Source organism: Phyllobacterium brassicacearum (assembly GCF_003010955.1).
Lineage (GTDB): Bacteria > Pseudomonadota > Alphaproteobacteria > Rhizobiales > Rhizobiaceae > Phyllobacterium > Phyllobacterium brassicacearum.
The window spans coordinates 1-56,438 of sequence record NZ_PGGO01000009.1 but is presented as its reverse complement, the minus strand read 5'-3'; the positions used below and the strand labels follow the sequence as shown (position 1 = coordinate 56,438).

Annotated in this window: 58 protein-coding genes (1 of these 58 running past the window's edge); 21 read left to right on the top strand and 37 right to left on the bottom strand. The window is 57.7% G+C overall.

Going from position 1 to position 56,438, the window contains the following annotated elements; translation table 11 throughout:
* On the top strand, window positions 1–1,063 hold the 3' portion of the coding sequence (locus CU102_RS13530; RefSeq protein ID WP_106711638.1) for an aconitase X. The gene continues 194 nt to the left of window position 1, outside the view; the window shows 1,063 of its 1,257 coding nt (coding positions 195–1,257); its start codon lies beyond the left edge, outside the window; its stop codon occupies window positions 1,061–1,063.
* Window positions 1,060–1,491: an aconitase X swivel domain-containing protein gene (locus CU102_RS13525; RefSeq protein WP_106711637.1), complete on the top strand. Its 432-nt coding sequence runs from the start codon at window positions 1,060–1,062 to the stop codon at window positions 1,489–1,491. The genes CU102_RS13530 and CU102_RS13525 overlap by 4 nt, the downstream gene beginning before the upstream one ends.
* A gap of 165 nt (window positions 1,492–1,656) precedes the next feature.
* Here the strand turns inward: CU102_RS13525 and CU102_RS13520 are convergent, their stop codons facing one another.
* Window positions 1,657–2,658, bottom strand: a complete 1,002-nt coding sequence (locus CU102_RS13520; protein WP_106711636.1) for a 2-hydroxyacid dehydrogenase — start codon at window positions 2,656–2,658, stop codon at window positions 1,657–1,659.
* 152 nt (window positions 2,659–2,810) lie between these two features.
* On the opposite strand from CU102_RS13520, the gene CU102_RS13515 reads away from it, so the two are divergent.
* From CU102_RS13515 to CU102_RS13505, 3 genes are all read left to right on the top strand, one after another.
* Complete coding sequence (locus tag CU102_RS13515) at window positions 2,811–3,404, top strand: SH3 domain-containing protein (RefSeq protein WP_106711635.1); 594 nt, start codon at window positions 2,811–2,813, stop codon at window positions 3,402–3,404.
* A 222-nt stretch (window positions 3,405–3,626) separates the two neighbouring features.
* On the top strand, window positions 3,627–4,271 hold the full coding sequence (locus tag CU102_RS13510; protein ID WP_106711634.1) for a DUF1326 domain-containing protein: 645 nt from the start codon (window positions 3,627–3,629) through the stop codon (window positions 4,269–4,271).
* A 16-nt stretch (window positions 4,272–4,287) separates the two neighbouring features.
* The gene (locus tag CU102_RS13505; protein WP_245425328.1) at window positions 4,288–5,139 is read left to right on the top strand and encodes a DUF2182 domain-containing protein; all 852 of its coding nucleotides are present in this window, start codon (window positions 4,288–4,290) and stop codon (window positions 5,137–5,139) included.
* Between the two features lie 229 nt (window positions 5,140–5,368).
* Here the strand turns inward: CU102_RS13505 and irrA are convergent, their stop codons facing one another.
* Window positions 5,369–5,800 (bottom strand): iron response transcriptional regulator IrrA, encoded by a 432-nt coding sequence (gene irrA, locus CU102_RS13500; RefSeq protein WP_106711632.1) that lies wholly within the window; start codon window positions 5,798–5,800, stop codon window positions 5,369–5,371.
* Between the two features lie 355 nt (window positions 5,801–6,155).
* Here irrA and fabA point away from each other — a divergent pair, with 355 nt between their 5' ends.
* The 3 genes from fabA to fabI are packed head-to-tail and all read left to right on the top strand — an operon-like array spanning window position 6,156 to window position 8,759.
* On the top strand, window positions 6,156–6,671 hold the full coding sequence (gene fabA / locus CU102_RS13495; protein ID WP_106711631.1) for a 3-hydroxyacyl-[acyl-carrier-protein] dehydratase FabA: 516 nt from the start codon (window positions 6,156–6,158) through the stop codon (window positions 6,669–6,671).
* Between the two features lie 36 nt (window positions 6,672–6,707).
* Entirely contained in the window at window positions 6,708–7,934 is a 1,227-nt protein-coding gene (gene fabB, locus CU102_RS13490) for a beta-ketoacyl-ACP synthase I (protein ID WP_106711630.1), read from the top strand.
* A gap of 9 nt (window positions 7,935–7,943) precedes the next feature.
* A complete protein-coding gene (fabI, locus tag CU102_RS13485; RefSeq protein ID WP_106711629.1) occupies window positions 7,944–8,759 on the top strand; it encodes an enoyl-ACP reductase FabI in 816 nt (271 codons plus the stop codon).
* A 139-nt stretch (window positions 8,760–8,898) separates the two neighbouring features.
* Here fabI and CU102_RS13480 read toward each other — a convergent pair whose 3' ends face one another.
* From CU102_RS13480 to rimP, 9 genes are all read right to left on the bottom strand, one after another.
* Complete coding sequence (locus CU102_RS13480; RefSeq protein WP_106711628.1) at window positions 8,899–9,918, bottom strand: class I SAM-dependent methyltransferase; 1,020 nt, start codon at window positions 9,916–9,918, stop codon at window positions 8,899–8,901.
* Between the two features lie 90 nt (window positions 9,919–10,008).
* Entirely contained in the window at window positions 10,009–12,153 is a 2,145-nt protein-coding gene (gene pnp / locus CU102_RS13475; protein ID WP_106711627.1) for a polyribonucleotide nucleotidyltransferase, read from the bottom strand.
* Between the two features lie 254 nt (window positions 12,154–12,407).
* Window positions 12,408–12,755 carry a 30S ribosomal protein S15 gene (rpsO, locus tag CU102_RS13470; RefSeq protein WP_106667512.1) on the bottom strand — a complete coding sequence of 116 codons (348 nt, stop codon included), beginning with the start codon at window positions 12,753–12,755 and terminating at the stop codon, window positions 12,408–12,410.
* A gap of 74 nt (window positions 12,756–12,829) precedes the next feature.
* Window positions 12,830–13,801: a tRNA pseudouridine(55) synthase TruB gene (gene truB / locus CU102_RS13465; RefSeq protein ID WP_106711626.1), complete on the bottom strand. Its 972-nt coding sequence runs from the start codon at window positions 13,799–13,801 to the stop codon at window positions 12,830–12,832.
* Window positions 13,801–14,253: a 30S ribosome-binding factor RbfA gene (rbfA, locus tag CU102_RS13460; RefSeq protein WP_106711625.1), complete on the bottom strand. Its 453-nt coding sequence runs from the start codon at window positions 14,251–14,253 to the stop codon at window positions 13,801–13,803. The genes truB and rbfA overlap by 1 nt, the downstream gene beginning before the upstream one ends.
* A gap of 76 nt (window positions 14,254–14,329) precedes the next feature.
* Window positions 14,330–17,068, bottom strand: a complete 2,739-nt coding sequence (infB, locus tag CU102_RS13455; RefSeq protein WP_106711624.1) for a translation initiation factor IF-2 — start codon at window positions 17,066–17,068, stop codon at window positions 14,330–14,332.
* The gene (locus CU102_RS13450) at window positions 17,065–17,706 is read right to left on the bottom strand and encodes an RNA-binding protein (protein WP_106711623.1); all 642 of its coding nucleotides are present in this window, start codon (window positions 17,704–17,706) and stop codon (window positions 17,065–17,067) included. Before CU102_RS13450 ends, infB begins: the two co-directional genes overlap by 4 nt.
* 27 nt (window positions 17,707–17,733) lie before the next feature.
* On the bottom strand, window positions 17,734–19,335 hold the full coding sequence (gene nusA, locus CU102_RS13445; RefSeq protein ID WP_106711622.1) for a transcription termination factor NusA: 1,602 nt from the start codon (window positions 19,333–19,335) through the stop codon (window positions 17,734–17,736).
* Between the two features lie 51 nt (window positions 19,336–19,386).
* Complete coding sequence (gene rimP / locus CU102_RS13440) at window positions 19,387–20,046, bottom strand: ribosome maturation factor RimP (RefSeq protein WP_106711621.1); 660 nt, start codon at window positions 20,044–20,046, stop codon at window positions 19,387–19,389.
* Between the two features lie 270 nt (window positions 20,047–20,316).
* Between rimP and CU102_RS29865 the strand changes: the two genes are divergently transcribed.
* Window positions 20,317–20,481, top strand: coding sequence for a hypothetical protein (locus CU102_RS29865; protein ID WP_166648410.1), 165 nt, complete (start codon window positions 20,317–20,319; stop codon window positions 20,479–20,481).
* A gap of 31 nt (window positions 20,482–20,512) precedes the next feature.
* Here CU102_RS29865 and CU102_RS13435 read toward each other — a convergent pair whose 3' ends face one another.
* From CU102_RS13435 to CU102_RS13345, 19 genes are all read right to left on the bottom strand, one after another.
* Window positions 20,513–22,030 (bottom strand): tripartite tricarboxylate transporter permease, encoded by a 1,518-nt coding sequence (locus CU102_RS13435; RefSeq protein WP_106711620.1) that lies wholly within the window; start codon window positions 22,028–22,030, stop codon window positions 20,513–20,515.
* Between the two features lie 14 nt (window positions 22,031–22,044).
* Complete coding sequence (locus CU102_RS13430) at window positions 22,045–22,527, bottom strand: tripartite tricarboxylate transporter TctB family protein (RefSeq protein ID WP_106711619.1); 483 nt, start codon at window positions 22,525–22,527, stop codon at window positions 22,045–22,047.
* A complete protein-coding gene (locus tag CU102_RS13425; protein WP_106711618.1) occupies window positions 22,524–23,474 on the bottom strand; it encodes a Bug family tripartite tricarboxylate transporter substrate binding protein in 951 nt (316 codons plus the stop codon). The genes CU102_RS13430 and CU102_RS13425 overlap by 4 nt, the downstream gene beginning before the upstream one ends.
* Before the next feature lie 214 nt (window positions 23,475–23,688).
* Window positions 23,689–24,387 carry a tRNA (guanine(46)-N(7))-methyltransferase TrmB gene (gene trmB, locus CU102_RS13420; RefSeq protein ID WP_106711765.1) on the bottom strand — a complete coding sequence of 233 codons (699 nt, stop codon included), beginning with the start codon at window positions 24,385–24,387 and terminating at the stop codon, window positions 23,689–23,691.
* A 21-nt stretch (window positions 24,388–24,408) separates the two neighbouring features.
* Window positions 24,409–25,674, bottom strand: a complete 1,266-nt coding sequence (metK, locus tag CU102_RS13415; protein ID WP_106711764.1) for a methionine adenosyltransferase — start codon at window positions 25,672–25,674, stop codon at window positions 24,409–24,411.
* Window positions 25,675–25,853: 179 nt separating this feature from the next.
* Complete coding sequence (locus CU102_RS13410; protein WP_106711617.1) at window positions 25,854–26,264, bottom strand: helix-turn-helix domain-containing protein; 411 nt, start codon at window positions 26,262–26,264, stop codon at window positions 25,854–25,856.
* Window positions 26,265–26,364: 100 nt separating this feature from the next.
* Window positions 26,365–27,954 (bottom strand): apolipoprotein N-acyltransferase, encoded by a 1,590-nt coding sequence (gene lnt / locus CU102_RS13405; RefSeq protein WP_106711616.1) that lies wholly within the window; start codon window positions 27,952–27,954, stop codon window positions 26,365–26,367.
* A 57-nt stretch (window positions 27,955–28,011) separates the two neighbouring features.
* The gene (locus CU102_RS13400) at window positions 28,012–29,097 is read right to left on the bottom strand and encodes a hemolysin family protein (protein ID WP_106711615.1); all 1,086 of its coding nucleotides are present in this window, start codon (window positions 29,095–29,097) and stop codon (window positions 28,012–28,014) included.
* A gap of 5 nt (window positions 29,098–29,102) precedes the next feature.
* A complete protein-coding gene (ybeY, locus tag CU102_RS13395; RefSeq protein ID WP_106711614.1) occupies window positions 29,103–29,645 on the bottom strand; it encodes an rRNA maturation RNase YbeY in 543 nt (180 codons plus the stop codon).
* Window positions 29,620–30,639: a PhoH family protein gene (locus tag CU102_RS13390; RefSeq protein ID WP_245425327.1), complete on the bottom strand. Its 1,020-nt coding sequence runs from the start codon at window positions 30,637–30,639 to the stop codon at window positions 29,620–29,622. The genes ybeY and CU102_RS13390 overlap by 26 nt, the downstream gene beginning before the upstream one ends.
* Before the next feature lie 28 nt (window positions 30,640–30,667).
* Entirely contained in the window at window positions 30,668–32,107 is a 1,440-nt protein-coding gene (gene miaB / locus CU102_RS13385) for a tRNA (N6-isopentenyl adenosine(37)-C2)-methylthiotransferase MiaB (RefSeq protein ID WP_106711613.1), read from the bottom strand.
* A 10-nt stretch (window positions 32,108–32,117) separates the two neighbouring features.
* Window positions 32,118–32,969 (bottom strand): lyso-ornithine lipid O-acyltransferase, encoded by an 852-nt coding sequence (gene olsA, locus CU102_RS13380; RefSeq protein WP_106711612.1) that lies wholly within the window; start codon window positions 32,967–32,969, stop codon window positions 32,118–32,120.
* 1 nt (window position 32,970) lies between these two features.
* Window positions 32,971–33,474, bottom strand: a complete 504-nt coding sequence (locus CU102_RS13375) for a GNAT family N-acetyltransferase (RefSeq protein ID WP_106711611.1) — start codon at window positions 33,472–33,474, stop codon at window positions 32,971–32,973.
* Window positions 33,471–34,157: a tRNA (adenosine(37)-N6)-threonylcarbamoyltransferase complex dimerization subunit type 1 TsaB gene (gene tsaB, locus CU102_RS13370; protein WP_106711610.1), complete on the bottom strand. Its 687-nt coding sequence runs from the start codon at window positions 34,155–34,157 to the stop codon at window positions 33,471–33,473. The genes CU102_RS13375 and tsaB overlap by 4 nt, the downstream gene beginning before the upstream one ends.
* A 60-nt stretch (window positions 34,158–34,217) precedes the next feature.
* Window positions 34,218–35,039 (bottom strand): DUF2066 domain-containing protein, encoded by an 822-nt coding sequence (locus CU102_RS13365; RefSeq protein WP_106711609.1) that lies wholly within the window; start codon window positions 35,037–35,039, stop codon window positions 34,218–34,220.
* Between the two features lie 55 nt (window positions 35,040–35,094).
* Window positions 35,095–35,565 (bottom strand): DUF3859 domain-containing protein, encoded by a 471-nt coding sequence (locus tag CU102_RS13360; protein ID WP_166648411.1) that lies wholly within the window; start codon window positions 35,563–35,565, stop codon window positions 35,095–35,097.
* Between the two features lie 57 nt (window positions 35,566–35,622).
* Window positions 35,623–37,800, bottom strand: a complete 2,178-nt coding sequence (locus CU102_RS13355; protein ID WP_425351548.1) for a malate synthase G — start codon at window positions 37,798–37,800, stop codon at window positions 35,623–35,625.
* Between the two features lie 107 nt (window positions 37,801–37,907).
* Entirely contained in the window at window positions 37,908–39,923 is a 2,016-nt protein-coding gene (locus tag CU102_RS13350) for a hydantoinase/oxoprolinase N-terminal domain-containing protein (RefSeq protein WP_106711607.1), read from the bottom strand.
* 100 nt (window positions 39,924–40,023) lie between these two features.
* Window positions 40,024–41,259 carry a DNA recombination protein RmuC gene (locus tag CU102_RS13345; protein WP_106711606.1) on the bottom strand — a complete coding sequence of 412 codons (1,236 nt, stop codon included), beginning with the start codon at window positions 41,257–41,259 and terminating at the stop codon, window positions 40,024–40,026.
* A gap of 113 nt (window positions 41,260–41,372) precedes the next feature.
* Between CU102_RS13345 and def the strand changes: the two genes are divergently transcribed.
* The 4 genes from def to truA are packed head-to-tail and all read left to right on the top strand — an operon-like array spanning window position 41,373 to window position 44,122.
* Window positions 41,373–41,903, top strand: coding sequence for a peptide deformylase (def, locus tag CU102_RS13340; protein ID WP_106711760.1), 531 nt, complete (start codon window positions 41,373–41,375; stop codon window positions 41,901–41,903).
* Between the two features lie 10 nt (window positions 41,904–41,913).
* Window positions 41,914–42,843: a methionyl-tRNA formyltransferase gene (gene fmt / locus CU102_RS13335; protein ID WP_106711761.1), complete on the top strand. Its 930-nt coding sequence runs from the start codon at window positions 41,914–41,916 to the stop codon at window positions 42,841–42,843.
* On the top strand, window positions 42,840–43,337 hold the full coding sequence (locus CU102_RS13330; RefSeq protein WP_106711605.1) for a GNAT family N-acetyltransferase: 498 nt from the start codon (window positions 42,840–42,842) through the stop codon (window positions 43,335–43,337). Before fmt ends, CU102_RS13330 begins: the two co-directional genes overlap by 4 nt.
* Window positions 43,337–44,122 (top strand): tRNA pseudouridine(38-40) synthase TruA, encoded by a 786-nt coding sequence (truA, locus tag CU102_RS13325; protein ID WP_106711604.1) that lies wholly within the window; start codon window positions 43,337–43,339, stop codon window positions 44,120–44,122. Before CU102_RS13330 ends, truA begins: the two co-directional genes overlap by 1 nt.
* Here truA and CU102_RS13320 read toward each other — a convergent pair.
* Window positions 44,074–44,685 (bottom strand): hypothetical protein, encoded by a 612-nt coding sequence (locus CU102_RS13320; protein WP_106711759.1) that lies wholly within the window; start codon window positions 44,683–44,685, stop codon window positions 44,074–44,076. The two genes, truA and CU102_RS13320, sit on opposite strands and share 49 nt — an antisense overlap.
* A 6-nt stretch (window positions 44,686–44,691) precedes the next feature.
* Window positions 44,692–45,888 (bottom strand): succinyl-diaminopimelate desuccinylase, encoded by a 1,197-nt coding sequence (gene dapE, locus CU102_RS13315; protein ID WP_106711603.1) that lies wholly within the window; start codon window positions 45,886–45,888, stop codon window positions 44,692–44,694.
* A 260-nt stretch (window positions 45,889–46,148) separates the two neighbouring features.
* Between dapE and CU102_RS13310 the strand changes: the two genes are divergently transcribed.
* The gene (locus tag CU102_RS13310; protein WP_106711602.1) at window positions 46,149–47,198 is read left to right on the top strand and encodes a 2-dehydropantoate 2-reductase; all 1,050 of its coding nucleotides are present in this window, start codon (window positions 46,149–46,151) and stop codon (window positions 47,196–47,198) included.
* 6 nt (window positions 47,199–47,204) lie between these two features.
* Here the strand turns inward: CU102_RS13310 and dapD are convergent, their stop codons facing one another.
* Window positions 47,205–48,059: a 2,3,4,5-tetrahydropyridine-2,6-dicarboxylate N-succinyltransferase gene (dapD, locus tag CU102_RS13305; RefSeq protein WP_106711601.1), complete on the bottom strand. Its 855-nt coding sequence runs from the start codon at window positions 48,057–48,059 to the stop codon at window positions 47,205–47,207.
* Between the two features lie 150 nt (window positions 48,060–48,209).
* Here dapD and CU102_RS13300 point away from each other — a divergent pair, with 150 nt between their 5' ends.
* Window positions 48,210–49,052, top strand: a complete 843-nt coding sequence (locus tag CU102_RS13300) for an LOG family protein (RefSeq protein WP_106711600.1) — start codon at window positions 48,210–48,212, stop codon at window positions 49,050–49,052.
* Between the two features lie 11 nt (window positions 49,053–49,063).
* Here the strand turns inward: CU102_RS13300 and CU102_RS13295 are convergent, their stop codons facing one another.
* A complete protein-coding gene (locus CU102_RS13295) occupies window positions 49,064–49,783 on the bottom strand; it encodes a pyrimidine 5'-nucleotidase (protein WP_106711599.1) in 720 nt (239 codons plus the stop codon).
* 174 nt (window positions 49,784–49,957) lie between these two features.
* On the opposite strand from CU102_RS13295, the gene CU102_RS13290 reads away from it, so the two are divergent.
* Window positions 49,958–50,713, top strand: coding sequence for a GGDEF domain-containing protein (locus CU102_RS13290; protein WP_106711598.1), 756 nt, complete (start codon window positions 49,958–49,960; stop codon window positions 50,711–50,713).
* Between the two features lie 43 nt (window positions 50,714–50,756).
* Here CU102_RS13290 and phhA read toward each other — a convergent pair whose 3' ends face one another.
* The gene (gene phhA, locus CU102_RS13285; protein WP_106711597.1) at window positions 50,757–51,590 is read right to left on the bottom strand and encodes a phenylalanine 4-monooxygenase; all 834 of its coding nucleotides are present in this window, start codon (window positions 51,588–51,590) and stop codon (window positions 50,757–50,759) included.
* A 123-nt stretch (window positions 51,591–51,713) separates the two neighbouring features.
* Between phhA and CU102_RS13280 the strand changes: the two genes are divergently transcribed.
* On the top strand, window positions 51,714–52,196 hold the full coding sequence (locus CU102_RS13280; RefSeq protein ID WP_425351547.1) for an Lrp/AsnC family transcriptional regulator: 483 nt from the start codon (window positions 51,714–51,716) through the stop codon (window positions 52,194–52,196).
* Here the strand turns inward: CU102_RS13280 and argB are convergent, their stop codons facing one another.
* A complete protein-coding gene (gene argB / locus CU102_RS13275) occupies window positions 52,197–53,099 on the bottom strand; it encodes an acetylglutamate kinase (RefSeq protein ID WP_106711596.1) in 903 nt (300 codons plus the stop codon).
* Here argB and CU102_RS29860 point away from each other — a divergent pair.
* The 4 genes from CU102_RS29860 (at window position 53,098) to CU102_RS13260 (ending at window position 55,446) form a co-directional block, all read left to right on the top strand.
* The gene (locus CU102_RS29860) at window positions 53,098–53,244 is read left to right on the top strand and encodes a hypothetical protein (RefSeq protein ID WP_166648412.1); all 147 of its coding nucleotides are present in this window, start codon (window positions 53,098–53,100) and stop codon (window positions 53,242–53,244) included. The two genes, argB and CU102_RS29860, sit on opposite strands and share 2 nt — an antisense overlap.
* Window positions 53,245–53,538: 294 nt before the next feature.
* Window positions 53,539–54,078, top strand: a complete 540-nt coding sequence (locus CU102_RS13270; protein WP_106711595.1) for a sigma-70 family RNA polymerase sigma factor — start codon at window positions 53,539–53,541, stop codon at window positions 54,076–54,078.
* Entirely contained in the window at window positions 54,075–54,788 is a 714-nt protein-coding gene (locus CU102_RS13265) for an anti-sigma factor (protein WP_166648413.1), read from the top strand. Before CU102_RS13270 ends, CU102_RS13265 begins: the two co-directional genes overlap by 4 nt.
* 106 nt (window positions 54,789–54,894) lie before the next feature.
* The gene (locus tag CU102_RS13260) at window positions 54,895–55,446 is read left to right on the top strand and encodes a fasciclin domain-containing protein (RefSeq protein ID WP_106711593.1); all 552 of its coding nucleotides are present in this window, start codon (window positions 54,895–54,897) and stop codon (window positions 55,444–55,446) included.
* Between the two features lie 97 nt (window positions 55,447–55,543).
* Here CU102_RS13260 and yihA read toward each other — a convergent pair whose 3' ends face one another.
* Window positions 55,544–56,215 carry a ribosome biogenesis GTP-binding protein YihA/YsxC gene (yihA, locus tag CU102_RS13255; RefSeq protein ID WP_106711592.1) on the bottom strand — a complete coding sequence of 224 codons (672 nt, stop codon included), beginning with the start codon at window positions 56,213–56,215 and terminating at the stop codon, window positions 55,544–55,546.
* Window positions 56,216–56,438: the final 223 nt, after the last annotated feature.

Sequence of the window (56,438 nt, the reverse complement as noted above, 5' to 3'; positions counted from 1 at the left end):
GGTCGAGGGCGGCGCGAAGGTTGCAGTGCGGGCGACGCTCAATGTCGGCTCGCTGGACCTCACTGGCTGCTCGAAGAACCGCCTGCCTTCGCACGAGCGCGCCATGGCGCGGCGGATGATGGACGCCTATCGCGAGCTCGGCTGCGAGCCAAGTTGGACCTGTGCGCCCTATCAGGCCGGCCATCGCCCGGCGCTCGGCAGCGATGTCGCCTGGGGCGAGAGCAATGCCGTGGTGTTCTGCAATTCCGTGCTCGGCGCGCGCACCAATCGCTATGGCGATTTCCTTGACATCGCCTGCGCCATTGCCGGCTTTGCCCCGTATTACGGTTTCCATCATCCGGAGAACCGCCGCGCCACCGTGGTGTTCGACGTGTCCGGGCTCGATCCGGCATTCCTCGGCTCAGAAGTCGCATGGCCGATCCTCGGCAGCCTCTACGGCCGCGAACTCGGCGATGCGGTCGGCGTGGTTGCAGGCATTACCGCCCACCCCAGCGAGGATGCGCTGAAAGCTTTCGGCGCGGCCTCCGCCTCTGCGGGCGCAGTCGGGCTGTTCCATGTGGCCGGCGTTACGCCGGAAGCGCCGGACGTTGCCGCCGCCCTGCATCATCAGCCGCCACAGGCGGTGATTAAAGTCACAGCGGAGATGATCGCGGATTCGCGCCGCCGCCTCTCCACCGCGATGAGTATGGACCGTATCGCCGCCGTCGCCATCGGCAGCCCGCATCTCTCGATTGCCGAGTTCGAACGGCTGGAAGCTCTGATCGCCGGGCGCAAGCTCAAGGTCCCGCTCTATGCCTGCACCGGCCGCCACGCGCTCACCGAGCTGGAGCGTGACGGCGGACGCCAGCGTCTGGAGGAGAGCGGCGTCATCGTCGTCGCCGATACCTGCGTCGTCGTCACGCCGATCCTGCCGGATATCGCGGACGCCGTGCTCATGACCAATTCCGGCAAGTTCGCCCATTATGCGCCGGGCAATACCGGCTATGGCGTCATCTATGGCTCCATGGCCGAATGCGTGGAAAGCGCGGTGCTCGGCCGTCCCGTGTTCGAGGCTGCGGCATGAAGGCGGAGATCCTCGTTGCCGGTGAGCCAGCAGAAGCGCCTGCGCTGGTTCTCACCGCGCCGATCAGCTTCTGGGGCGGTGTCAATCCGAAGAGCGGGCGCATTGCCGATGTGCGCCACCCGCAGCACGGCCTGTCGATCAGCGGCAAGGTTCTGTGTCTGCCCGGTACCATCGGCTCCTCGTCGGCCGCCGCCGTGCTGCTGGAGCTCGTCACCGCAGGTCTCGCACCCGCTGCGATCATCCTGCACGAGCCCGACGCGATCCTGTTGCTCGGGCTCATCGTTGCGCAGGAAATGGGCCATCCGGTGCCGATGGCGTTGAGATTGGATCGCGGAGAATTTGCGGGCTTTGCCGGACATGAATTGGCGATTGGCTGTGACGGCTCCGTTCTTATCTCCCCCCTTGCGGTGGAGAAAGGATTTTCTTGAATTTAGCCCCTTTGCTAAATTCTTAGAAAATCCAAGAGAGGGGGTATGGGTGAAGCAAATCCCCTCACTGGCGATTTCTAGCACTTGGCAAGGGCCAAGATGCTGAAATCGCTTTCTCTCCCGCAAGGGGAGAGATAATGGGCATTTGCCCGTCAGGGTGGATTCTCACCAGTCTCGCGGCAGCACCCGATCCGGCGGCCGATGCCCGTCGATGAAGGTGCGGATGTTGATGATCACCTTCTCGCCCATGTCGATACGCCCTTCGAGCGTCGCCGACCCCATATGCGGCAGGATGACCACCTTGCCGTGCTTGGCGAGCTTGCGCAGCTTGGAATTGACTGCCGGCTCGTGTTCGAACACATCAAGCGCCGCGCCGGACAATTTTCCACGTTCCAACTGCTCGATCAGCGCATGCTCGTCGATGATCTGGCCGCGCGCCGTGTTGACGATGAAGGCCGTCGGCTGCATCAGGGCGAGGCGCCGGGCAGAAAGCAGATGGAACGTTGCGGGCGTCGAGGGACAATTGACCGAAATGATGTCCATGCGCGCCAGCATCTGGTCGAGGCTTTCCCAATAGGTTGCCTCCAGCTCCTCTTCCGTCTTGGGGTTCACCGGCTTGCGGTTGTGATAATGGATCGACAGGCCGAAAGCCTTGGCCCTGCGCGCGACGGCGGTGCCGATGCGGCCCATGCCGACAATGCCGAGGCGCTTGCCCCAGATGCGGCGGCCGAGCATCCAGGTCGGACCCCAGCCCTCCCATTTGCCGTCGTCGAGCAGGATGGATGCGCCCTCGACCAGGCGGCGCGGCGCAGCCAGCATCAGCGCCATGGTCATGTCGGCCGTGTCCTCGGTCAGAACATTTGGCGTGTTCGTGACAGTGATGCCGCGTTTTGCGGCGGCAACCACATCGATATTGTCCGTGCCATTGCCGAAATTGGCGATCAGCTTGAGGTTGGGACCAGCCGCATTGATGATCTCCTCGCTGACATGATCGGTGATGGTCGGCACGAGAACATGGGCTTGCTTGACAGCCTCGATCAGTTCCGCCTTGGACAGGCGCCGGTCATCGACATTCAGCCGCGCTTCGAACAATTCGCGCATGCGCGTCTCGATAGGGTCCGGCAGTTTGCGGGTGATGACGACCAGAGGCTTCTTGCTCACCAATATTCCCCTCCCAATTCGCGACGCATTGAGACCTCTTTAACCAAGTCATTGCAAACTGCAATTGCTCTTTACGCTCCTCCACTTGTCTATCAAGGCGGCGCGTCAAAGACAAAGAAAAATAGGGATCGTTCGCCATTCTGCCGCAAAATCGGCTGATGCAGGCTAAGGACGATGAAGGACTGATCTTGTTGAACCTTGGAAATATTCGCTCTTTTCTAAACGCAGGCACCGTCGCGGCAGCCTTCGCTTTGACCATCCCGCTCAGCTTGCCGGTCCTGGGATTAGCCGAGGCCGCAGCGCAGGTCGGGCCGAGCGGCTTGCCCCTGCCGCGTTTCGTCAGCCTCAAGCCGGGCCGCGTTAATCTGCGCGTCGGGCCGGGCCGCGATTATGCCGTCACCTGGCTCTTCCTGAAATCCGGACTGCCGGTCGAGATCATCCAGGAATATGACAATTGGCGGCGCATTCGCGATTCGGAGGGCACGGAGGGCTGGGTCTATCAGTCACTGCTTTCGGGCAAGCGCACGGCGATGACTGCCCCCTGGCAGCGCGACAAGGACGGCACCATGCTGAACGTCTATCGCAGCGCCGATGACAAATCCGGTATCGTGGCAAAAGTTGAGCCAGGCGTGCTCGGAACGCTGAAGGCCTGCAATGGCAGTTTCTGCCGCGTGTCGTTCAGCGGCGCCAGCGGCTGGATTCGCCAACCGGACATCTGGGGCGCCTATCCGGACGAGAAGTTCGACGATTAGGGCCCGATGGCACGCGTCCAATCGAGACCTTCGGATCGCCTCAACCGACCGTTACCTTCGGGTCCGATAGCCGTCATTGTAGACCTGGCTGAATTTCTAAGGGGAGCATCCGAACTTTCGGCCCGACGTCGGTCCTTTTCGGGCGGGTCGTCCCTGCAAACGCACTGGAGTCGGAACCCCCCATGCAGTAGACTAGCGCCGCTGGTTCACGGAGATAGAGCCATGAACACCGTCCCTGAATGGCGTCTTGTCGGCGATTGGTTCGACATATGCAGTTGCGATATTCCATGCCCTTGCGAATTTGCTCAGGCACCGACTAACAACGCATGCCACGGTCTGCTCGCCTGGCATGTCCGAGAGGGTCATTTCGGCGAGGTCCGGCTCGACGAATTCAATCTGCTGGCGCTTGCCGCGTTCGAAGGCAACGTTTGGGCCGGTGAGGCCAAGGTCAGAATGGGCCTTTTCATCGATGACAGGGCAGACGAGCAGCAGCGGGAGGCCTTGCAGATTATCTTCGGGGGACAGGCTGGCGGCTGGCCGGCAGCCTTCGCCGCCTTGATCGGAGAAATGCGCGGCATCGAATATGTCCCCATCACATTTGAAGTTGCTGGTGATCTCGCCTCTTGGCGGGCTGAGATCCCAGGTCGAGTTGTCGGGCGCGCAGAAGCACTGACCGGGCCGACGACGCCACCAGGCAAACGCGTACAGATGATCAATCCGCCGGGATCAGAGGTTGGCCCCGGCCAGGTTGCTACGTGGGGCCGTTCCCTCGAAGTTCGGACGGACGGGTTTGGCTTCAGTTGGACCGGCGAAAGCCGGTCGAGCAAGCACATCCCGTTCGACTGGACAGGTCCCGATGCCGCGTAGCGCCAGGACGCGACTCTTGCCCGCCCTTCGAGGCGTCGTGTGGCCGATGGCTCGATGGGAACATGTGCCACTGAGCCTGCTGATTTCTCTCGTCGTACTGACCGGGGCGGCGTGGTTGCTGACCATCTACCAGGCCGTCAATATGAGCATTCCAATGGGTATTGCGGTGAGCGGGGGAATGGCCGCCGAGGGCATGGGTGGTATGGCCATGGGCGGTATCGCAGCCACTGGATGGTCGTTCGAGAGTGCAGTCATCTTCGTTGCGGTCTGGACCGTCATGATGGCTGCAATGATGCTTCCTGCCGCCGCGTCGATGATCTTCATGTTTGCCTCGGCTCAGGCCCGGCGTGAACGGGAAGTGGCCGTTTCAACGTGGATCTTCGTGGCCGGTTATATCCTCATCTGGGCTGGAGCAGGGATTGTTGTCTATGTCCTCGTCCAGATCGGCAGCGAACTGGCAACGAGTCTCGCGCCGGCTCAACGTATCCAATGGGCACCGCTCGCGCTCGGGACGACGGTCGCGGCGGCCGGACTTTATCAATTCGCGCCGATCAAGCGGGTTTGCCTCAGGCATTGCCGCTCGCCTTTCGCCTTCATAGCGCAGCATTGGCGCGATGGACGGCTCGGAGCACTGGTAATGGGACTAAAGCACGGCGCCTATTGCTTCGGCTGCTGCTGGGCGCTGTTCGCCGTGTTGGTCGCCACAGGAATAATGAGCCTGGCCTGGATGCTTCTGCTCACGCTGGTCGTCTTTGTCGAGAAGATGCTCCCACAGGGCCGACGCGCAGGGGCTGCGATAGGTATTGCCTTGATAGCCCTGGGAATCGTGGTGGCCAGTGGTGCCGTCGCGATGCCCTGGCTCGCGTAGCCACAATAGAAGTCGGCAGCGAGCGGCGCTCGTTGCCTCGCGGATCGGATGACCACATTTTGCTGCAAAGCCGACATTGCAACGCGTTATGGGAAACACGCCGCCAACTTCCTCGCCTTCATCAAGTAGCGGCCATCCGGGCTCTGGCTTCGCTTAAATGAATCCACGACCCAACCGCCGACGCCGTCGTCGCCCATCATCCCGGGCATGTAAGATTGTTTAGCTTGAATCAGCCGCGCTTCTTGCGCAGGCGAATGATAATATCGACGTTGACGATTTCCATGCCTTCCGGCACCGGTGGCAACGCACCGACCATGGCAGAGCCATCGGGGATATCGATCACTTCATTCGCGCCCTCCACGAAAAAGTGATGATGATCGGAAACATTGGTGTCGAAATAGGTCTTCGCCCCTTCGACGGCGAGAATGCGCAGCATCCCCGCCTGGGTGAACTGATGCAGCGTGTTATAGACGGTGGCCAGTGAGACCGGCACATTGGCGCCCTGTGCCTCTTCGTGCAGTTCCTCGGCAGAAAGGTGCCTGTCACCTCTGGAAAAGATCAGGCTGGCAAGCGCAACACGTTGACGGGTCGGCCGCAATCCTGCAAAGCGCAAGCGCTCCTGCAAGGATACGTCGGCATCTATCTCATAAGAAATATGCATGGCCCGTCTGCCACTCCGTTAACTGATATCAAAAGTCACACGAGAGACAGATTGTCTATCGTGTTACATGATTGATATATGCCGTCTTGCGGAATCGATCAATAGGCAGAAAATAGGCCATTAGTCTAGGGTCAGGACACATCAATATGATCGCTCGCAAATCGGTGAAAAGCGCAGCATTCTTGAAATCGCTTGTTATGGGAAATTCGCGGGAGGCATGGTGAGCCAAGGGTTCCATTTGGCTCTGGTTTGCTCTAGACACCGTTTTCGGGCGGAAACACACTGTGATTGGGTCCGCCCGCGCCGGAGCGTCTGGTCTCAAGTGCAAGCTTTGAAGTAATCGATGGGAGAAAGAATGCCAGAACAGAAATCAAGCTACGGGTATGAAGAGCTGCTGACCTGTGCCCGCGGAGAGATGTTCGGTCAGGGCAACGCCCAATTGCCGGCACCACCCATGCTGATGTTTGACCGCATCACGGAGATTTCTGAGACAGGCGGCGAGAATGGCAAGGGCTATATCCGCGCCGAGTTCGACATCAAGCCTGACCTGTGGTTCTTCCCTTGCCATTTCATCGGCGACCCTGTTATGCCCGGTTGCCTTGGCCTCGATGCCATGTGGCAATTGACAGGCTTCTATCTCGGCTGGCTGGGCGAACCCGGAAAAGGCCGCGCCCTTTCCACCGGCGAAGTGAAGTTCACTGGCATGGTCACGCCCAAGACAAAACTTGTTGAGTACGGCATCGACTTCAAGCGCGTGATGCGCGGCAGGTTGGTCCTCGGCATTGCGGACGGCTGGTTAAAGGCCGACGGCGAGACTATCTATAAAGCAACTGACCTGCGGGTCGGCCTGTTCAAGGAAAGCGCTGCCTGAGTTTTCAGGCGACGCAAACCCTTCAAGGAGATCGCAATGCGGCGAGTGGTTGTGACGGGCATGGGTATCGTGTCCTCTATCGGCAATAATGTGCAAGAGGTGCTTGAATCCCTGCGCACGGCGAAATCGGGAATTGTCTTTGCCGAAGAGTATGCGAAGCATGGTTTTCGCAGCCAGGTCCATGGCGCTCCGACGCTTGACCCCTCGACACTGGTCGATCGCCGCGCCATGCGCTTCCATGGTGGCGGCACCGCCTGGAACCATGTTGCCATGGATCAGGCCATTGCTGATGCTGGCCTCGAAGCGGATCTGATTTCCAACGAACGTACCGGCATTATCATGGGATCGGGCGGTTCATCCACCCGCACCATCTTCGAATCGGCCGAAAAGACCATCGAGTCCGGGTCCAGCAAGAAGGTTGGCCCCTTTGCCGTGCCGAAGGCCATGTCTTCGACAGCTTCGGCAACGCTTGCCACGTGGTTCAAGATCAAGGGTGTGAATTATTCGATCTCCTCGGCTTGCGCCACGTCGAACCATTGCGTCGGTAATGCCTATGAGATGATTCAGTACGGCAAACAGGACATGATGTTCGCCGGAGGCTGCGAGGACCTCGACTGGACCCTGTCGGTGCTGTTTGACGGCATGGGCGCGATGTCCTCCAAATTCAATGACACGCCGTCCGTGGCTTCGCGTGCCTATGACAAGAACCGCGATGGTTTCGTCATCTCTGGCGGGGCCGGCGTCCTGGTTCTTGAAGAGCTGGAACATGCCAAGGCGCGCGGCGCCAAGATCTATGGTGAACTCGTCGGATACGGCGTCACCTCCGACGGAGCCGATATGGTCGCGCCAAGCGGCGAAGGCGCGGCGCGTTGCATGCGCATGGCGATCGCCAACGTCAAGGGTTCGATCGATTACATCAATCCGCATGCGACCTCCACTCCAGTGGGCGACCTCAAGGAAATCGAGGCCATCCGCGAAGTTTTTGGCTCGGGCAACCAATGCCCGCCTATCTCCGCGACCAAATCACTGACGGGCCATTCGCAGGGTGCTACGGGCGTGCATGAATCGATCTATTCGCTCCTGATGATGAACAATGATTTCATCGCTGAAAGTGCCAATATCGAGGAGCTCGATCCAGCGTTCGGGGATATGCCGATTGCGCGCAAGCGGATCGACAACGTGAAACTGAATAGAGTCCTGACCAACTCCTTCGGATTTGGCGGCACGAATGCATCGCTGGTCTACCAGCGTTACGAAGATTGAGGGGAAGACATGGGTGAATTGATGAAGGGCAAGCGCGGCCTCATCATGGGGGTCGCGAACAGCCATTCGATTGCCTGGGGAATCGCCAAGGAACTGGCCGAGAACGGTGCCGAACTTGCCTTTACCTATCAGGGCGAGGCATTTGGCAAGCGCGTCGCACCACTGGCCGAGCAGCTTGGCTCGAAACTGCTGTTGCCTTGCGACGTCGAAGATATCGCCAGCGTCGATGCCGTGTTCGAAACGCTGGAACAGCAATGGGGCACCATCGACTTCGTGGTCCACGCCATCGGATTTTCTGACAAGTCGCAGCTCAAGGGCCGCTATGCGGACGTGACGACGCGTGACAATTTCTCAAGGACCATGGTGATCTCCGCCTATTCCTTCACCGAGATTGCGCAGCGCGCCTCCAAGCTGATGCCGGAAGGCGGTTCGATCCTGACGCTGACCTATGGCGGGTCGACACGGGTCATGCCCAACTACAATGTGATGGGTGTGGCCAAGGCGGCGCTCGAGGCCATGGTGCGTTATCTTGCGGCCGATTACGGTCCGGAAGGCATTCGCGTCAATGCAATTTCTGCGGGTCCTGTGCGCACCCTGGCTGGTGCCGGTATTGGCGATGCCCGCGCCATGTTCTCCTACCAGAAGCGCAATGCTCCTTTGCGCCGGACTGTCGATATCGAGGACGTCGGCCGCTCCGCACTCTACCTGTTGTCGAACCTTTCGAGCGGCGTTACCGGCGAGATCCACTATGTGGACTCCGGGTACAACATCGTGTCAATGCCGACTTTGGAAGAGCTGAAGAAGTCGGACGACGGCAAGGAATAATTCCCGAACGCCCCTCTGCAGAACCTGAGCAAGATTCGTACGCAGTCGTCCCAGAATGGGACAAGAAACCGCGAAAACGAAACAAGATTTGGCGAAAATTCTCCACCTGGAGTGGAGAAATGGTTGTGCCTAGTTGAGATTACTTCTTCGCTTCGATGATCTTGTAGCCGGCATCGTCTTCCAGCGGCTGCACCGATTTGAAGAGTGCCTTGAGGTCGGCCTCATAGGGCATTTGCCGATTGGCGACGAGCAACAGCTTGCCGCCCGGCTTCAGGCGTTTGGCTGCAGCCGCGATGAACCCCTGCCCCATCGTCGGGTCAGCGCTGCGCCCGGCATGGAATGGTGGGTTCATGACGATTGTGTCATAAATCTCTGAAATTGCTTCACTATTAACATCGAACCAGTGGAAGGAAACCGGCACGTCCGGGCTCCCGGCGACGTTCAGTCTGGCCGCTTCCAGCGCCTCGAAATCAGCCTCGTAGAGCGCCAATGACTTGAGCTTGTCCGGGTAGTTCAGCACCTGCGCAGCGAGATAGCCCCAGCCTGCACCGAAGTCGGCCACGTGACCGCTGATCCGCCCTTCAAAATGCTTGACCAGCATGGCCGAGCCCTTGTCGATGGCGGTGTGCGAGAACATGCCCGGCCCGGTCGTAAACCGGTTCTCTAGCCTCGTTGGCGCCGCCATAAGCGCTTGAATTTTATCACTATTCAGTTGTTCCGACCGATCGAACCAGAAGGCGACGGCGTGGTGTTTCGACAGCCTGTCGATGACCGGCGCCAGTCCTTCAACGGTCTTGCGGAAGCTATCAACGCCAAGTTTCTTGTCTCCGGAAACCACAATTCTCCCACCGGGATTGACGTGGCTGAGCGCCAGCGCCAGCCAGGCTTCGTTGCGGCCACGATGCTTGCCGATCAGGATCAACGCCCCGTCGAAACGTTCATTACCCTGCAACCGCGGGATGGCATTGAAACCCGCCTTCTGCAATGCAAGGTAGTCAGGCTTGAACGGCTGCAGACAGGTCAGGACGCCGCGCCAACCATCGGAGATCTCGCGATCCGCCTCAGCCCCAAGAAACAGCCATCTCTCGCTTGCGCTCGGCACGGCAAGTATCTCTTGGTCAAAGGGCAGGAAAAGCGTCTTGAGCGCGCCGTTGGTCATGATGATGTCCGTCTTTTATTCCGCTTAATCAAGAAAAAGCGCGCCCAGACAAGAATCCGGGCGCGCTTCGATCATCTAGAGGTCAGAAGTTTACTCTGCGTCTTCTTCGGCCGGCTTCTTTTCCTGAACGATTTCCTTGCCGGTTTCCTGATTGACGACTTTCATCGATAGGCGAACCTTGCCGCGTTCGTCGAAGCCCATCAGCTTGACCCAGACCTTCTGGCCTTCCTTGACCACGTCGGAGGTCTTGGCAACGCGCTCCGAAGCGAGCTGCGAGATATGGACGAGACCATCGCGTGGGCCGAAGAAATTGACGAATGCGCCGAAGTCTGCGGTCTTGACGACCGTGCCTTCGTAGATCTCGCCGACTTCCGGCTCGGCAACAATGGAGTGGATCCACTTGCGTGCGGCTTCGATTTCCTTGGCCGAGGAAGAAGCGATCTTGACCGTGCCATCGTCCTCTATGTTGATCTTCGCACCCGTCTTTTCAACGATTTCGCGAATGACCTTGCCGCCAGAACCGATGACGTCACGGATCTTGTCGGTCGGAATGTTCATGACTTCGATGCGTGGTGCAAATTCGCCAAGTTCCGAACGGCCTTCGGTAATGGCCTTCGCCATTTCGCCGAGGATGTGCAGACGGCCGTCCTTGGCCTGAGCCAGAGCGACCTTCATGATCTCTTCGGTGATGCCGTCGATCTTGATGTCCATCTGCAGCGCGGTAATACCGCCATCAGTACCAGCCACCTTGAAATCCATGTCGCCGAGATGATCTTCGTCACCGAGGATGTCGGAGAGAACAGCGAACTTTTCGCCTTCGAGGATCAGGCCCATGGCGATACCGGCAACCGGACGGAGCAACGGAACACCGGCATCCATCAGTGCCAGCGACGTGCCGCAAACGGTGGCCATCGAGGACGAACCATTGGATTCGGTGATCTCGGAGACCGTACGGAGCGTGTAAGGGAACTGTTCCTTGGCAGGCAGAACCGGGTGGATGGCGCGCCAAGCGAGCTTGCCGTGACCGATTTCGCGGCGGCCAGGAGAACCCATGCGTCCTGTTTCACCGACCGAATAGGGCGGGAAATTGTAGTGAAGCATGAAGGTTTCTTTGTACATGCCGGTCAGCGAGTCGACATACTGTTCGTCTTCGCCGGTTCCGAGCGTGGCAACCACGATGGCCTGTGTTTCACCGCGGGTGAACAGGGCAGAACCATGGGTGCGCGGCAGGAGACCGACTTCCGAAACGATCGGACGAACCGTCTTCAGATCACGGCCATCGATACGGCTGCCGGTGTCGAGAATGTTCCAGCGAACGATCTTCGCCTGAACCGACTTGAATACGGTAGCGACTTCTTCAGCGGAAAACTCAGGCTCTTCAACACCTTCCGGGAAGAAATGCGCCTTGACCTTGGCCTTGGCAGCATCGACGGCAGCGTAACGCTGCTGCTTGTCGGTGATCTTGTAGGCTTCGCGCAAATCAGCTTCGGCAACCTTAAGAACGGCTGCTTCGACCGCCGAAAGATCGTCTGTAGCGAAGTCGCGTGGCTCCTTGGCAGCAACCTCGGCGAGCTTGATGATCGCCTCGAGAACCGGCTGGAAGCCCTTGTGGCCGAACATGACGGCGCCGAGCATGACGTCTTCGGCCAATTCCTTGGCTTCCGATTCAACCATGAGAACGGCATCGCCTGTACCGGCGACAACGAGGTCGAGGCTCGATTCAACCATTTCGTCGATGGTTGGGTTGAGCTTGTAATCACCGCCGATATAACCGACGCGAGCGCCGCCAATCGGGCCCATGAAAGGAACGCCGGAGAGCGTCAGGGCAGCCGAAGCGCCAATCATCGAAACGATATCGGGATTGTTTTCGAGATCATGCTGGATGACCGTGATGACAACCTGGGTGTCGTTCTTGTAGCCGTCAGCGAAGAGCGGGCGAATCGGGCGGTCGATCAGGCGCGAAACCAATGTTTCGTTTTCGCTCGGGCGACCTTCGCGCTTGAAATAGCCACCTGGAATTTTGCCGGCGGCATAGGTCTTTTCCTGGTAGTTGACGGTCAGCGGGAAAAAGTCCTGACCCGGCTTCGGTTCCTTGGCGGAAACGACGGTAGCAAGCACAACGGTCTCGCCGTAGGTGGCGAGAACGGCACCGTCAGCCTGACGGGCGATCTTGCCGGTTTCGAGAATGAGCGGACGTCCGCCCCATTCGATTTCAACTTTGTGTTGATTAAACATGTCTTGTCCTTCAATGGGAAAAAACGCGCATCCCTTTGGATAGCAGCATCTCTCCCGTTTCGTTTAGACCAATCACGGGCAAGACAACGTGCAACTCGCCCTCCCGAGTTGCCTGCAATCCTGCCCCATGATCTGCCTCATGGTAGTACTCATCCCCATCGAAGTTTCCCTGTCATTTCATTCGAAATGACCGCCTCCTATGGAGATGAAATAAACCGGCGGAGCGTGGATAACGCATCCGCCGGTCCAATCTGTTAGCGGCGCAGGCCGAGCTTTTCGATCAGCGTCTGGTAGCGGCCCTGGTCAACTTTCTTGAGATAGTCAAGAAGGCTGCGGCGCGTCGAGACGAGCTTGAGAAGACCACGACGGGAATGATTGTCCTTCTTGTGGTCCTTGAAGTGCTCGGTCAGGTTGACAATACGCTCTGTCAGAACGGCAACCTGGACTTCCGGAGAACCGGTATCGCCTGGCTTGGTTGCATATTCAGAGATCACTGCCTGCTTGCGTTCAGCGGTTATCGACATCGTATATCCTTTCTTTTGAAGAGGAAAACAGGATGCCCACGGCCGGGATGTCGTCCAGCGGGGGCCGGTTAAAGCGATAGCAAAAGCTTGTCGCTGCGGGCCGTATAGTCGAAAATGTGACAAATTACCAGCCGCAAATGATTCAGGCCGTTCTACGCCGTAAACACTCGCTTTGGCTTGAACTGACCTTGCTCGATGAAACCGATCGCCAGGAGCTTGCCCTTGCTTGTCACACAGGCTTCGTCCGCTTCGACAGGAGCGTCGCGTCCGCGCAGGATCACCGGGTTGCCCATGCGAATGCGATGGGCCTGGTCATCGGAGACCGGCACCTGCGGAAGGCTCTCGAGCGCAGCACCCGTATCGATCAGGAAAGCGTCCATAACCGAGAAGCGTTCGGCCAGCCGCTCATAGGAGCGATCATCGCTTGTCTCCTCAGTTGGAACTGGCGGATGCACCGCTTCTAGCTCCGCGAGCGTCACAAAATCGGACTCGTCGAAGGGGGCAACCTCAATACGGCGCAGATCGGAAATGTGACCGTAACAGCCAAGATCGCGTCCCATATCGCGAGCGAGAGAGCGCACGTAGGTGCCCTTGCCGCATTCGACTTCAAAGGTTGCGGTCGAAGCATCGGTGCATTCGATCAGGTCCAAACGGTCGATCTCGACTTCCCGGGCGGGTATTTCGATCTCTTCACCCCCGCGCGCCAGATCATAGGCGCGTTCGCCAGCGATCTTGATTGCCGAGAATTTGGGAGGGATCTGCGCAATGACGCCGGTATATTTCGGCAGCAACGCCCTGATTGCGGCCTCATCCGGGCGGTTGTCAGAGATGACGGTCACCTCGCCTTCAAGATCGTCGGTTGTGCGTTCAGCACCCCAGGTGACAGTGAAGCGATAAATCTTGGTTCCATCCATAACGTAGGGAACAGTCTTGGTCGCTTCGCCGAGTGCAATCGGCAGCATGCCCGAAGCCAGAGGATCAAGCGTACCGGCATGGCCTGCTTTTTCCGCCTTGAACAGCCACTTGATCTTGGAAACGGCTTCCGTCGACCCCATGCCCTTCGGCTTGTCAAAAATCAGCCAACCCGAGACCGGGCGGCCCTTTCTCTTCCGCTGCCTTGCCATCAGTCATTACCGTCGTGGCCGGGAACATCACCCGGATTCGGGTCGCCGCCATCATCTTCGTCGTCATCGGCAAGATCGCGCGTGACTTCCGGCTTGCGCAGGAGTGCATCGATCTTGGCATAATTGTCGAAGCTCGTATCGATGCGGAAACGGAATTCCGGCATATATTTCATCTGCTTGAGATAGGTGGCGGCGCGGCCGCGAATGAATTTTGAATTCTTGTTCAGGGCACCGATAACGCCGTCGCTGTCGGTTGCTCCGATCGGCGAAACAAAACAGGTGGCAATCTTCAGGTCTGGCGACATGCGCACTTCCGAAATGGCAATGACAGCGTTTTCCAGCGTATCATCGCGAACATCTCCGCGCTGAAGCACCTGGGATACCGCGTGACGCACCTGCTCGCTGACGCGCAACTGGCGTTGGGTGGGGCCGGTGGAAGCAAAACGAGCCATTATTGTCATATCCAAATATAAGAGAGATCGCCGGTTTAACCCGGCGATCTGCCATTAAAGATTGAGACGCAGCTGCTTAGAGCGTGCGGGTCACATGCTCGACGCGGAAAGCTTCGATCGTATCGCCTGCGCGAATATCGTCGTAGTTCTCGAACGCCATACCGCATTCCTGGCCAGCCGGCACTTCCGAGACTTCGTCCTTGAAGCGCTTGAGCGTCTTGAGCTTGCCTTCGTGGATGACAACGTTGTCACGGATAAGGCGTACGCCCGCACCGCGCTCGACCTTGCCTTCCGTAACCCGGCAACCGGCGACTTTGCCGACCTTGGTGATATTGAAGACTTCCAGAATCTCCGCATTGCCAAGGAAGGTTTCGCGGCGTTCCGGCGACAGAAGGCCCGACATGGCTGCTTTCACATCGTCCACGAGATCGTAGATGATGTTGTAGTAGCGGATTTCGATGCCTTCACGCTCGGCAAGGTCACGCGCCTGCTTGTTGGCACGAACGTTGAACCCGATGATCGCAGCATTGGAAGCTTCAGCAAGCGCGATATCGCTCTCGGTGATGCCGCCAGCACCCGAATGGATGATGCGTGCACGCACTTCGTCGGTACCGAGCTTATCGAGCGCGCCCGCAATGGCTTCGATCGAACCCTGCACGTCACCCTTGATGAGCAGCGGGAATTCCTTCAGGCCTGTTACCTGCAGCTGGCTCATCATCTGCTCGAGCGAGCCACGCGAACCGGCCTGCTTGGCCACTGCCTTTTCACGAGCAAGACGCGTGCGATACTCGGAAATCTCGCGCGCCTTTGCTTCGTTTTCGACCACAGCGAAGCGATCGCCGGCCTGCGGCGGCCCCTGGAGACCCAGAACCTCAACCGGCGTCGCCGGTCCAGCTTCCTTCATGTTCTCACCGCGGTCATTGACCAGGGCACGGACACGGCCCCATTCGCTGCCAGCGACGATGATGTCGCCTGGATGCAACGTGCCCTTCTGAACCAGTACAGTGGCAACAGAACCGCGACCACGCTCCAGCTTGGCTTCGATGACGACACCTTCGGCCGTACGCGTCGGATCAGCCTTCAGGTCGAGAATTTCAGCCTGCAGCAGGATGGCTTCAAGCAGTTTGTCGAGGCCAACACCGGTCTTCGCCGAAACTTCAACATCGAGCGTTTCACCGCCCATCGATTCCACGAAGACTTCGTGCTGCAGAAGACCGTTGCGCACCTTCTGCGCGTCAGCGGAAGGCTTGTCGATCTTGTTGATGGCTACGATGATCGGAACGCCTGCCGCCTTCGCATGGTTGATCGATTCGATTGTCTGCGGCATGACACTGTCATCCGCCGCGACAACGAGAATGGCGATATCCGTTGCCTGCGCGCCGCGGGCACGCATAGCCGTAAAGGCAGCGTGGCCAGGCGTATCAATGAAGGTGATCTTCTGGCCGTTCTGTTCGACCTGATAGGCACCGATATGCTGGGTGATACCACCAGCCTCGCCGGAAACGACATTGGCCTGGCGGATGGCGTCGAGCAGCGAAGTCTTGCCATGATCGACGTGACCCATGATGGTAACGACCGGCGGACGCGATTCGAACGCAGTCTCATCGTCCTGCACGTTGAAAATACCCTCTTCAACGTCGGACTCCGCGACCCGGCGCACCGTGTGGCCGAATTCTTCCGCGATGAGCTGAGCCGTATCGGCGTCGATAAGATCGCCGGGCTTCATCATCTGGCCTTCCTTCATCAGGAACTTGATGACGTCGACCGAACGCTCGGCCATACGCTGAGCGAGCTCCTGTATGGTGATCGTTTCGGGCAGAATGACTTCACGAGCGATTTTCTCGCGGCTTTCCTGCTGCATACCGCGCTTGAACTTCTCCTGGCGGCGACGCATGGCCGAAAGCGAACGGCTGCGGCCTTCATCATTGAGCGCCGAGCCCAATGTCAGCTTGCCACGGCGGCGTTCATCCTCGCCCTTGACGACCTTGGGTGCGCGAACTTCCGGCTTGGCTGGTGCTGCACTGCTACCACGACGTGCTCCGACAGGACCACGACGATCCTCGTCTTCTTCCGCCAGGTTTGGCTTGCGGACCGGTGCCTTCAATGCGGCCGCGTCGTCGGCTGTCTTCAATTCGGGCTGGCGCTTGCGGGACTCTTCTTCCGCACGCAGTTTCGCCTCGGCTTCCTTGCGAATGCGCTCTTCTTCCTCGGCCTGACGGCGGGCGGACTCTTCACGCTCCTTCGCGCGCAGCGCTTCTTCTTCCGCACGGCGCACTGCTTCAACAGCGGCCTTGGCGCGGTCCTCGGCGTCACGGGCCTTTGAGCCCTCGAGCGCCTTGCGGCGTGCTTCGAGTTCGGCGGTCGACAGTGTATTCAGGACCATGCCGGAACGATCATTCGGACGCTGGCCGGCCGGGCGATAGGGCTGCTGTGCAGGACGCTGCTGCTGGGCCGGTGCCGCAGGGCGCGCGCTTGGCTGTGCAGCTGGCGCAGTTGCGGATGTTGCTGCCGGACGGGGTGCTGCGGCAGGGCTTACCTGCGTTGCAGCAGGCTGCGGTGCCGGGCGTACCGGAGCCGTTGGCGCAGGCGCCGCCACTTGCGCGGGAGCCGGAGCGGGCGCAGCGGGAGGCGCGACCTCCGGTTTGTGATCCGGAAGGCTAAACTTGCGCTTCTTGGTTTCAACGACAACAGACTTCGTACGCCCGTGGCTGAAATTCTGGCGCACCGTGCTCTGCTCAACACCGGGCCGCTTCAGGGTCAGGGTTTTCTTGTTGACGCCAAGCGTCTTGTCGTCTGTCGATTTTGTATCGCTCATTCCGTTTCCGTTTCCTTCGCGGCAGCTGCCGCTTTAGCGTCGGCCTGATCGTCACGGCCATCGCGAAAATGCTGTAGCAGCCAGGCTCGCTTGACGAACCCGGCAGCTGCCGTTCCCTTGAGTACGGCAGCATGTATCACATTTACCCCACCCAATGCCAAATCCATTTCACTGCTTTCGAACAATGAAAGGGCGGGTATTTCCGGTCCGCCCGCATAAACAACCGAACGGCGGGCCTGGTCAAGTTTTCGTACACCGTCTTCTGCCGCTTCAAACGCATGAAGGACCAGAGCGGCAGTACCGTTGCGGATGGCAGCGTCCACTTTTGCGGCCCCTGTTACCACAACACCGGCCTTGCGCGCCAACCCAAAACTGCCAAGCGCCGATTTTGCCAGCATCTGGTCCACTGTCAGCCCGAAATTATCAGGAACAGTGACGCTGTTTTTCAAGGCGCGCGGAAAGAGCTTTCGCTTGACCGCTTCATCCACATGGCGTCTCTGGGCTTTCACCCAACAGCCGCGGCCAGGGAGATTGCGCTTGAAATCCGGCACAACCGTTCCGTCCGGGCCGGCGACGAACCGGATCATGTCATCGACAGAACCGCTTGTCCGCGTGACAATGCACGTCCTGTCGTTCATTTCCGGTTCCACGCTCAACGTCCGCTGTTAGCCAGCGACCTCCTGATCGACTTCTGCTTCAGGCTCTTCGGCGGCAAGATCGTCTTCCGTGATCCATCCGACCTTGAGGCGAGCTGCAAGAACCATCTGCTCTGCGTCAGCGCGGCTGACATCAAACTGCGACAGGATGCCGGGATAGTTGATTGTCTCACCATCCTTGCGTTCGCGCCAGCCGGTCAATTCATCCACTGCATATCCGGCGAAATCTTCGACGGTTTTGACGCCATCTTCACCGACAGCAACGAGGATTGCGTTCGTCATGCCTGGCAGGTCGCGGAGTTCATCGGAAACACCAAGTTCCTTGCGGCGGGCGTCCCGTTCTTCCTCGATACGACCCAAATATTCCTGAGCACGCTGCTGGATTTCGGTCGCGGTTTCCTCATCGAAACCATCGATCGACGAAATATCATCGCTATCCACGTAGGCGATTTCCTCGACGCTGGCGAAACCTTCCGAGGCGAGAACCTGACCGACCATCTCATCGACATCGAGTGCTTCCATGAACAGGTTCGAGCGTTCGACGAATTCCTTCTGGCGACGTTCGGATTCTTCCTGCTCGGTGAGGATGTCGATATCCCAGCCGGTCAACTGCGAAGCCAGACGGACATTCTGGCCGCGACGACCGATCGCAAGTGATAGTTGGTCATCCGGGACCACAACTTCAATACGTTCAGCGTCTTCGTCGAGAACAACCTTGGCAACTTCGGCCGGCTGCAGCGCATTCACAATGAACGAAGCCGGTTCCGGCGACCATGGAATGATGTCGATCTTTTCACCTTGAAGCTCACCGACAACCGCCTGTACGCGCGAACCGCGCATACCGACACAAGCGCCGACGGGGTCAATCGACGAGTCGCGCGAAATAACGGCAATCTTGGCGCGAGAGCCCGGATCGCGCGCAACCGACTTGATCTCGATGATGCCGTCATAAATTTCCGGCACTTCCATCGTGAAGAGCTTTGCCATGAACTGTGGATGCGTACGGCTCAGGAAAATCTGCGGGCCACGCTGTTCGCGGCGCACGTCGTAGACATACGCACGGACGCGATCACCGTAGCGGAAGGTTTCGCGCGGGATCAGCTCGTCGCGGCGGACAATGGCTTCGCCACGGCCGAGATCGACGATCACATTGCCATATTCGACGCGCTTGACGCTGCCGTTGATGATCTCACCGACCCGATCCTTGTATTCGTCATACTGACGGTCGCGCTCCGCTTCGCGCACCTTCTGCACGATGACCTGCTTGGCGGACTGGGCAGCGATTCGGCCGAAATCCATCGGCGGCAGCTGGTCGGCGAGGAAATCGCCGGGCTGCGCATCGGGATTGCGGTCGCGCGCCGCTTCCATGCTGATCTGGGTAACCGGATCCTCTACATCTTCGACCACCTCAAGCAGGCGCTGAAGCTTGATCTCACCGGTCTTGGCGTTGATATCGGCACGGATATTGGTTTCCTGCCCATAACGCGAGCGTGCGGCCTTCTGAATGGCATCGGCCATCGCCGCAATAACGATCTCGCGGTCAATCGACTTCTCGCGTGCGACCGCATCAGCGATCTGCAGAAGTTCTAGCCTGTTTGCACTGACTGCCATGTTCTTCTCCTTGGGTTCACCGCCCCGCTTCTCCTGCGGGCGTATGAAATATCAATCCTGATCTGTTTTTTCCTGAGAGGCGCCTGCCTCGTCTGCCGAGCCCGCACCGTCTTCGGGTATCCGGCCTTCGCGCAAATCCTTGTCGCGGCGCAACGCATCGCGGATGAGATCATCCGTCAAAATAAGACGCGCGTCCGAGATCATCTCGAAGGGAACTTCTACGACGGGTTTGTCGCCATAGCTTGCCTGGTCGCTTTCGACCGTAACGGCGTCGGCAGAAACACTGGCGATGCGGCCGCGAAACTTCTTTCGCCCTTCTAGGACGGCAGACGTATCGATCTTGACGATGTGGCCTTGCCAGGTAGCGAAATCCGATTTGCGAACCAGCGGACGATCGATACCGGGCGACGAGACTTCCAGATGGTAGTGACGGTCGATCGGATCCTCGACATCAAGCACCGGCGACAGCGTCCGGCTCACCAGCTCACAATCCTCGACAGTCATTGTGCCATCGTTGCGCTCGGTCATGATCTGCAAAGTCAGTCCGTTTAGGCCAGAAAGACGAACCCGGACCAGTCGGAAACCAATCGATTCCAATACGGGCTCAATAATGCCGGCCACGCGGGCATCGACACCTGTTTCAGTGATGATCCGTTCTTCGAGCTCCGTGGCGGAGGTAGTTCCGTGCTCTGTTTCAGCGCCGTCTGTCACGCAAATTTTTTCCCTGTTTCGGCCTTAAGAAACAAAAAAGAGCGGGACCGGTCTGGACCCACTCCTGTTCTATCGACCAAGAATATGACTTCTATATACCGAAACGGCAGGCTGTTTTCAAGCTAAGAGAAGAATTTCTGCCCTGCTCTTCCGAATTGAACATTCCGGCATGCATTTTCGCATGGCTGCCCTGCACTATCAGAGCTAAACTTACTGGGTCACGTCTCCTATCTATGCTGCATCGCAACATCAGTGCGAAAGGATAGAAAAATGACAAAGAGACACATTTCCTCCAAGATTGGCCGGTTTTTCAACGTGTTCGGCAGCGCCGTTGCCGTAGCATCGGCAACGCGCATCGGCCATCAGCCGGTAGCTTCGGATCTCCGCGCTCTCGGCATCGACCCGGCTCAGTTCAACTCTATCCACCGGAACTAATTCCTTCCGGTGGACGATTGACTGACAACGTTCAGTCTTCGCTGGCTGCCAGTGCTGCCAGAATCTTGCCCTTGCCGCGCGCCCTCATAATGAGCGGCACAACAACGGCGCATACTGCCAGTATCAGCAGAATCACCGCAATGGGTGAATGAACGAGTACTGTGGGATCGCCCTGGCTGATCGCCAGCGCCCTGCGCAGCTGTTGCTCCGCCATCGGCCCCAGAATCAAACCAACGACGACCGGCGCGATCGGGTACCCGAAGCGGCGCAGGACATAGCCTAGTATGCCGAACGCCAGCAGCATCCCAAGCTCGAACGTGGACGGATTGGCGCCAATGGTCCCGAGCGTGGCAAAGACCAGAATCCCGGCATAGAGCCAATGTCGCGGGATCGACAACAGCCGCACCCATAGGCCAACGAGCGGCAGATTCAGTACCAGCAGCATGAAATTGGCAACGAGCAGGCTGGCGATCAAACCCCAGACGATTTGCGGATTGTTGGCAAACAACAACGGGCCTGGTTGAAGGCCAAACTGCTGGAAGCCCGCAAGCATGATAGCGGCGGTCGCACTGGTCGGCAGACCCAGCGTCAGCAACGGGACGAGTGTGCCGGCGGCCGACGCATTGTTGGCGGCCTCAGGTCCTGCAACACCCTCAATAGCGCCTTTACCAAATTCTTCCGGCTTCTTTGCCAGTTGCTTCTCAACCGAATAGGACAGGAAGGTGCCAATTTCGGCGCCACCAGCGGGCATTGCACCTATCGGGAAACCGATGAACGTTCCGCGCAGCCAAGGCTTCCATGAGCGCGACCAATCTTCCCGGTTCATCCAGACTGAGCCTTTGACCGCCTCGATCTTTTCTTGGCCGTAACGATGCGAAGCTGCAACGCTCAAACTTTCACCGATCGCAAAGAGCGCGACCGCAAGCGTCGTGACTTCCACACCATCAAGCAAATCCGGAATGCCAAAAGCGAGCCGGGCCTGTCCGGTTTGCAGATCGATACCGACAAGACCGAGCGCTAGCCCGATGAACAGCGCCGTCAGTCCGCGGAGGGTGGAATCGCCGAACGCCGCGGAAACGGTCATGAAGGCGAGAATCATCAATGCGAAATATTCCGCAGGGCCGAACGACAGAGCGAATTTAACGATCGTCGGCGCGATCAGCGCAAGCGCCATGGTTGCGATCAAACCGGCAACGAAAGACCCGATGGCCGCTGTCGCAAGCGCAGGACCACCTCGCCCGGCTCGCGCCATCTTGTTTCCTTCCAGAGCGGTGACAATCGACGAGCTCTCGCCGGGCGTATTCAGCAGGATCGACGTCGTCGACCCGCCATACATGCCGCCGTAATAGATGCCCGCGAACATAATGAGCGATCCTGCAGGATCCAGCTTATATGTGACAGGGAGCAGCAATGCGACCGTCAGCGCAGGTCCAATGCCCGGAAGGACGCCAACGGCCGTGCCTAGGGTGACGCCAACCAAGGCATAAAGCAGATTGAGCGGCTGCATTGCGACCGCAAAGCCATTTGCCAATAATGTGAAACTATCCATTGCCCGACCTGTCGTTAAATGAGGCGTTCAAGGGGGCCTGCCGGGAGCGTCAACTGCAACCCCTTGGCGAAAATGACCCAGACGATGAATGAAAGAACGATGCCGATCGGGATTGTCATCCACAGCGGCCCCTTGCCGAATGCCCGCGCGGTTGCAGCGAACAGCAATCCTGTCGCTATTGCAAAGCCAGTAATGTGCAGAAGCAGCATCTGCGCAGCCAGGCCGCCTATGATCCAGATGACAGGCTGAATTTCCTGCGTCTCGCGCTCGGGGAAGTCTCCACGCACCGCTTCGAAAGCAGTCCAGATCGATAGAACGAACAGACACCCAGCAATGGCATAGGGAAATGCCGATGGACCGATTCTGGTCGCGCTTCCGCCCTGGGCCGTTGCCGTACTGTAAACGATCACAGCGGCCAGGATCGCAATAACTGCGGCGATGACCAGCGCCGCCCGATCAGGGCGGCGCGCTTCGGGACTCGGTGACTCTTGCGTCATTTTACGAGGCCAATATCTTTCAGGATTGCAGAAGTTGCTTCAGTGTCCTTTGCCAGCTGTGCCTTGAAAGCGTCGCCAGCGAGATAGGTGTCGGCCCAGCCCTTGGCCTTCAGCTGGTCCTGCCAGCTCTTTGACTTCACCAGCTTCTCAACGTCGGCACCGATTGCAGCTTCCTGTTCCGGCGTGATGCCGGGAGCAGCGGCGAGCATGCGCCAGTTCTGGATCGAAACATCAACGCCGCCTTCCTTGAAGGTCGGTGCATCAATGCCTGGTACCTTGGCATCGCTGGAAATACCGATGATGCGCAGCGCACCGGCCTTGATCTGTGATTCGAATTCGCCGTACCCGGAAATGCCGACCGTGACCTGACCACCAAGGATGGCGGCCAGCGCTTCACCACCACCGGAGAAGGCAATGTAGTTGACCTTCGTTGGATCGACACCGGCTGCTTTTGCGATCAGACCAGCTGTAATGTGGTCCGTACCGCCTGCCGAGCCACCACCCCACGACACAGCGCCGGGATCAGCCTTCAACTTCTCAACGAGATCGGCCATCGTCTTGATTGGCGATGCAGCAGGAACGACCAGTGCTTCGTATTCGCCGGTCAAGCGCGCAATTGGCGTGACCTGATCCAGCGTGACAGGAGACGCGTTGGTCAGAATAGCGCCGACCATGACATAACCGCCGACGATGAGCTGTGATGGATCACCTTTGGCAGAGTTGGCAAACTGCGCGAGGCCAATCGTCCCACCAGCGCCAGGTACGTTGACAACCTGGACACTGCCCGAGATCTTTTCGTCCTGAAGGGCGGTCTGGAGCGTGCGGGCTGTCTGATCCCAGCCACCGCCAGGCGCCGCAGGAGCCATGATCTTGTAGTCCGCGGCAAAAGCCTGGCTGGAGAGAACCATTGCCCCGGCGGCAACAAAAGCTAGCAACATCTTACGCATTTCTGGAAATCCTCCCATTATGGCCGTCAGCCATTGGTTTTTGTTAGGTCACGGAAGAAGCGGGAAGATGCCGACGAACGGAAGTATGAATTCGTAACAAGACAAATCCATTGCGTGACGACAGAATAATTGACAGCCTCCCAGCGGTCTCCTCACCATTAAAATGATACTAGAAAACTGTCAGGAAGCTGTCACGTGAAATGAGTGCGAAGCGCTAACGGCGCAGAAACGTCAGATAGGCGCCTGTCCGGCCTTCGCGATGCGCCTTCTGTTCGTAACGCGTTCCGGGCCATGCTTCATAGGGCGTATGCCAGTCGGCGGCAGTCGCCACTTGCCAATCGAATTCATCGTGAATGCGGCAGTGCTGCAGCGTCCAGTTCACATAGGTGTCGATATCCGAGGCAAACCGGAAGATGCTCCCGGGCTTCAGAACCCGGGCAAAGCGGTCGAGATTTTTCTGGCTGACAAATCGGCGCTTCCAATGCTTCTTTTTCGGCCAGGGATCCGGATAAAACAGGTCGATGCCGTTCAGCGATGCCTTCGGCAACCAGTCAAGGACCTGCGTCGCGTCATCGTCGTAGAGGCGGATGTTCTGCAGGGGATTGTCGTGCAGATCGACAACCAGTTTCGCCATGCTGTTGATGAAAGGTTCGATGCCGATAAAGCCTGACGTCGGGCAACGCGCCGCTTCATGCAGCAAATGTTCGCCGCCGCCAAAGCCGATCTCCATCCGCACCGCCTCGACCTCCGCAGAAAACAGAGTGCGGAGGTCGGAAGGTGCGGGTTTGGTCAGATCAAGCTTTAGCAGCGGCAATAGTTCGTCACGAATAGAACGCTGCATGGGACGCAGCGTCTTTCCACTCCGTCTGCCGAAGAATGCTTCCGTCGAACGCTCGCGCCTTGGCTCATTCATCGGCATAAACGCCCGGGCCGCTTACGCGGCCAGAGCGGTCTTCAACTGCTTTGCCAGATCGGTCTTCTCCCAGGAGAAGGAGCCGTCACGGCCGGGCTTGCGGCCAAAATGGCCATAGGCGGACGTCTTGGCGTAGATCGGCTTGTTGAGGTCCAGATGCTTGCGGATGCCTGAAGGCGAAAGGTCCATGACTTTACGGAGGGCAGCTTCAACCGCGTCCTCTTTCACGCTTCCGGTTCCGTGCAGATCAACGTAAACCGACAGCGGCTGGGCGACGCCAATCGCATAAGAAAGCTGGATTGTGCAGCGGTCGGCAAAACCGGCTGCAACCACATTCTTCGCCAGGTAGCGTGCGGCGTAGGCGGCGGAACGATCGACCTTGGTCGTGTCCTTGCCGGAGAATGCACCGCCGCCATGGGGAGCAGCACCGCCATATGTATCCACGATGATCTTGCGGCCGGTAAGACCGGCGTCGCCGTCGGGGCCGCCGATCACGAACTTGCCGGTCGGATTGATGTACCAAACGCAGTCATCGGCAATCTTCAGATTACCGAGCGCTTCTCGGATGTACGGCTCGACAACGTTGCGAACTTTCTTCGAATCCCAGCTCGCATCCATATGCTGCGTCGAAAGCACGATCTGCGTGGCTTCGGCTGCAACACCGTCCACGTAGCGCACTGTAACCTGGCTCTTGGCGTCCGGCCCGAGCTTGCCGGCATCGCCCTCGCCCTTGTGGCGGGCACCTGCCAGAAGTTCCAGAATTTTATGGGAGTAGTAGATCGGAGCCGGCATGAGATCCGGCGTCTCGCGGCACGCGTATCCGAACATGATGCCCTGGTCGCCGGCACCTTCTTCACCCTGACGGTCGGCAGCGTTGTCGACGCCCTGTGCAATGTCAGCAGACTGCGGATGCAACAGCACGTCAATCTTTGCTGTCTTCCAGTTGAAGCCGTCCTGCTCGTATCCGATATCGCGGATGGCACGGCGCGCGGCCGCACGGAAGCGCGAGGGATTGATGATCGGATGGCCCTTGGCATCCTTCACAACCACACCGTTCTTGTCTTTCTTCAACAGTGTGTCAGGCACGCGCACTTCACCCGCGATGACGACACGGTTGGTGGTTGCCAGAGTTTCACATGCGATACGCACAGTCCACGGATCAACGCCCGTCTTCTTTGCCTCTTTGTAGATCATGTCAACGATTTCATCGGAGATGCGGTCACAGACCTTGTCTGGATGACCTTCCGATACAGACTCACTGGTAAAAAGATATGAACTGCGTGTCACGGGGAACCCCTCTTGAAAGCAAACGAACTCCCGCCCGGCAAAGCCCAGGCGGAGCTGCGTAGTCTTTGCCAAGGACGAGAGGATCAGTCAATTGCTTTCATTTTCAAACAATCGGGACTTTGAGAATTTTTTTCCAAAATCGGGGGGGCGCCCATCGCAATGCCGGGCACATCAGCCGATTATTCTTCCTCGTCCCCCAGTGTGCGAATGAGATCGAGAATTTTCCGCCTGATCTTCGCATCTGTGATCTTTGCGAATGCGCGGGCGAGCTGAATACCCTCGGAGCTGTTGAGAAAGCCCACGACATAGGTGGTTTCGCTCTCTTCATCAAATCCTTTTGGCTTATCGGATTGGCCGGGCATATCGTCAAAGAAAAAGGTAACCGGCACATTGAGGATATTGCCAATGGCCTGCAGTCGGCTGGCACCGACACGATTCATGCCTTTTTCGTATTTCTGGATTTGCTGAAAAGTAATTCCAAGGCTTTCACCAAGTTTCTCCTGGCTCAAACCGATCATGTTGCGTCGCAATCGTATCCGCGCTCCGACGTGCACGTCTACTGGATTAGGTCTCTTTTTATTATCAGACATGAAAATCTCATTCGTATGAAATGGGGCTGAAAATGAATTTTATCACCAATATATCAACGGGCCAAATATAGCATTATTCGATAGGTCAACACCTGAAATGTCAACCAACCCTCGCTCTTCGGCGCAAAAAATACGCCAACGATGCAATCACGATGAGGCCAATTACAACCCAGAATTGATAGTGACGGGCGACCTCGCCCAAAGGTAGCTGTACCTTCCCGGGAAGCGTCGCATCGACTACCCCAACAGCGTCGAGAGCAAGTGCATCGATGATTCGGCCGTAAGGATCGATGACACCGGAAAGGCCATTATTGGCCGCGCGCACCAAAGGCAGTCCCTGCTCGACCGCGCGTAGCTGCGCCTGGCGGAAATGCTGGTAAGGACCGGGCGTGTCGCCATACCAGGCATCATTGGTTACGTTGACGATGGCGTCGGAAGGCGCACCTTGATAACTCATCTCGGCTGGGAAAATGGCCTCGTAACAAATTAGCGGCAGTACGTTGAACGCATCGATGACCGGGAGGGAGCGCCTAGTTGTTGCGGCGGTAAATCCGCCCGGCATCTCAACGACTTCATTGACACCAAATCGTCGCAACAGTCTTTCAAGCGGCAAATACTCACCGAACGGAACCAGATGGACCTTGTCCGCCGCACCTGTAATTTCACCGTTGCTATCGATCGCAAATATTGAATTGTAATAGAGCGGATCCCCACTGCCGCCGGGCTCTTCCACGCGAATGGCACCTGCAAGCAAAACCTGCCCGTCCTCGAGGACGTCAGCAATGCTCTTCAGCGCTTCTGGCGCCTTCGTCAGGATGTAGGGAACTGAGGTTTCCGGCCAGATTATGACCTGGGGCTTGGGTTTGCCGTCCTTCGTAGCCTCGCTCGTCATGGCGAGATACTTGTCGAAGATACCCCGGCGCGCATTGGCCTCCCACTTGAGGTCTTGCGGGATCGACGGCTGCACGATGCGGACCTGCGGCCCCTTTGCTTCGACCACGGCCGTATTAAGCCGGTAGACACCGTAACCGACATGGGCAGAAGCCAGCAGTAGAACAAGGATCAACCCTGTCTTAAGATCGCGGCGATCCACGAGCAAGGCGGGCATGGCAAAGACAATCACAGCCAACGCGTTCATGGCCAGCAATCCGGCTATGACAGATGACTGCATCAGAACGGGCACAGGCATGGCAGCGTAGCCAATAGCGTTCCATGGAAAGCCCGTGAGGATAAAGGAACGCAGCCACTCGGCGATTCCGAAACCAAAGGCGAGAGCCAGAACACGGCCAAGCCCGTCGCTCCAGAGCAGGCGAGCAAGCATGGTCGCCAGGGCATAGAAAAATGCGAGGAACGCAGGGAGGCCTAGGATGGCAAAAGGTATCGCCCAGGCGAAATTATCGGCATCAACGAGCAGAGCGTTACCGATCCACCAGAGGCCAAAGACAAAGTAACCGAAACCGAACCACCAGCCGATTGCAGCTGCAGGCAGTAATCGGCGAATTGGTCCGAGGCCCGCATTGTCTACGGCGCCGTCAATCAACCAGACGAGTACCGGGAACGAGACAAAGCAAACGGCAAAAAAATCATAGGGAGGGAGCGCGAAACTTGCCAGCGCCCCCATGAGGAAGGCCAGGCCGGCCCGGCGCCAACCCGACAAAAGAATAATCTTCCCGGCCAGACGCTGGATCATGCCATGCCCCACCTTTTCTGATTTTTGCTCAGTCTTAAACGGTGAGACTTGTGCCAATCATTCGTCCGTTTCCGCCGGCTCCTCGGCCATGCCTTGTCGTGCCGTGCGCGGGCGGCGTTCAGCATGGCGCAATGGAACGATCCGCACCTTGCGGATACGGCGCGGATCTGCTTCCAGCACATGAAACTCGTAACCCGGCACCGCTTGCACCATTTCGCCGCGCACAGGGATGCGGCCAAGAATCGAGAAGATCAATCCGCCGACCGTATCGACATCCTCACCATGCTCGCCAACGACGAACCCAGCGCCAATCTTGTCCGAAACCTCATCAAGATCGGCGCGGGCGTCGGCTATGAACACACCTTCCGGCTCCTCGATGATCATGACTTCATCGTCGTCGTGTTCATCTTCGATGTTACCGACAACCATTTCGACAATATCTTCCAGCGAGACCAGGCCGTCGGTTCCGCCGTACTCATCGATTACCAGCGCAATCTGGATCCGCTGCGCCTGCATGCGTCCCATGAGATCATTGGCAAGCATTGATGGCGGCACGAATAACACCGGCCGCATCAAGCTCAGTTCTGCGATCGTCTTGGTAAGATCGACATTTGCGAGGTTAAATTTCGCTGCAACGGGCGCCTTGGGGGTGCGGGCAGATCTGCGGGAAGCTTTGACGCGGGATATCTTGGTGATGTGATTGACCACATCACGGATGTGCACCATGCCACGGGGATCATCAAGGGTCTCGGCAAAAACCGGCATTCGTGAGTGGCCCGATTTCTCGAACATCTCAAGCAGGTCGCCGAGGGTAGTGGTGAATTCCACTGCCTCAATATCGGCACGCGGAATCATGACGTCCTCGACCCGTAGCTCGCGAAGACGCAGGATGTTGTGCAGCATGGCGCGTTCTTCCGGCGAAAACGCCGTGTCCCCATGACGACCTTCCGCCAGGGCGGCGTCGAGGTCCTCTCGCAGGGAGGTCCCTGGACGAGCACGCAGGAATGGAAAAATTGCGGAAAGAAGCGAGCGCTTTTCGGGGCCGGGCGCTCTGGTGATACTTTGCCCTTCGGCATCACTCTCCTGCCCCGCTATCCCCTTGGGGGGCGCGGCAGGATCGTTCTGGTGCGACGTGTCAGACATGGTCCTCAATCGGATTGATCGTCAATGACGGATAGCGCATATGGGTCCGGAATTGCAATACGCGCCAGAATTTTGCGCTCCAAGCCCTCCATCTCCTCGGCTTCGGCGTCTGTCAGATGATCATAGCCGAGAAGATGCAAAAATCCATGGACAACAAGATGGGTCAAATGATCATCGAAGGGCTTTTGCTCATCCAATGCCTCGCGCGCTACGGTTTCCCGCGCAATGACAATGTCGCCAAGCATGGGGCCCGGTTTCTGGCCAGGCTTCAGGTTGAAGGCGGGAAATGACAGGACATTGGTCGGCTTGTCCTTGTCGCGCCAGTCATTGTTGAGTTCCCTGATCGCGGCATCATCGGTGAAGACGAGGCTGAGTTCACTTTCGGGTTGCTCTCCTTCATGCAGTTCTTGCCAGGCGGCGGCAATAGCACGTGTCGACAGATCATGTAGCGCCGTTTCCTCGGCCCAACCGTCCGTCTCTACAAGAACGTCGATGTTGATCAAGTTCGTATCGCCAAGCCGTTCAGGACTTGGCGCCTTCCTTGTCATAGGCCCGGACGATTGCCGCGACGAGTGGATGGCGGACCACGTCGACGTCCGTGAACCGGACTGTAACGATACCGCTGACGCCATCAAGGATACGAAGCGCTTCAACAAGCCCTGATTTCTGTCCGGGGGGCAAATCGATCTGGCTTGGATCTCCGGTGATGATCATGCGTCCGTTTTCACCAAGTCGTGTCAGGAACATTTTCATCTGCATTGCTGTTGTATTCTGCGCCTCATCGAGAATGATCGCCGAATGGGCCAGCGTACGACCGCGCATGAATGCAAGCGGGGCAATTTCAATGACGCCCGCAGCAATAGCGCGTTCCACCTTGTCGGCAGGCATCATGTCATAGAGCGCATCATAGAGCGGACGCAGGTACGGATCGACCTTCTCCTTCATGTCCCCCGGGAGGAAGCCGAGGCGCTCGCCAGCCTCGACCGCCGGGCGTGAAAGGATGATCCGATCCACAAGACCCCGCTCCAGAAGCATCGCCGCGTGAGCTACTGCCAGATAGGTTTTGCCGGTCCCGGCCGGTCCTACGCCGAACACGAGCTCCGAACGATCAAGCGCCCGCATATAGGCGTCCTGAGTCGGCGTGCGGGCAAAGATCGTCTTCTTGCGGGTTGTTATCTGGGCAGCGGCCATCTTGCTCTTGTTTTCCATCGTGGGGAGCGTCAATTGGTCATCAGCGGCAATCGCCATGCGCAACGCACCATCGACATCGGACGCGGAGATATCATGGCCCTTCTGCAATTGTTCGTAGAGTTGATCGAGAGCCCTGCGCGCCTGTTCTGTCGCAACAGGTTCTCCACGAATGGCAAGCTGGTTACCCTTCGAGCGAACGTCGACACCCAGTTTCTGCTCAATACGGGCAAGATTTTCATCGAACTGACCGAATAGCGCACTCGCCAAGCGGTTATTGTCAAAAGTCAGTACGATATGCGCCAGATCCGAGGCTCCGGAGGGAACGGGTTTCAGCTTTTCGGTGGCGTTCAAACGGCTCTCCTAAAAAAGTGTTCAGCCTCTATATAGTCCCATTGCTCGCCGAGTTCATCTCACGAACGCCAATCAAACTGTTGGTCCCGGTGTCGATGATTCGCACATTGATAATGTCGCCGATTCGACCGCCGTGTACATCTATAATTACAGGTTGTAACCAGGGAGATCGCCCGACCATCTGCCCTGACACTCGCCCAGCTTTTTCAATCAGTACATCCATCGATTTCCCGATGAGGCTGCGCTGGAACGCATATTGCTGTTCGCTAAGCAAAGCCTGCAGACGCTGCAGCCTGTCATCCTTGACCGCTTCCGCCACATGGCCGTCCATGTCGGCACCAGGAGTGCCGGGTCGTGGAGAGTACTTGAACGAGTAGGCGGCGGCATAGGTCACGTCCCGAACGACCTGCATTGTTGCTTCGAAGTCTTCGTCGGTCTCGCCTGGAAAGCCGACGATGAAGTCACCTGACAATGCTATATCCGAGCGAGCGCCGCGAATACGTTCGATCAAACGCAAATAATCCGCGGCGGTGTGCTTGCGGTTCATCGCCTTGAGTATGCGGTCTGAGCCCGACTGAACCGGCAGGTGCAGATAGGGCATCAACATATCGAGATCACGATGTGCGTTGATCAGCGTGTCATCCATATCCCGCGGATGGCTCGTCACATAACGCAAACGGGCGATGCCGGGAATTTCCGCCAGGCGGTACAGCAGCTCGCCCAGACCCCACTCGCGCCCTTCGGCAGCTTCGCCATGCCAGGCATTGACGTTCTGACCAAGCAAAGTGAGTTCGCGCACACCCGCATCGGCCAGCTTCTCGGCTTCCCTCACGATTTGAGCGACCGGTCGCGAAACCTCGGAACCACGTGTATAGGGCACGACACAGAAGGTGCAGAATTTGTCGCAACCCTCCTGTACTGTCAAAAATGCCGTTACGCCTCGGCTCCTCGTTTGCTCCTTGCCGGGTGCGGGCAGATGCTCGAACTTGTCCTCGATCGCATATTCCGTCTCAACGACACGTTCGCCCTGGCGTACGCGGGCAAGCGCTTGCGGCAAGCGGTGATAGGTTTGCGGGCCAACAACGAGGTCGACGACTGGAGCACGGCGCGTAATCTCGTCGCCTTCCGCCTGGGCGACGCACCCTGCAACGCCGACAGTCAGCTCGCGGCCCTCCTTCGCACGGACGTCCTTCATCTTGCGCAAACGGCCGAGCGCCGAATAGAGCTTCTCTGAAGCCTTCTCACGTATATGACAGGTATTGATCAACACGAGATCGGCATCGTCTGCCGTATCGGTTGTACTATAACCTTCAGCCGCAAGACTATCGGCCATACGCTGGCTGTCATAGACATTCATCTGGCAGCCATAGGTCTTCACATAGACCTTGCGCGTATTGGCATGCGCAGGCGAATGCGTCAGTGGGCCGGAGGCTTCATCCGGCTGGTTATTAATGCTGATATCGTCCATGGCCAGGCTTCTAACGGTTTTTGGCGCCGTTGAGAATAGGGTCATCGCCGCTTTCTCCTTGCGGGCTGGCGAGATCACGTCCCATCAGCGAGGTCCGAACCATTGCGCGCACCCGTTCTTCCATTGTCCGCGCCAAAGACTTGCGGTCGCTCTTGCCGTCTATGACGACAGGTTCACCGAACCATACGTCAACGTCGACAGCACCGTCCTTTAGAAGCCCGATCAGGCTTGGCCCTAACGGCACGTCGCCCGGCCAGGCGACAAGCGGCCGGTGCGCGCGGCCCATCGGCATGCCGTGAACCCGCGTATAAGCGATCGCAACGGGTTGCACGGTCACAGTTTCCACATCGGTTTCGCGAATTGCCACCTGCGCAGCTCCAAAGAGCGACGTCTTGAAGGGCAGCACACGATTGCCGTCGGATGTTGTACCCTCGGCAAAAAGCACCATGGCGTCGCCGGCCGCCAGGCGCGTTGCGATGACGCTGGCCTGATGATGCGTTTTGCCACGTTTTTCGCGCTCGATAAACACCGTGCGCTGCAGCTTGGCGAGCATGCCAAACAGCGGCCACGTCGCCACTTCCGCCTTGGCAATGAACGCCATCTCTCGCAAAGACCCGAGGATTACGATGTCGGTCCAGGACGTGTGGTTGGCTGTAAGCAAGAGCGGTCGCTGCTTGGCCATTTCCCCATGCACATGGATGCGAAAGCCAAGCAGCCGGCTGACGGTCCGGTGGAAAAGAATTGGCGTGGTCGTACGCGGCCCCCAACCCGTTTTAAGGAAGACATATTGCAGCGGCACAAGGACAAGAATCGTGAGGGCAAACGCCATCGCCATGACTATGAAACGCAGCCACGACATCATATCAGCGACATGCCTTGAGGTCGCGGCGCATAGTAAAGGCGGTCGAACGCCCCGCGGCCGTTTCATAGTAGCCGGGCCGTTTCCCGACCTGCTTGAAGCCGAGTCTGCGATAAAGCGCCAGGGCCGGAGCGTTGAGTTCGTCCACTTCCAGAAAGAGCATGCTGGCTCGCACATTGTGCAGGTGGCGTAGCGTTGCATCCATCAAGGCGTGTCCGAGTCCCCTGCGCTGCGCCGGGGGGGCCACAGCGATCGTCAGGATTTCCGCCTCGTCGAGAACGAGCCTCGCGACGATGAAGCCACCTGCCATTGCCTTGGGATTTCCTTCCTCCCGAGCGATGAATCCAAATACATTGTCTTCGACAAGCAATGCGTGAAATTCGTCATCGCTCCAGTGTTGGCGGAAGGTTAGCGCGTGAAGCGCGGCAAGCTGGGCCGCATCGGTCCGAACAACAGGCTCGATAACAAAGCTGCGTGACCGCATATTGTCGAAGGGAAAGCCGATCATTCAACGACCTTCCGCTTCAACACGAAGCCCTGTTGCGGTTTGACATCTAGTCCGCGCAAATAGAGCGGCCTCGGCGCATCATCTGCCACCTGGATCGCCCCAAGCCGCGCAACGGCCTCAATGCTTCCGGTAGCCGTTGATACCGCGACGTCGAGGGGCTGACCAAGCTTTTCGTTGACGAGATGGGCACCGGATCCAGCAAGCACATAAATATGACCCCGCTCCGCCAATTGTGCCAGAATCAGAGGCAGCGTCGTCACCATGGGTTCCGATTCCGCTGATCCATCTTCATTGAAGAATTGCGCATAGAGTTCATCGCGGCGGGCATCGATGATCGAAAGGATCGCTTTGCCGGGAATTCGTTTTGCAGCGTCGTAGGCCAGCGCCTGAAGCGTGCTGACACCGACGACCGGGCACTTCAGGGCGAGCGCAAAACCGCGGGCAGTCGAAACACCAACACGAACGCCGGTGAACGAGCCCGGCCCAACACTGACAGCGATCTTGCCAATATCCGCGATAGCAATCTTGCTCTGTTCCAGTGCCTCTTCAATCACCGCCATTAGGCGCTCGGCGTGTCCCTTGCCGATATCCTCGCTGACCTTAGCCAACAGAGTCCCCGTTTCGACACCGAGAATGGCGACGGAACAGAGATTGGCAGCCGTGTCGAGCGCAAGCAGTTTCATGCGCCATCGCCTAAACAAGAATCAGCCAGCAAACAAGTGCGTCGCATCATTGCGGTCAATCTATTGCGGCGCGCCGTGGCCGGAAAGAACCTGCGCTGCGCCCCGCATGCCGTTGCGAAATGCGTCATCGAAGCCAACCCCTCGAATCTGCCATCGATAATCTTTCTCATTTGATACCATCCGCCAGCTTGCGATCCAGCCCAGCGCCTCGTCGCTCCAAGTCAGAGTCCCCGCCAATGCGATGTCTTTAACGCCGCCTTGCGCTTCGAGATCGCGAACATCAACTCCCGGCAAAACTTCCGCATTCAGGCCTCGCCTTGCCAGCTGCTCGCTTGTCGGCAATGTCATAGGCAGCCCTACCCGCGTCGCTGCGGCCGCAAGCGAATTGCGCATATCGGGGTCGTGGCCGCCATCGCTCGTCAGCGCGAACTTTGCCTTCCTGCCGTTCACAGCGAGAAATACAACGACATTGGGTCTCGGCGACGGCCAGGGCTGGCGTCCAACCGATCGCAATATCGCATTAATCTTCACCGCATCGAATTCAACACTGAGATCATGAGGGCGGTCATAGGATCCCTGCTCATCGTGTATCGGGATGCCCGACATTCGATCCCGATATTCAAACCGGGCGACGAAAGTGCCAGCCCTCTGCTTGAATTCGGCAACGTTTCGATCTCCGATGAGGCGTGGATCCCCTGAAACCTTCACTAGAACGTCTTCCAGACATTGCGCCAGCCCTATGGCCCTGTTTACTTCGCCTTGTCCGGAAACGACGGCGGAGACCCGATAAAGCTCGGAACCGGCGGCAGCCAGACTGGCACTGGACGCAAGAGCAATGACGAGAGACACGGCAAACCAGGCAAACCTTATCACGCGGCTCATTCGACTTAATGTCCTTCGCCAGCTGTCGATGGGTCAACTTAGCAGAATCGCCAGCTTAAGAAATCGGGCAGTTTCCAGCGATCACGCTGAAACTCTTCGAATTCAGTTCCTTGCCTGACATGTCCCGTAGCGAAATCGTCCATGAGCCCGAGACAAGTTCGAAACTCTCCTCGAACACCCAACCTGCGTAACGACGCTGGGAAACCGCGGTATCGGGCCAACTGCTCTGTTCCATTAACCGGCCATCCGGCGTGCTGATTTTCGGATGCAGCACCACGACCGTAATGGGAAGGACACCGACATCATCTACGGCCGACATTCTATAGAGAATGCCGAAACTGGTGCCGATGCATGCATGAATTTTCGTGGTACGTGTCACATCGATTGGGCCTTCGACGAGCCGGTTCAATCCCGTAGGCGTGTCGGGCGATACTTCAGATCCGACTTCCTTGGCGCTGGTCAGCCCCCAATCGACAATCTCGATGATCGGTGGCGCCTCCTCCGCGACGGCCAGTCTCGCACTCATCAGAAAGATGAGGGCGAGACAGCTGGCGGGGCGGAAGCAGGCCATTTGTCGTGCTATCTAGGCGGAAGCCTGCTTGGACTTGAGCTCCAGCCGGCGCCGGTGCAGAACCGGCTCGGTATAGCCGTTCGGCTGTTCGCGACCCTTGAACACGAGATCGCAAGCGGCCTGGAAGGCGATGGAGCCGTCGAAATCCGCTGCCATCGGCCGATAAAGCGGATCGCTAGCATTTTGCTTGTCAACGACCGCCGCCATGCGTTTCAACGTTTCAAGCACCTGTGCCTCGGTGGCGACCCCATGGTGCAGCCAGTTGGCGATGTGCTGGGCTGAAATACGCAAGGTAGCACGGTCTTCCATCAGGCCGACATTGTTGATGTCCGGCACCTTGGAGCAGCCGACGCCCTGATCGACCCAGCGCACGACGTAACCGAGAATGCCTTGGGCATTGTTGTCCAGCTCGCGCTGGATGTCTTCCGGCGTCCAATTGGGCCGTGAGGCGATGGGCACTGACAATATATCGCTGAGCTTCGCCCTGGCGCGGGACCTCAATCCTGCCTGAACCTCGGCGACATTCACCTTGTGATAATGCGTTGCGTGCAATGTCGCGGCAGTGGGTGACGGTACCCAGGCAGTGTTCGCGCCAGCCTTGGGATGGGCGATCTTCTGCTCAAGCATAGCCGCCATGAGATCGGGCATCGCCCACATGCCCTTGCCTATCTGGGCATGACCGGAAAGTCCGCACTCAAGCCCGATATCGACATTCCAGTTTTCGTATGCGCCAATCCACGAGGCCTGCTTCATGTCGCCCTTGCGGATCATCGGGCCCGCTTCCATGGAGGTGTGGATTTCGTCGCCGGTGCGATCGAGGAAGCCGGTATTGATGAACACCACCCGCTCCTTGGCCGCACGGATCGCTTCCTTGAGGTTTACCGTGGTGCGGCGTTCCTCGTCCATGATGCCCATCTTTATGGTGTTCGGTTGCATGTTGAGCAGAGCCTCAACGCGACCAAAAAGCTCGGAGGCAAAGGCAACCTCTTCCGGGCCATGCATCTTCGGCTTTACGACATACATGGATCCCGCACGGGAATTCATGCGGCGGCCATTTGACCCGATGTCATGGAGCGAGGCCAGCGCTGTGATCGCCGCATCCATGATGCCTTCCGGAACCTCATTGTTTTCCTTGTCCAGTATCGCCGGATTGGTCATCAAGTGACCGACATTGCGCACCAGCATCAGAGAGCGTCCAGGTACCGTCAGCGGTCTGCCGTCCTTGCCGGTATATTCCCGGTCGGCATTGAGCTTGCGCGTGATGGTTTTGCCACCCTTCTCGAACGTGTCTTCGAGATCGCCATTCATCAGGCCGAGCCAGTTGCGATAGACGATGACCTTGTCTTCCGCATCAACGGCAGCAACAGAATCCTCGCAATCCTGGATGGTCGTCAATGCAGATTCCAGTAGGACATCGGCGATGTGGGCGGGATCAGTCTTGCCAATCGGATGGTCGGCATTGATGACAATCTCGACATGCAGGCCGTTCTTGACCAAAAGGATTGCGGTCGGCGCCTTGGTCCCGCCCCGATAACCCGCAAATTGGCCTTCGTCCTTCAACGAAACCGATTTGCCGTTGGCATGGACGGCAAGCTTCTCGTTGTCGATGCTCAGGTCCGAAACGTCCGCCCAGCTCACGCCATCAAGCGGCGCGCTTTCATCGAGAAACGCCTTGGCCCAGGCGATGACTTTCGCACCCCGCACAGGATTGAACGCCTTGCCTTTTTCGGCTCCACCTTCTTCGGGAATGGCGTCCGTGCCATACAAGGCATCATAGAGCGAGCCCCAGCGCGCATTGGCTGCATTCAAAGCATAACGGGCATTCATGACGGGAACGACGAGCTGCGGGCCAGCGGTTACGGCAATTTCCGGATCAACGTTGCTCGTAGAAACAGAAAACGCATCGCCTTCCGGCAACAGGTAGCCGATCTCCTTGAGGAAAGCTTCGTATTCTTCCGGGCTGTATCCGGAGTTGCGCTTTTCCTTATAGAAGGTGTCGAGCTTTTCCTGAAAGGCATCACGCTTCCTCAGCAATTCGCGATTTCTGAGCGCCAGATCACTTACGATCTGTGCAAAGCCAGACCAGAATTGCGCTGCATCGAGACCGGTCCCTGGCATGGCCTCATTGACCACGAAGTCATAGAGCTCTTTCTCTACCTTCAAACCATTGATTTCGATGCGTTCGCTCATGATCCGTTCCTTCAAGATTTCCGTCATCCTATCCTTGAACACACTCGAGCATTCCCCGTCAATTCATCAATAGTGAACAGGATTTTTGCCTTGGCGGAAAGAATGGCTCAATGCGCAATGCGCGGTCTGCCCGTAGCAGTGGCAATCAGAACTGCTTCGATGAATTTACGTTGATCTTCGACGGTCGCAGCACTGATATCCTTGGAGATATTTATCTGGGCTTCGTCGGTTCCGGCCTCCAGCGCCAGCTGTTCGACCTGATGCCGCAGCGTCGCCTCGGTGAAAGCGATCGCCTCTTCCTCCATCTGGAAGTCCTTGACCACCTCACCGGCCATGACGCGGTATAGTCCCTCAACCGGTTGGCTGATATGCGCCTCCACAGAAACGCGCACCTGTCCGACAACGGCGCCCAGCGCGTTGGCGACATCCGTATCGACAGGGACAATGCATCGAGTGCCCAGCATCTCGCCAACCGCTGGATAATAGACCGGCGCCGATGCGCCCAGCCCTATGACTGGCCGGTCGATATCCAGCTTGGCGCCGGCAATCCCTGTTTCGCGCGAAAGCGCGCGCTGTATAAGCGGGCTTGCTACTGTCTCCTGGCCTTCGAGGCCATCTTCGGCGAACGCCGTTTCGAGAACCACTTCGGACGAGCGGCGGATCAAAGCGTCATAGGTGCGATGCGAAACCTCCTCCGGCGTATCGCAAAGCGGGCGCCCGGCACCGTCCTTGCGCCGTGCGTAGAGAATAGCGCCGTAACGCGCTGCTTCCACGTTCCAGTTGTCCTGCAGTCCAAGCACGTGGCACGCGTCCGAAGGCGTGAAACCTGAAAGATGAACGAGCCCGCGCGCGACCAGCCGGTTTATCGTTGCGGCCTGCGACACCGAATTCAATAGCCGGTCAAGCGGCTGCGGCTCGGTGGTGATGCGTTCGTAGAGTTCTGCTTCACCTTTGCTTAGTCCAGAGGCCATCTGCGCCGGAACGCCGGTAAGGAGGGCAAACCGCCCATCAAGGCGCCCGGCATTGGCAGCCTTGACCTGTCGCACCAGGTGATCGACGACGATTGACCCATGATTTGCTGCAAGCAGGGACAACGGCACCAGCCGCCGCGGTCCGAGCTTGATGCGTGGAGCCATGGCATTGTCGTCAAGTGACACTTCCGAATCGCCGCCCAGACCAAAGGTGCGCATGGCCACTGCTTCCACCATGGTACGAAATCCGCCCACAGTTGCTCCATTGGGGTCGAGCCGCGGCCTGCCCTTGTCCAGAACCGCGACATCGGTCGTCGTGCCGCCGATATCCGAAACGATTGCATTATCGAGGCCGGTCATGTGGCGCGCGCCAACAAGGCTGGCCGCAGGCCCCGAAAGGATGGTCTCGATCGGACGATGTCTGGCAAAGGCAGCAGAAACCAGCGCGCCATCACCGCGCACGACCATGAGCGGTGCATGGATGCCGCGCCGATCGAGGAATGTTTCGGTTGCGGCCACCAGCCGGTCAATCATGGCGATAAGGCGGGCGTTGAGGACCGTCGTCAAGGCGCGACGCGGACCATTGAGTTTGGCAGACAATTCATGGCTGCAGGTAACGGGAAGCCCTGTTTCCTTGCGGATCAGATCGCGTATGGCGATTTCATGTTCCGGGTTTCTCACGGCAAAATAGGCGCAGACCGCAAAACCGGTCACTTCCTGCCGCAGGGAGGGCAAGGCGTCCGTCAAGGCAGCCATATCGAATGGTTGCGCCCGGCCGTAGACGTCGTGTCCGCCGGGAAGGAACACAGCAGGATCAGATCCAAGCGCAGTCCCAAGATCAGCCTTTTCGAGATCGCCCCGTGAGAAGCCGACCATGACGAGCCCGATGCGCCCGCCTTGTCCTTCAACCAGGGCGTTGGTGGCGAGCGTCGTCGACATTGAAACGAGCCTTATATCGGCCGGAAGGACCGATGCTTCGGCAAGAATGCGCCCAACTGCTCCCGAGATGCCGACACTGAGGTCGTGACGCGTGGTCAGTGCCTTCGCCTTGGCAATGACGCCCCGTTGTTCCGACCAGAGCACTGCATCGGTGTAGGTACCGCCGGTATCGATGCCGAGGAAGATTGCCTGTTCAGTTGTCGATTGAGCCATGATGTCCTGCACTATTTGAGGCAGGGTTAGCGCAAGACAGGCGATACGGCTAGCGCCATTCCGACCATTTCCTGCCGCAGGTTCGCACTATCGCCGACTGTTAATCCTCGCCGTCGACAACACGCAAGCGCAATTGACCCGTCGCCGACGCGGCGGAGCGGCTTGCATCAAGATCTTTGACCACTTCTCCGCCCGGCTCGGCAAATTCCAGCGCTTCGATCTTCTGGCCGCGCTTCGTCACCTTGCTTGACGAGACGAGAATGTCGTCAATGTCCTTGTTTGCCTGGCCGAAATGCGTCTGCAGGCGGCGGACACGGTCATCGAGGCGGCCCACATCTTCCATCAGCCGGATGACTTCGCCCTGGATGAGATGAGCCTGTTCACGCATGCGCACATCCTTGAGGACCGCCTGAATGACTTGAATGGAAAGCATAAGCAGCGATGGCGAAACGATCACAATGCGGGCACGATGCGCCTTCTGCACCAAACCTTCAAAATTCTCATGGATCTCCGCGAAGATCGACTCCGAAGGCACAAAGAGAAACGCCGTGTCCTGGGTTTCGCCATTGATCAGGTATTTCTCGGCAACGTCGCGAATATGCACTTCCACATCGCGGCGAAATTGTGCGAGCGCTATTTTCTTGGCCTCGGGACCTTCGGAATCGCGAATGGCATTCCATGCTTCTAGTGGGAATTTCGCATCGATGACGAGATTGGGCGCGCCATTCGGCATGCGAACCACGCAGTCCGGACGGCTGCCGTTGGAGAGCGTCGCCTGAAATTCGTAAGCGCCCTGCGGCAGGCCGTCGGCGATAATGGCCTCCATACGCGCCTGACCAAAGGCACCGCGCGTCTGCTTGTTGGCAAGGATCGCCTGCAGTTGCACCACCTGCCCTGCAAGGGCCTGAATATTGTTCTGTGCCGTATCAATGACGGCCAGCCGCTCCTGCAGTTTGGCGAGATTTTCGTGGGTCGACTGCGTCTGTTCGGTCATCGTCTGACCGATGCGGCTCGTCATGCCGTCAAGCCGCTCCCGGATCGACTGATTGAGCTCGGCCTGCCGCGAACCAAACAGCTCTGCCATGGTCTGCATGCGGCCCTGCATCTCCGCCTGGCTCTTCAGGATTTCACCCATCCGCACTTCGGCATCGCGTGCCCGGTCTTCTGCCTGTATTTCAGCAACGAGCCGCATGCGCGCCGAGCGCCACACCGCGATACTGGCGAAAAGAATGATAAGCGCTGCTATTACCGCCGCTGCGAAGAGCGTCGCGCCCAGCGATATCGAACTGGCACCGAGCTGAAATAGTGTTTGATCGAGTGAAATTGATGTTTCCATAGCAATAAGACTAACCGATTCGGATAGCAAATGTGAGATCAAAACAAGAACATTTTTACAATTGGCTTTTACATCGGATTGACGGTTGTAAGCCGAGATATTAGGTGATGCTCATGTCTATCAAACCGCTTGTCATCCTTCCCGATCCACTGTTGCGTCAGGTCTCAAAACCTGTGGAGCGCTTTGACGCCGATTTGCGCAAATTCGCCGCTGATATGCTGGATACCATGTACGACGCTCCGGGCATCGGCCTTGCCGCAATTCAGGTAGGCGAGCCGTTGCGGATGCTGGTCATCGATCTTTCCAAGGAAGACGAGCCCAACGCACCGCAGGTTTTCATCAACCCGCAGATATTGTCGTCCAGCACCGAGCGCAATGTTTACGAGGAGGGTTGCCTGTCCATCCCCGACTATTATGCGGAAGTGGAACGTCCGGCGGAAGTGCGGGTCTCCTATCTCGACCTTGACGGCAGGAGCCATGACGTTCCGGCGGATGGGCTTCTCGCCACGTGCCTACAGCATGAGATCGATCATCTCAACGGCGTTCTGTTCATCGATCATATTTCGCGATTAAAACGCGAGATGGTCGTCAAGAAGTTCAAGAAGCTCGCCAAGGATCGTCCACCGAGCAAACTGGCGGTTTAGACCGATGAGCTTGCGCATCGTCTTCATGGGGACGCCGGATTTCTCGGTTCCCATCCTCAACGCCTTGATCGGTCAGGGCCATGAGATCGTCGCCGTTTATAGCCAACCGCCACGTCCAGCGGGTCGTCGCGGTCTGGAACTCACACCTTCGCCCGTACAGCGCAACGCAGAGCAGTTCGGCATCGAAGTACGAACGCCCAAAAGCCTGAAAAGCGAGGATGAACAACAGGCATTCCGCGATCTTCAGGCAGATGTTGCGGTCGTCGTTGCCTATGGGCTGATCCTGCCGCACGCAATTTTGGAGGGAACGCGACTGGGCTGCTACAACGGCCACGCTTCCCTGTTGCCGCGCTGGCGGGGTGCAGCGCCGATCCAGCGGGCAATCATGGCCGGCGATCTCGAGACCGGCATAATGATCATGAAGATGGACGAAGGTCTCGACACCGGTCCGGTCGCTATGGCCGAGAAAGTGAAGATCACCGCCGATATGACCGCAGGCGAACTGCATGATCATCTCTCCATGGCGGGTGCCGATCTCATGGTCCGTGCCATGGCGGCGCTGGAGCGCGACAGCCTGAGCCTGACCCCGCAATCTGAAGAGGGCGTCACCTACGCTTCGAAAATCACCAAGGCAGAGACCCGGATCGACTGGACACAGCCGGCGATCGATGTGCACAACCGTATTCGCGGGCTCGCTCCCTTTCCCGGGACCTGGTGCGAGATGGAGATTGGCGACAACCTCGAACGGGTGAAGCTGCTGCGCTCGATCCTGGCAACCGGCGTTGGTGATCCTGGCACGGTTCTCGACGATGATTTGCGCATTGCCTGCGGCGAAGGGGCGGTGCGCCTGCGCTCGCTGCAGCGCGCGGGCGGCAAGGTCATGGACGGACAAGAGTTTCAGCGCGGCGCCAAGATCGCGCAAGGGACGCGGCTGCCATGAAAGGCATCACGATCCGTGCAGCCAGCCCCGAGGATTGCCCGGCCATTTCCGACATCCTGAAAGCGGCTTTTCAAGGGGCCGACGAAGCTGACCTCGTGGACCGCCTGCGACAGGACAATGATGTGGTGCTCGAATTGGTCGCCCTGAAACACGAAACAATCGTCGGGCATATCCTGTTTTCGCGGTTGAAAGTGACCGCGACAGAGGATTCCGATGCTGTTGCGCTGGCGCCTCTCGCAGTTTCGCCCGATCACCAGGAACAGGGTATCGGAAGTGAACTGGTGCGAAGTGCGCATGAGCACCTCGCAAGTGCTGGCGAAACGCTTTCCGTCGTCCTCGGGGAGCCCGAGTATTATGGACGCTTTGGCTATGAGCATCAGCGGGCATCGGGCTTCTTTAGTGAGTATCAAGGCGAGTATCTGCAGGCCGTTGCCTTTGGCGACGCACCTTCATCGGGGACGCTGATCTATGCTCCCGCCTTTGGAGCCTTGTAGTGCCCCGTTACAAGCTCACAGTCGAATATGACGGCACGCCTTATGCAGGCTGGCAGCGGCAGGAAAACGGCCACACTGTCCAGGCAGCCATAGAGCAGGCCATCTTCAAGTTCTGCGGCGACACAATCTCCCTAGGCGCCGCTGGCCGCACGGATTCAGGCGTTCACGCAACCGCGCAGGTTGCCCATGTCGACCTGACCAAGAACTGGAGCAGTTCGAAGGTTCGCGAGGCACTGAATGCGCATCTGGTGATCGCTGGCGAAACGGTCGGGATCATCAATGTCGAACTTGTCGGCGAACGTTTCGATGCTCGATTTTCGGCGATGGGCCGGCATTATCTCTACCGCATCGTCAATCGCCGGCCGCCTGCCCCGCTCGAAGCACATCGCGCATGGTGGGTGAAGAAGCCGCTCGACGCTGAAGCCATGCACGATGCAGCGCAGCGGCTCATCGGGACGCATGATTTTACTACCTTCCGGGCTACCCAATGCCAGTCCAAAAGCCCGGTGAAGACGCTCGATCACCTGAGCGTTGCACGCAGTGGCGAAATCATTGAAATCCGCGCCTCCGCCCGATCGTTCCTACACAACCAGATCCGCTCCTTTGCCGGAACGCTCAATGAAGTTGGTTGCGGCCGCTGGCATGCGGACGATGTCAGCGCAGCTCTGGAAGCACGCGACCGGAAGGCCTGCGGACCTGTAGCACCGCCCTACGGGTTGTATCTCATTGGCGTGGATTATCCGATCACCGCCTGTTCGGGCAGGGAAATACCAAGTACGGCCTGAAGCAGGATCATCACGAACAGCGAGCCGGCAACAAGCGCGACGAAGAATACCGCCGTATAGGCATGCGACTTCTTCAGAGCGACATGCGTCAGCCGGTACGTCAGAAACAAAATAACGCCGTAAAGTGCGAGGCCGAAGCCCGTGGCCAAGATTGGCCAGCCAGGCAAGAGGACGCGCGCCAGCGTGGCAGGCACCATGAGCCAGGCTCCGATGGCGGTGCCCCAGTTGCTGGCGACGACATAGGGGCTGAAACGCTTGGCAATGCCGAGCTGCCGGGCGCTGAGTGCCAGGACGACCAATGGCAGGACCCATGAAGCGAGATCTACAAATGCCACCCGGCCCATGATGGAAAAGCGATTGCCGGTTTCGGGGCGGAGCGCGATCATGTCATTGGCGAAGATGATCCATCCGAGAATGAGTGGCGGCAGCGAAATCGTAATGGCGTGGAACGATTGCCAGAAACCGTCCTCGGAAAAATCGAGAAGATCCAGCCCGTCTGGATGACCATTCATCATCCGCCAAGCGCCCCACAAATACCGCTGAATCTCGTCAAAATCCGGCATGATCACTCATGTTTTTTGCGAAAAAAAATCCGAGATGAACCGCTCATAAACTTGCGTCAGCGTTTCGAGATCGGCAAGGGCTACGCGTTCATCAACCATATGCATCGTCTTGCCGACAAGACCAAACTCGACGACCGGGCAATAATCCTTGATGAAGCGGGCATCGGACGTCCCACCCGAAGTCGAAAGCTGTGGCCGGTTACCTGTGACCTTCTCGATGGACGAACTCAGGGTGCCGATCAGCTTTTCCTCATGGGTCAGGAAGACATGGCTCACGCGGTTACGCCAGTTGAGGTCGTAATTCACCGGCTCGCTCTTACCGGGGCGCAGCTTGTGTCGGCGTGATGCCTGATCAAGACGGTTATGAATCTCCGCCATCAGCGTTTCGCCTGTCCACGTATCGTTGAAGCGGACGTTGAACGTAGCGGTGGCAGTGGCGGGGATAACGTTGACGGCGGGATTCCCGACATCGATCGTGGTCACTTCGAGATTGGTCGGCTGAAAATCCTTCGTCCCTTCGTCAAACACGGGGTAGAGCAGGCTGTCCACCAGCGTCACGAGACCACGTACGGGATTGTCGGCGAGGTGTGGATAGGCGGCATGACCTTGCACGCCATGCACGACGACTGTTCCCGACAGGGAGCCGCGCCTGCCGATCTTGATCATATCACCGAGCTTGTCCGGGTTCGTCGGCTCACCGACGATGGCGGCGTCCCATTTTTCGCCCCTTGCTTTGGCCCATTCCAGCAACTTGCCTGTGCCATTGATAGATGGTCCCTCTTCGTCACCGGTGATGACAAAAGAAACCGAACCCTTGAGGGCACCGTTCTTCTCAAGATGACGAGCCACGGCAGCGACGAAACAGGCAATGCCGCCTTTCATGTCAACGGCGCCGCGGCCATACATTTCGCCATTGCGGATCTCGGCTGAAAACGGTGGAACGGTCCATGCGCCCTCATCACCGACCGGCACGACATCCGTATGGCCGGCAAACATGAGGTGCGGCCCATTGCCGGAACGGCGCGCATATAGGTTCTCCACATCGGGTGTGCCGGCCTCGCTGAAGACCGGCCGTTCGACGGAAAAGCCAAGTGGAGCGAGCATGGCCTGGAGAGCAGATAATGCACCGCCTTCCGCTGGCGTTATCGACGGGCACGCAATGAGCTGGGCGAGATTTTGTACGGGATCGATCGAGGATGTCATGCCAAAAAGCGATAATGGAAAAGCATGATGCTGTCACGCAACTAGTGTCCCGATCCCGAAGTTCGCCCCCATCAAGTGAGCTCTCACGAACTTCGGGATCGAAAGGACACTCTTCAGGGTTATAATGTGCCAGTGTGCTACTCGAACGCGACGTTCCAGCGAGTTCGCCGTTTGATCCGAGGAACGTAGGGTTCGGCACACTGGATCGTGTTGGCGGCATCTGTTTAAATGCCGTCGGCGTATCAATCAGGGACAGCACCATGCTTGCAAACGAAACCCGGATCGTCATCGCTGGCGCCGGCTCGATCGGTTGTTATGTCGGCGGTTGTCTGGCATCAGCGGGCAAGGACGTTATCTTTCTGGTGCGACCACGCATCGAATCGCTGCTTCTGCAGCATGGCCTCAAGATCATTGATCTAAACGGAACGGAAACGCTCGTTCGACCAGAGCAATTGACCCTTGCAGTCGATCCAGCGGTCGCATTCGCGCAGGCAGAGATCATTGTGATTGCCGTCAAGAGCGGCGCAACTGAAGAAATGGCCAAGCTGGTCGCAAAGCATGCGCCCTCAACGTCCGCCATAGTCAGCCTGCAAAACGGCGTCGACAATGCCCGGGTCTTGCGCCGGAACCTGCCGTCCGGTTTTACCGTAGTCCCCGGTATGGTGCCATTCAATGTCGTTCAGTCCGAGCCGGACGCCGTGCCTTTCACCGTTCGCCGCACCACCGACGGCACCATTCTTGTTGACGACCGATCGGGCGACCTGGCCGATGATCTTTCGGCACCAGGGCTCAACGTTCACCACCATCCGGACATGCAAAGTGTATTGTGGGGTAAACTACTGATGAACCTCAACAATGCGCTTAATGCCCTCTCCGGCCTACCGCTGGCCACTCAACTAGCCGACCGGAATTGGCGGCGTCTCCTCGCGGATCAGATGAGCGAAGGTCTGAAAGTGTTGAATGCACATGCCATCGTGCCCTCGAAGATACAGGGCGTCTCCCCTGCACTTGTTCCATGGGTGCTGCGGCTGCCAGATTTCCTTTTCCGCATTGCTGCGAAAAAGATGATCAATATCGATCCTCGCGCCCGTTCATCCATGTGGGAAGATCTGTCGCGCGGCCGCCCGACCGAGATCGACTATCTTCAGGGTGTTATTGTTCATTTGGCTGACGAGAAAGCTATCCCTGTTCCACTTACCCGTAACGTCGTTTCCTGTGTCAAGCGGGCGGAGGGCAAGCCGCTCCGGCCGCATTCGGTCGCTGAAATCCGCGATGCCAAGGCAGAGGAGGGTTCGCCCCTCCCGCCGTGATGTGCCCTAATCGCGCAACAATTCGTTGATGGATGTCTTGGAACGGGTCTTTTCATCGACGCGCTTGACGATCACCGCACAATAAAGCCCAGGCCCTGGCTCGCCATTCGGGAGTGGTTTTCCTGGCAGAGTACCGGCAACGACGACCGAATAGGGCGGCACTTCGCCGTAGAAAATCTCGCCCGTTGCACGATCGATAATCTTGGTCGACTTGCCGATGAAGACGCCCATGCCAAGGACCGCGCCTTCGCGGACGATGCAGCCTTCGACCACTTCCGAGCGCGCGCCAATGAAGCAGTTATCTTCAATGATGGTCGGGCCAGCCTGCATCGGCTCAAGCACGCCACCAATGCCGACACCTCCCGACAAGTGGACATGTTTGCCGATCTGCGCACAAGAACCAACGCCAGCCCATGTGTCGACCATTGTCCCTTCGTCGACATAGGCGCCGAGATTGACGAAGGATGGCATCAGAATGACGCCCGGAGCAATATAGGCAGAACGGCGGACGATCGCATTTGGAACCGTGCGAATTCCTGCTTTGGCGAACTCGGTTGCGCCCCAGCCATCGAACTTCGACGGTACCTTGTCCCACCAGGGCGCACCGCCGGGTCCGCCCTCGATTATGCCCATGGGGTTGAGCCGGAAGGACAGGAGCACGGCCTTTTTCAGCCATTGGTTGGTTGTCCATGCGCCATCTGCCTGTTTCTCGGCAACACGCACCTGTCCACTATCAAGCAGCAGCAGCGATGTTTCGACGGCCTCACGAACTTCGCCACGCGTTTCGGTGCTGATCGCATCGCGCTCATCGAAGGCCTTGTCGATCGTCTTTTCGAGACTGGTCAGATCGGGCTTGGACATTTGCTGGTCACTCCATTACACGGGCGGTTAAGAACAATGGCCTAGTAAGATAAGTCTGTGAGAGGGTCAATCTCGGGGCTACCATGTTGGATGGTGAATGGAATTTTATGTCTGTAAGCGTCATGAGCGTCCGCAGAAGGAGTACAACAATTGAATACTGATGAAAAAAATAGCTGGACCCCGTTCTCGCACTCCTCCGAAGCGGTGCGCCGCGTCGAAACCGCTCCTGAAACGAGGCAAACCCAATCAGACACCTATCGCCTCGCTTTCGCGGATCCGGAATTCATGACGCGCCGCGAGTTGCGCGCAGTGCGGCTTCAACTGGAATTGCTCAAACCGGAAATGGCGCTCGCCGAACGCGGTATCCGTTCTACCGTGGTTCTGTTTGGCGGAGCGCGTATTCCCGAGCCAGGCGGCGCTGCCTGGGCAGCAAAAAACGCGACGCAGAAGAAGAACCTCGAGGCCAGTTCACATTATTACGCCGAGGCGCGCAAATTCGCCCAACTATGCTCCACCTATTCGTCGACAACCTATAATCGCGAATTCGTCGTCGTCACTGGCGGCGGTCCGGGCGTGATGGAAGCAGGCAACCGCGGAGCAGCCGACGTTGGGGCGCCGACGATCGGCCTCAACATTGTTCTGCCGCATGAACAGGCGCCCAATGCCTATGTCACGCCGGAGCTTTGCTTCAATTTCCACTATTTCGCCATCCGCAAGATGCACTTCCTCATGCGAGCCAAGGCCATGGCAATCTTCCCTGGCGGCTTCGGCACGATGGACGAGACGTTCGAGGCTCTCACGCTCATACAGACGGGCCGAATGGAACGCATTCCGTTCCTGCTGTTCGGCAAGTCATTCTGGGAAAAGGCCGTTGATTTCGATTTCCTCGCCGAGCAGGGCGTCATCTCGCCGTCAGATCTCAAACTGATCACCTTCGTCGACAAGGCCGACGAAGCCTGGGAAGTCATTCGAACCTTTTACGATCTTGAGTAGAAGAGACCGGGTCAGACGGTCTCTCGTGCGCTCATTGGCAGAATCGAGTTGAGGAACGAGGTGAGATCATCGGTAACATAATCAACATGATCGGTGTTGCCGGGATCACGCTCCCATATTTCTGAGAATGTCGGTTCAAAATTGTGCGGAACGATTAAGACGGTCGTCATTCCGAGGGCCTTGGGCTCGATGAGATTGCGTGCCAGATCCTCAAACATGACACAGCTGCCCGCTTCGATCTTGTGCAGACTGAGAAACCGGTCATACGTCTCGCGAGCGGGTTTTGGCGTTAGTTCCGCAGCCCGGATATCAAAAATATCGTCGAACTGATCGAGGACGCCGAGCTGGCGGGCCGCGCGTTCGGCGTGGCCGCGATCACCATTGGTGAAGATGAACTTGCGCCCAGGTAGTTGTTTGATGGCAGTCGCCAGGGAAGGATTCGGCACGAGCCACGAATAGTCGATGTCGTGGACCTTCTGCAGAAAATCATCCGGATCGATATCGTAGCGATCCATCAGCCCTTTCAGGGTCGTGCCATAGTCCTTATAGAACCGCTTCTGAAGCTCGCGCGCGTCCGTGTGGGACAGTTTCAGGAGGTCGGCCACATACCCCGTCATTTTCACATCGATCTGGGAAAACAGATTGGAATGATGCGGATAAAGGGTATTGTCGAGGTCGAACACCCAATCGGTCACATGGGCAAAATTCAAGGGATCCGGTTTATTTGTCATACGCGAGCAAGGTTCCGCCGTTTTACGAAAAGCCGAAACAGACACAAGGCATTCTGTTTCACTCCCGAATCAATAGACGAAAAAAGTCTGAACTACGACCGTTTTTAATTTTTTCACTAACAGGCGCTTCATTAATTCGTCGTAGGAGCGAGAAGTGCTTCGGGTCGCAAGTTCATGAATAGAATTCTCCTCAAATGCGCGATGGTCATGGTGATTTCAGTGGCGTGCTCCCTGTTGATCACCGGAATCATGATGTCCGCTAACGACATGCACGACCCGAGGGGTTACCTCATTGCCACCGTTTGCCCTCTCGTGATTTCTCCTGCGATCTCGTTCCTGGTCTTCCGGCAATCGGAGAAACTGCGGCTAACGCTCGAAACGCTCAACCGGGTCATGCAGGAACTCGAGATCACCAACGCCAAACTATTCGAGAAATCGTCACGCGACAGCATGACAGGCTTGCTCAACCGCGAGGCGTTTTTCAACTATATGGAAGGCGCCCGCCAGCACCAAATGGGTTCACTGCTCATCATCGATGCCGATCATTTCAAGAAAATCAACGATATGCATGGGCATTACAATGGGGATGGTGCCCTGATGGCAATCGGGCAATGCATCAATAATTGTATCAGGCCGGATGACAGCATCGGGCGGATTGGCGGTGAGGAATTCGCCGTTTATCTCGCGACCGACGACGAGAGCCAGGTTAAATCCATAGCCGAGACTATTCGCATGGAAGTCAACCGCATCGAATACCGGACGCCCGAAAATGAACGCGTACCGCTCAGCGTCAGCATTGGCGGCGTCGTTGGCGTATCAAAAGGCACCATAGCCGATTACTTCCAGATCGCGGACCGCCGGCTCTACGAGGCAAAGCGCAACGGCCGCAACTGCGTGTGCATTCAGTCCAAAATGCAGAATGCAGCATGAACCGGTTGCAACCGGACAACGACCGCCGATTGCATGATTGGCATTACACCGTTGCCGGATCCAGAGGTTCCACATCCTTCCAGCGCTCGATCAGTTTCGCCATGTCGGCCTTCTCGAATGAATCTTTCAGCGCGGCAAATGACGGCAAGACAAAATAGGCTCGCTGGAACTTGTCGATTTCATAGTTCGTGTGCATCACGGTTTCGAGATCGAACGGTACGTGATGGGCGTCGGGGCTTGTTACAGCAAACTGCAGTTCGCTGAATGACGACATAAGGCCCGCTCCGAATGCCTTGAGCGGCGCACCCTCTTCCCGCATCAGCCCGAATTCCGCGGTGTACCAGTAGAGCCTGGCGGCCAGTTGCTCGCCGCCCATGCGTGACGCGGCGCCGCCCTTCTCGCCGTAGAGCTGCATGAAATCGGCAAAGACCGGTTGGCTCAATATGGGCACATGGCCAAAGAAGTCATGGAACATGTCAGGTTCGACGATGTAATCGAGCTCTTTCTTGCTTCGCAACCAGTTCGTCACCGGAAAACGCCGATTGGCAAGGTGGTCGAAGAACGGCTCGTTCGGAATCAGCCCCGGTACCGCGACGATCTCCCATCCGGTCAGTTTGCGCAACCGCTCGCTGACCTCATGAAAATCCGGAATGCGATCCAAAAGACCAAGTGCGTCCACACCATCGAGATAGGAGTGATGCGCGAGCTTCGACGTCAATTTCGTCTGGCGGTCGCAAAGCGTGCGCCACACTTCCTGGTCCTCATCCGAATAGTCATATTTCTGTTCGACGGTAAAATCCGGCTGGCAAACGGCGTAGTTGCCACGCAATCCCTGCTCGGCACATTCGCGGGCGTAGGCTTCAACGCTGATAGTCATAGGATACTCCTCCAATCCATGATCTTTGCCACAGGATAAAACGAGGGAATGAGAGAATTTGACCTAATCAGCTCAGCAGCGCATAGTTTCAGGTGAATTACCCTCCAATCAGGAGATTGTGGAGTGACATCAACTCAATTGAGCGATTTTGAGATCAAGATGCTGCAGATCCTGCAAGGCAATGGCCGCGTTGCGGTAACGGACCTTGCACAGATGATCGGCCTTTCAGCAACCCCCTGCGCGCGGCGGTTCGAACACCTGCAGGAAAGCGGCGTGATCAAAGGCTTTGCAGCAAACATCGATAGACGGGCGATAGGCCTGATGGTCGAAGTGTTCGTGCAGGTCCGCCTCAACACTCATAGCGATGACTCGCCTGAACGTTTCATCGCTGAAATTCAGCGCATGGATGAGGTCTCGTCCTGCTGGACTATGACGGGTGAGCATGACTTCCTGCTGCACGTCATGGTGCCAACGGTGGACGATCTCAACCACTTCGTCATGCAGCGGCTGATGCGGCTGAAGGGTGTGCGGGATGTGCACACCCAGCTCGTGCTGCAAAATATCAAGGGGCCGGGGAAAATCCCACTTGACCACCTCAAAAGGTAATCAAGGTACGAGAAGTGTGCCGGCGCCACGCTCGGTGAAGAGTTCGAGGAGGACCGAGTGCGGCGTCTTGCCATTGAGAATGACCACACCTTCGACGCCGCGATTGATCGCGTCGATGCAGGTCTCCACTTTGGGGATCATCCCGCCCGATATCGTGCCATCCTTGATCAGCGCGCGAGCCTGGCTGACGGACAGCTCCTTGATCAGTTCCTTGTTCTTATCGAGGACGCCCGGCACGTCAGTCAGGAACAGAAGGCGTGAAGCCGCAAGCGCACCGGCGATGGCCCCAGCAAAGGTGTCGGCATTGATATTGTAAGTATGGCCGTCGCGCCCGGGTGCGACCGGTGCTATGACCGGGATCATCTCGGACCGCGCGAGAAGATCGAGAAGTGTGCGATCGATTTCCACGGGCTCGCCGACGAAACCGAGGTCAACGATTTTCTCGATGTTTGAATCAGGATCGATGACAGTTTTCTTCGCCTTCTCGGCGAAGACCATATTGCCGTCCTTGCCGCAGAGGCCGATCGCCCATTCGCCTTCGGCATTGATGAGGGCAACGATCTCCTTGTTGATTGAACCTGCAAGAACCATCTCGACGATTTCAAGCGTCTTGGCGTCGGTAACGCGCAGGCCGCCTTCAAACTTCGATTCAATACCCATGCGTGCGAGCATTGACGCGATCTGCGGCCCACCGCCATGGACTACGATTGGATTGATACCGGACTGCTTCAGCAGCGCGATATCGCGGGCGAACGCCTTGCCCAGCGTTGCATCGCCCATGGCATGGCCGCCATACTTGACGACAACCGTCTTGTTTTCATAACGCTGCATGTAAGGCAGAGCGGCAGAGAGAAGGCTTGCCTGGATTTCGGCGGTTTGGTCGATGTCAGATGTGGAGGACATGGATGCGCAGGCTCCGGCTTGGGAAGGACGGGGGTACTTAGAGCGAGATAAGTTCATATTGAAGCTGTTCCGTTTCCCGGATGGCGAGACATTCCACAAGGAAGGTGGCAAGGCCGATGTGGTTCCATCGGACGAAGCCGCCTGACAAAGTGGGTGTCCGCCAGACGGAAACCCAAAGGGCCGGGTGAATTTGTTTCAAATTCTTCGGGGTTTGGCTTCGTCCGATGCACACACATCGGCCTCGCCAACCCCCTTGACCTTGTACCAAATTCCCTCCGGCAGAACGCTTCCATATGATCTTATCTCGCTCTAACGCTAAAGACGGTTTCGGGCAAATATGATTTAGGCACTTCGGATAGGTTTTTGTCATCCGCCATTGACAGTACAACCAGTCGCCAGATTTAAATTACTCAATGAATAAGCTGGAAACGCCATTTGTATGACGCCTGAAGGCATATCGGAGCTCATCTCGCGAGTCTCGCTACGGGACCGGGCGGCTTTCGACGCGCTTTATGCCTCGACGAGCGCGAAACTATTTGGCGTCTGTTTGCGTGTCTTGGGTAACCGTACGGAAGCAGAGGACGCGCTGCAGGACATCTACGTCAAGATATGGAACAAGGCAGACCGATTTGCCGTCGCAGATACCAGTCCGATTTCTTGGCTGGTTGCCATTGCCCGCAATCATTGCATCGATGTGCTGCGCGCGCGCAAGCTGGTCGCGGCCGAACTGGACCAGGCTGCGGACGTTGTTGAGCCGTCGCCCAATCCGGAACAGTCCGCCGTGGCAAAGGGCGAGGCGCAGCGCATCTACGACTGCCTCGACCAGTTGGAAGCGGCGCGGGCCGAAGCGGTCCGTGCCGCTTATCTGAACGGCGACAGTTATGAGGCCCTGGCCAGCCGGTACAAGGTGCCTTTGAATACGATGAGGACGTGGCTGCGCCGCAGCCTGATGAAACTGAAGGAATGCCTGGAGGGATGAGCTCGATACCACCCGAAGACACAATCCCGGAAGGCGATGATCTCATCGCCGCTGAATATGTGTTGGGCGTGCTCCCTGCCGAGGAGCGGCGCGCGGTTGCGCGCCGTATCGAAACCGACAAGCCCTTTGCCCAACTGGTCGCACGATGGCAGCACCATTTCGACCCGCTCAACGAACATTTCGCGGAGGCATCAGCTCCGCACTACCTGAAAAGCCGGATCGACCACCGACTGTTCGGAACGGAAGAGACGCAGGCAGGTATCCCGCTATGGGGCAGCGTCATCTTCTGGCGCGGCCTCGCCTTTGCCGCTCTCGCGCTCGCCGTCATTGGTTTTGGCCGCGATCTGATCGAATTCCCAACCACGGAGCCCGCACCACAACTGATTGCTTCCATGGCCGCAGATGGAAGTCCTGTCCGCACCATGGCGATCTTCGACGATCAGACGAGAAAACTGAAAATCACGGTCGTTGCCGGTGACATACCGCAGGACCGTTCCCTCGAATTATGGTTGATCGCCGGCAACGAGGCGCCGGTCTCACTCGGTTTGTTAAAGTCGCCGCAAGTGACCGCGTTTGACCTGCCACAGCCCGTTGCCGCGAAACTGCGTGACGGAACGACGCTGGCCATTTCAGTCGAGCCCATTGGCGGCTCGCCGAGCGGAGCTCCGACAGGAGCTGTGGTCGCCGCCGGAACGGTCCGCGGTATCTAGAGCAGCTCCATCCAAAATAAAAAATCAGCCTAGCTGAAACTTAAGTCTGCGGCCTGCCGTATCTCCACTGACCTCAACCGAGGGGAACCAAACAGTGGAGATAGAGATGTTAAACAAATCACTTCGCCTGATCGCGCTTTCAACCGTCCTCATTGCCGGTGCAGCGCTCGCCAAGAACCCCAATGTGGGCGGCGCTCCGATGTATGAAAACAAGAACATTATTGAGAATGCCGTGAACTCAAAGGATCACACGACGCTGGTTGCCGCCGTCAAGGCTGCCGGCCTTGTCGAGACCCTCGAAGGAAAAGGTCCTTTCACGGTTTTCGCGCCAACGAATGAAGCATTTGCCGTCCTTCCGAAGGGAACCGTCGAATCCCTGCTCAAGCCAGAAAACAAGGACAAATTGACGAAGATACTGACTTGTCATGTGGTTGGGGCAGACGCGTCGTCCAAGGCCATCATGAAGATGGTTGATGATGACGAAGGGGCTCACCCGGTCAAAACCGTTGGCGGCTGCGTCTGGACCGCCAAGTACAAGGGCAAGAAGCTCACTCTCACCGATGAGAACGGCACCGTTGCCAACGTGACGATTGCCGATGTCAAGCAGTCGAACGGTGTCATCCATGTCATAGACAGGGTTCTGCTGCCAAAGATGTAGACAACTTGCCTGATTGCGCAGACGGGCATCTGCGCACTTGCCCCGTGTGATCCATCGAAACCCCGGATCATACGGGGCCTTTTTTATGCCGGGGATGTTATTCCTCGAGGAGCAGCGCGACAGCAGCGCGCAACTCGTCCAGCCCGGCCCCTTTTTCCGACGACGTCGCAAGGATCTGCGGATAGGCGGCGGCGCGTTTCTTGATGGCCTGGGCCGTTTCTTCCATTAGGCGCGGAATGCCGGCAGCCTTGATCTTGTCTATCTTGGTAAGGACTATCTGGTAGGAAACGGCAGCGCGATCGAGCAGATCCAGCACTTCGGCGTCGTTCTTTTTCACACCGTGACGGGCATCGATCAGCACGTATACGCGCTTCAGGGTCGTCCGCCCGCGCAGATAATCGAACACCAGTCGGGTCCAGGCATCGACCTGTTCCTTTGGCGCCTCGGCAAAACCGTATCCGGGCATATCCACGATCGCGAGCGGCGGCAGATCGCCGTTTTCGCCTGAATGACCATCGGGAACAAAGTAGTTGAGCTCCTGTGTCCGTCCGGGCGTGTTCGACGTACGTGCCAGGCCCTTCTGTCCGATGATGGCGTTGATCAATGAGGATTTTCCGACATTGGATCGCCCGGCGAAAGCGATTTCAAGCGGCCCTTCGGGAGGCAAGAACTTCATGGCGGGAACGCCGCGGATGAATACCCAGCCCTGCGCAAAAAGCAATCTGCCTTTCTCGATCAGTCTGTTTGCCTTGTCCTGCGCTTCGCTCAATTTTTTGTCCTACTAGAATGTCGTGTGCGACTTGATGTGCAATCAAGGTTTCTCGGCACCTTGTCAACCGCTGCAAAGCAAAAGCCCCCGGCCGAGTGATCTGACCCCCGAAAGTTGGACATCAACCTTCGGGGGTTTTGCATGTCCAAACACAGCGTTGCTTTTAAGCTTTCTGTTGTGGCGTTTTATCAGAAGGGCGAGCGGAGCGCTCGGGAAGTTGGCG

Coding starts and splice junctions, on each gene's coding strand:
- CU102_RS13430 (WP_106711619.1), bottom strand. CDS start 22,527: ATGACGCAAGAGTCACCGAGTCCCGAAGCGCGCCGCCCTGATCGGGCG.
- CU102_RS13450 (WP_106711623.1), bottom strand. CDS start 17,706: ATGAACGACAGGACGTGCATTGTCACGCGGACAAGCGGTTCTGTCGAT.
- CU102_RS13425 (WP_106711618.1), bottom strand. CDS start 23,474: ATGCGTAAGATGTTGCTAGCTTTTGTTGCCGCCGGGGCAATGGTTCTC.
- miaB (WP_106711613.1), bottom strand. CDS start 32,107: ATGGACGATATCAGCATTAATAACCAGCCGGATGAAGCCTCCGGCCCA.
- CU102_RS13350 (WP_106711607.1), bottom strand. CDS start 39,923: ATGGCTCAATCGACAACTGAACAGGCAATCTTCCTCGGCATCGATACC.
- CU102_RS13410 (WP_106711617.1), bottom strand. CDS start 26,264: ATGTCTGATAATAAAAAGAGACCTAATCCAGTAGACGTGCACGTCGGA.
- CU102_RS13345 (WP_106711606.1), bottom strand. CDS start 41,259: ATGGAAACATCAATTTCACTCGATCAAACACTATTTCAGCTCGGTGCC.
- lnt (WP_106711616.1), bottom strand. CDS start 27,954: ATGATCCAGCGTCTGGCCGGGAAGATTATTCTTTTGTCGGGTTGGCGC.
- CU102_RS13330 (WP_106711605.1), top strand. CDS start 42,840: ATGAAAGGCATCACGATCCGTGCAGCCAGCCCCGAGGATTGCCCGGCC.
- ybeY (WP_106711614.1), bottom strand. CDS start 29,645: ATGACAAGGAAGGCGCCAAGTCCTGAACGGCTTGGCGATACGAACTTG.
- rbfA (WP_106711625.1), bottom strand. CDS start 14,253: ATGGCTCGTTTTGCTTCCACCGGCCCCACCCAACGCCAGTTGCGCGTC.
- CU102_RS29860 (WP_166648412.1), top strand. CDS start 53,098: ATGGATGCGCAGGCTCCGGCTTGGGAAGGACGGGGGTACTTAGAGCGA.
- argB (WP_106711596.1), bottom strand. CDS start 53,099: ATGTCCTCCACATCTGACATCGACCAAACCGCCGAAATCCAGGCAAGC.
- olsA (WP_106711612.1), bottom strand. CDS start 32,969: ATGATGTCGTGGCTGCGTTTCATAGTCATGGCGATGGCGTTTGCCCTC.
- CU102_RS13375 (WP_106711611.1), bottom strand. CDS start 33,474: ATGATCGGCTTTCCCTTCGACAATATGCGGTCACGCAGCTTTGTTATC.
- CU102_RS13480 (WP_106711628.1), bottom strand. CDS start 9,918: ATGACCAACGGCGCGCTCAAGACGCTTTTCCTGCCCTTTGACCAAGAG.
- CU102_RS13510 (WP_106711634.1), top strand. CDS start 3,627: ATGAACACCGTCCCTGAATGGCGTCTTGTCGGCGATTGGTTCGACATA.
- tsaB (WP_106711610.1), bottom strand. CDS start 34,157: ATGAAACTGCTTGCGCTCGACACGGCTGCCAATCTCTGTTCCGTCGCC.
- phhA (WP_106711597.1), bottom strand. CDS start 51,590: ATGACTATCAGCGTTGAAGCCTACGCCCGCGAATGTGCCGAGCAGGGA.
- fabA (WP_106711631.1), top strand. CDS start 6,156: ATGCCAGAACAGAAATCAAGCTACGGGTATGAAGAGCTGCTGACCTGT.
- CU102_RS13360 (WP_166648411.1), bottom strand. CDS start 35,565: ATGAGTGCGAGACTGGCCGTCGCGGAGGAGGCGCCACCGATCATCGAG.
- CU102_RS13270 (WP_106711595.1), top strand. CDS start 53,539: ATGACGCCTGAAGGCATATCGGAGCTCATCTCGCGAGTCTCGCTACGG.
- CU102_RS13260 (WP_106711593.1), top strand. CDS start 54,895: ATGTTAAACAAATCACTTCGCCTGATCGCGCTTTCAACCGTCCTCATT.
- truB (WP_106711626.1), bottom strand. CDS start 13,801: ATGGCAAGGCAGCGGAAGAGAAAGGGCCGCCCGGTCTCGGGTTGGCTG.
- CU102_RS13365 (WP_106711609.1), bottom strand. CDS start 35,039: ATGAGCCGCGTGATAAGGTTTGCCTGGTTTGCCGTGTCTCTCGTCATT.
- CU102_RS13435 (WP_106711620.1), bottom strand. CDS start 22,030: ATGGATAGTTTCACATTATTGGCAAATGGCTTTGCGGTCGCAATGCAG.
- fabI (WP_106711629.1), top strand. CDS start 7,944: ATGGGTGAATTGATGAAGGGCAAGCGCGGCCTCATCATGGGGGTCGCG.
- CU102_RS13355 (WP_425351548.1), bottom strand. CDS start 37,800: ATGAGCGAACGCATCGAAATCAATGGTTTGAAGGTAGAGAAAGAGCTC.
- dapD (WP_106711601.1), bottom strand. CDS start 48,059: ATGTCCAAGCCCGATCTGACCAGTCTCGAAAAGACGATCGACAAGGCC.
- CU102_RS13265 (WP_166648413.1), top strand. CDS start 54,075: ATGAGCTCGATACCACCCGAAGACACAATCCCGGAAGGCGATGATCTC.
- trmB (WP_106711765.1), bottom strand. CDS start 24,387: ATGAATGAGCCAAGGCGCGAGCGTTCGACGGAAGCATTCTTCGGCAGA.
- CU102_RS13515 (WP_106711635.1), top strand. CDS start 2,811: ATGCAGGCTAAGGACGATGAAGGACTGATCTTGTTGAACCTTGGAAAT.
- dapE (WP_106711603.1), bottom strand. CDS start 45,888: ATGACATCCTCGATCGATCCCGTACAAAATCTCGCCCAGCTCATTGCG.
- CU102_RS13295 (WP_106711599.1), bottom strand. CDS start 49,783: ATGACAAATAAACCGGATCCCTTGAATTTTGCCCATGTGACCGATTGG.
- CU102_RS13290 (WP_106711598.1), top strand. CDS start 49,958: ATGAATAGAATTCTCCTCAAATGCGCGATGGTCATGGTGATTTCAGTG.
- CU102_RS13400 (WP_106711615.1), bottom strand. CDS start 29,097: ATGTCTGACACGTCGCACCAGAACGATCCTGCCGCGCCCCCCAAGGGG.
- CU102_RS13525 (WP_106711637.1), top strand. CDS start 1,060: ATGAAGGCGGAGATCCTCGTTGCCGGTGAGCCAGCAGAAGCGCCTGCG.
- CU102_RS13310 (WP_106711602.1), top strand. CDS start 46,149: ATGCTTGCAAACGAAACCCGGATCGTCATCGCTGGCGCCGGCTCGATC.
- def (WP_106711760.1), top strand. CDS start 41,373: ATGTCTATCAAACCGCTTGTCATCCTTCCCGATCCACTGTTGCGTCAG.
- infB (WP_106711624.1), bottom strand. CDS start 17,068: ATGAGCGATACAAAATCGACAGACGACAAGACGCTTGGCGTCAACAAG.
- nusA (WP_106711622.1), bottom strand. CDS start 19,335: ATGGCAGTCAGTGCAAACAGGCTAGAACTTCTGCAGATCGCTGATGCG.
- irrA (WP_106711632.1), bottom strand. CDS start 5,800: ATGCATATTTCTTATGAGATAGATGCCGACGTATCCTTGCAGGAGCGC.
- fabB (WP_106711630.1), top strand. CDS start 6,708: ATGCGGCGAGTGGTTGTGACGGGCATGGGTATCGTGTCCTCTATCGGC.
- CU102_RS13320 (WP_106711759.1), bottom strand. CDS start 44,685: ATGCCGGATTTTGACGAGATTCAGCGGTATTTGTGGGGCGCTTGGCGG.
- CU102_RS29865 (WP_166648410.1), top strand. CDS start 20,317: ATGACAAAGAGACACATTTCCTCCAAGATTGGCCGGTTTTTCAACGTG.
- pnp (WP_106711627.1), bottom strand. CDS start 12,153: ATGTTTAATCAACACAAAGTTGAAATCGAATGGGGCGGACGTCCGCTC.